This window comes from Pseudomonas sp. 65/3-MNA-CIBAN-0223 (assembly GCF_040310425.1).
Lineage (GTDB): Bacteria > Pseudomonadota > Gammaproteobacteria > Pseudomonadales > Pseudomonadaceae > Aquipseudomonas > Aquipseudomonas gregormendelii.
Genome location: NZ_JBEOPV010000002.1, coordinates 57,224 through 114,255, shown reverse-complemented (window position 1 = coordinate 114,255; position 57,032 = coordinate 57,224). Strand labels below are relative to the sequence as shown.

Below are 57,032 nucleotides of genomic sequence, written 5' to 3'. Positions count from 1 at the left end.
TGAAGAACCTCAGCCTGCGGGTCAATAACGCCACCAACCGCCGCAGTTTCAACAGTGACTTCGATCAGACCCGTGTGATCGTCAGCTACCCACTGTCACTCTGACCTGGCGCCCCTGCATCTCCCCCTCTCCTTGCGTTACTATGGCGACCCCTCACTGGAAGTCGCCTGCATGAGCAAACCAGGTCAAATGGTGCTGGTCGCACTGCGCAAAATGATCGCCTCGGGCGAGCTGGCGGCCGGCGAACGGCTGATGGAGATTCCGACGGCGGAACGCTTTGGCGTTTCGCGCATGCCGGTGCGCATGGCCTTTTTGACCCTGGAACAGGAAGGCTTGCTGGTGCGCCATGGCGGGCGGGGCTATCAGGTACGCTCGGTGAGCGCCGACGATATCGCCGGCGCCGTGGAGGTACGCGGGGTGCTGGAGGGGCTGGCGGCGCGGCAGAGCGCCGAGCGCGGGTTGAGTGAGCAAGCGCAGGCGGCGCTGCTCGAATGCCTGGTGCAGGGCGATGCGCTGTTCGACAAAGGCTTTGTGACCGAAGAAGACCTTGAGGTATTCCATGACCTCAATATGCGCTTTCATCAGGTGATCGTCGCCAGCAGCGCCAACCCGGCCATTGCCGAAGCCCTGTCGCGCAACGACCATCGCCCTTTCGCCTCAGTGTCAGCGCTGGCGATCGATCGTGAAGACATGGCGCGTGAATACCGGCGCTTCAACTTCGCGCACATGCAACACCACTCGGTCTACGACGCGCTGGTCAGCCGCCAGGGCGCACGCGCTGAAGCCATCATGCGTGAACACGCCAACGCCACGCTGCGCTACGCCGAAGTGTTCGGAGCAATTGGCAATGGCGAGCGGGTTAAAGTCATCGCGCGCGGCGAATGACCGGCTCGTTCAGAGATCCAGCACCAATAACGCGGATTTAGCCCTCGAACAGCAGGGCGTGAACTGATCATTGGCCGCTTGCTCGTCTTCGGTGAGGAACAGGTCACGGTGATCCGGCACCCCCTCCAGAACACGGGTCAGGCAGGTTCCGCAGACGCCTTGCTCACAGGAAATGGCAATCTCGACACCGTGGCTTTCCAGCACCTGGACCACCGTCTTGTCGGCGGGAATGTCGAACACCTGCCCGCTGCTGCCAAGCTTGACCTGGAACGTCCCGTCGCCGGCGGTATCCACCGGTGCCGCGGCGAAGTATTCACGGTGCAACTGCCCATCGCTCCAGCCCTGAGCCTTGGCGCTGTCGAGTACATGCTGCATGAAGCCTGAGGGGCCGCAGACATACAGGTGCACGTCAGGCTGCGGATTGGCCAGAACCCTGGCGGCGTCCAGGCGAGAATCGGCTTGTTCATCGAAATGCAGGTGCACACGATCGGCAAAGGATGCTCCTTTGAGCCGTTCGACAAACGCCGCACGTTCACTGGAGCGAGCACAGTAGTGCAGCTCGAAATCGGCGCCGCTGTGGGCCAGTTGCTCGGCCATGCACAGAATCGGAGTGATGCCGATGCCGCCGGCGAACAACAGGCTGCGTCGTCCCTCGGCCACCAGCGGGAACAGATTGCGCGGCTCACTGATCATCAGCCGATCGCCACTGTTGATCTGCTCATGCAGGCTCTGGGAACCACCGCGCGAGGCGGCGTCCCTGAGTACGCCGATCACGTAGCGATGGCGCTCTTGCGGGTGATTGCACAGCGAGTACTGGCGGATCAGCCCGCCGGGCAGGTGCACGTCGATATGGGCCCCGGCACTGAAGACGGGCAATGCCCCGCCTTGGGCGCAGGTCAACTCGTAGCTGCAGATATCCAACGCTTCGTTGTTGCGGGATGACACGACGACTTCAATCATGGCGCACCTTCAAGACCGGCCACCGCAGTGGCCGCGAACAGGATCTTTGGGAGGGACTGGCGTAGCGCTAAAGCGCAATGCCCTTGGCTATTTGGCCGCCGCAATCAGCTCGACCGCCGGTGCTCGCTCAAGGGCAATGAGACGTTCCAGCACGCGCCTGGACTGCACGCCCCCGGCATCGATGTTGAGCTTGAGCAAGTTGCGTTCGGGATGGGCCAGCAGGTTTTTCTGCTGCTGCTCGAGCATGTCGAGGTCTTCGCTGAAAATCTTACCCTGGCCCTCGCGAATGCTGGCGGTCAGGGCTTCGTCGCGGGGATTGAAATTGCGTGCCATGCCCCAGAAGTACCAGATCGACGTTTCGGTCTCCGGGGTGATGAAGTCGACCACGATGCTCGCGGCCTTGTGTTGCGGCTCGGCGTGGTAACCGCCCTTGCCGGCGTGGGCCACGCCCACCTCGATCAACACGTGGCTGGGCGGGCTGAAACGGCAGATCTGCCAACGGTCTACCGGCACGTCGTCGGCCAGATTGTTGCCACGCAGGGCCATTCGCCAGAACGGCGGGGCCATGATGTTTTCCATGTGCCGCTCGGTTACCACCTCGTTGCCCTGGACGGTGGTGACCGGCGCCGCTTCATCGATCTCTTTCTGGCCGATGCTCGAAGCGTGTACGTAGGTTTCGTGGGTGAGATCCATCAGGTTATCGATCATCAGTCGATAGTCGCAATTGATATGGAACAGCCCACCGCCGTAGGCCCACTCATCACTCACAGCCCATTCCAGGTGGTGGATCAGTGCAGGATCAGCCTTGTCCTGCTCCCCAGGCCAGACCCAGATGAAGCCGTAACGCTCTTCGACCGCGTAAGTCTTGTTGCACGGAAAACCCCGTACGCGCTGACCCGGCATTTCGACGGTCTTGCCGTCGCAGCCCATGACCAGGCCATGGTATCCACACACCAGGTTGCCGTTGTCGACATAACCAAGCGAGAGGGGAGCACCGCGATGAGGACAAAAATCCTCGACAGCGGCAACGCGCCCCTCAAGGCCTCGGTAGAAAACGATTTTCTCACCGCATATTTGCCGCCCCAGAGGCTTGGAAGCGATCTCGTCAGGGGTGCAGGCGACATACCAGGTGTTTTTCGGATACATGAAGATCTCCAGCGCAGGCTTGTTTTTATGGATCCATTAAATATGAGTATTCTCAAATCAGTCAAGCGTTAAGCCTGTACTCACACATCAATGGATCCATTGAGCATCTGAAACATACTGGAATAGCCCATTACTCGAACTCGAAATACCAAGGCCGAATTTTTGTATCGCGCAGCGAATGACGCGTTCGACGCAGTAAGCGTGAAGCGGTATCGGTACAAATACAGGCCCGACTGGTGGAGGGCGCCGTGACTGGGGAGTTATGCACGCTGGAAGGCAGGATCGTCAGACATACGGCCTGGTTAGCCAAGCTTGAATTGGCGCTGTCGAGATACGGGAGCTTTGCTGTTACTGGGCCGCCGATTTTTTGTCCACACCGGAACCTGTGGGGACTGGCTGCTTGGGACTACTTGTAGAGCACACCTATGGGAGAGCCCCACGCCGTCACCACTTTGTACGGGGGCGTTGCCGCGTATGAAACACCCCAAGGACTTGAAGGCGATCACCGCGAACCCGATAGGGGATGAGGTAGGACCAGTTGGGGACCGCCCATTCACGCGTATTTTTGACTCGACCCTCACGGCCCATGGCTGGAAACTGGGCCAGTTTGTCTACGCTGGCAAAAATTGCATCGGAGAAATCGTCAGCCGCTCCAGGGTTTTCAAGGGCAATGTAGCTGGCTTCGTCTTCCAGATTCTTGAGGGCTTTTTCCAGCCACTCAACCCGCATTTTTGCTCCAGCGCCGAGCGCGCATTGCCGCGACCTGGTCCTCGGTGGCGAATTTACCTTGGTCGGCTTCTTCTACAGCCAACTCAATCTGCGCGGTCAGCGTCCGCTCGTGCTCGATGTAGTCACGAAGAACGTCCATCGCCAGGTAGCTGACGGTTTGGCCATTCGTCTTGGCCAGGTCGGAGAGCGAGTTGGAAAGGTCTTCAGGCAGGTTCAGGGAAATCCCGGTCATGGCAGCCTCGATAATGTGCGTTCTCCTGGCATCTTACACCGTCGAATGTTGATTTGAATTAGCAGGTCGTCCCGATGCGAGGCTTTCGTTGCCCCATTTGTTCAGATTCTCATGCTGGCAGAGCTCTCGGTGAACCGGGCTCTGGATCAACTCGACCCGATCGCCTAAGCGTTCCGTTGCGTGAGATAGGGTCTGCAGGTAAACCTGTTGCGACCCCGCAAAACAAAGCCCTCAAACGAGGGCTTTGTTTGTCGAAGGCTGCAGCACCAAACCTCAGTGCCCAGCGCTCTGCCCACCATCAACATGCAAAATCTCGCCAGTAACAAACTTGGCGCTGTCCAGATACACCACAGCCTGCGAAATATCATCGATCTCGCCCATGTGCCCCATCGGGTGCAGGCTCCCCAGCGCCGCATGAGTCTCCTCACCATGCATCGGCGTCTTGATGATGCCAGGCGAGACCGCATTCACCCGAATCCCGCGTTTGGCGTACTCGATGGCCAGGGATTTGGTCGCCGCGTTCAAGCCGCCTTTGGTCAACGACGCCAGTACTGAAGGCACGCCATCAATCGCATGATCGACCAGGCTGGTGGTGATGTTGACCACATGCCCTTTGCCTTGCTTTTGCATCTCGGTGATGGCGAGTTGGGTGATGTAGAAGAAGCCATTCAGGTTCACCGACAGCACGGCGGCGTAATCTTCGGCGGTGTAGTCCGTGAACGGTTTGGCGACGAAGATCCCGGCGTTGTTGACCAGGGTGTCGATGCGGCCGAAACGGGCGATGGTTTCGCGGATGACTTGTTGGGCGACTTCAGGTTCGCCGATGTCGCCGGCCACGGTGAGGATGTCCGGATCGGTGGACGGTTTGATCGAACGCGAAGTGGCAACCACCTGGTAGTCCAGATCACGGAAGGCTTTAACCATGCCGGCGCCGAGGCCTTGGGATGCGCCAGTGATAACGATGACTTTTCTCGAATTGCTCATGATGAACCTCTACTCATAAATGATGGTTTAGAAATCAGGTAATCAGGCCTCAAAGGGGGCGTTGGCCATTTGTCGCAACATCTGTTCGTAGTACTCGACCGACTGTGAACCGGACACCAGGTGCCGACCGTTGAGCACCATGGCCGGCACCGAGTTGATGCCGTGCTGGCGGTAAAAACCTTCCAGCTCGCGCACTTCGCTGGCGAAAGCGCCGGAGGTCAGTACTTCACGTGCTCCGTCCTCATCCAGCCCGGCTTCCACCGCCAACCGCACCAGGCTTTGCTGATCGCTGGGGTTCTGGCCCTCGGCGAAGTAGGCGCGCAGCAGGATCTTCTTCAGCGCGATTTGCCGCCCTTGCTGCAAGGCCCACAACAGCAGGCGGTGTGCATCGAAGGTGTTGTAGAAGTGGCTGCGTTTCTCCAGGTCGAACTTGAAGCCGATGGCTTCGCCGCGAGCGATCTGCATGGCCTTGCCGGCGGCGACTTGCTCGGCGGTGCGGCCATATTTGCGCATCAGGTGCTCTACGGCTTTCTCGCCGGCTGCCGGCATGTCGGGGTTCAATTCGAAGGGTTTGTAGGTGAGCTGCACCGAGACTTCGTCCGCCACATTCGCGATCGCTTGCTCCAGCGCCGTGGCGCCCAGGGCGCACCAGGGGCACACCACGTCGGAGACAAAATCGACGGTGACCGAGGCGGTCATGACTTGCCCTCTTCTTCAGCCAGTTGTTTTCGGTACGCAGTGGTGGTCATGCCGGCGTAGCCCCAGTTATCGGTGTCGACTTCTTCGATCACGATGTGGGTCAGGTCCGGGCGTTTGTTGAGGACGCGTTCCAGGGTTTCAGTGATTTCGGCGATCACCTGAGCTTTCTGCTCTGGGGTAACGCCATCGCGGGTAATGCGAACGCTGACGAAAGGCATGAGGAATCTCCAGTGACCTGCCCTCGGAATGATGGGTAGGTGTTGGAGCTCAATGTAGGGAGTTGGGTGCAGGGGATAAAGATGGGGACGGGAACATCATTAGTTACGTCGGGTAATCAATCATATGGGTATCGGATACTTGTTTGAGTCCCCATGGGTCCCTGTCGCGATTTCGTCAAACCTGACATGGGCGAGACACAGCGTGCCTCAGGGGGCTTCAATCAAAACCCACAATCTAGGCCCTTCGCCGCTTGAAAATGGAATTATGGAAATTATGGCTGGCCAATAATTATTGCCCAGCCATAAAAATCACTAAAACCCGAGGCTGATTCCTGCCCCTGCAAACTGCCCTATGTCGCACATAACGCAATGAGCCCAGAACGTGTCGCAATTTTCCACTTTTTGCGACACGTTATTGGAACGTGTCGCCGCCGACGACATGTTCGCGACACGTGTTCTCGAAATACGATTTCAGCGACATGACATCCTGCGGACAAAAACCCACCGCCCAGAAATAAAAAAACCCCGAACCAGTCGGGGTTTTTTCATGTTCGAAAACTCAAATCCGCATCAGAAGATGTTGATCGGGTAATCCACGAACACACGCACTTCGTTGCCGCTGACGTTGTACTCGCTCGACTTCTGCGATACCCGCAGGATCGAGCTGCGCAGTTTTACGCTGAGGTCTTTGGCCGGGCCGCTTTGGACGACGTATTTGAACTGGTTGAAGATTTCGCGCTCGGTACCGCCTTCGCTGGTGGAAGTGGTGATGTTGTCGCCGCGCACGTAGGCGAAGTTGTAGCTCAGGCCTGGCACGCCGAAGGTGCCGAAGTCGAGGCCGTAGCCCAGCTGCCAGCTGCGTTCGTCTTCAGCGTTGAAGTCGGACCAGTAGGAGTTTGCCAGGTAGATGGTGTTGCCGCCGTCACCCACACGACCTTGGCCGCGCTGATAGCCGCCGTAGGCGTAGCCCAGGTTGCTGTCGCCGGTGCTGCGCTGGTGGGCGATGGTGAACGAGTGCGGGCCGGTGGCGAAAGTGGCCGCCAGGCTCCAGATCTTGTTGTCGTCGCCGGTGGCGCCGCTGTCACGGACGTAGGAGTCTTCCAGCTTGGTGCGATAGCCGTTGAAGTCCAGGGTCAGGGACTGATCCTTGTCGATCGGGAATACGTAGTTGGCGTTGAGGTACTGTTTCTTCAACACGTCTTCAACGTCGGAAGCGTAGACCGCTGCCTTGAACTGCTCGGTGAACTGGTAGCTGCCGCCCAATACGTTGATCGACTTCAGACCACCGCTGTCACGGCCTTCAGCGCTCTTGCGCGATTCGGCGGTGAAACGACCGGCGTTCAGCTCCAGGCCCTTGATCTCCTTGGAGGTGATCAGGGTGCCGGTGTAGCTTTCCGGCAGCAGGCGCGAGTTGTCATAGCTCAGTACCGGCAGGGCCGGCATCTGGTCGCCGTAGGTCAGCGTGGTGCTGGACAGCCGGAATTTGACCGCAGCGCCAGCCTTGGACAGGTCGTCAGCCGCAGCGCCGCTGTCGCCTTGTTTAAAGAAATCGATACCGCCAGCGCCGCTGCGGCCTTTGCCGCCGTCCAGGCGCAGTGCGTAGAGGCCGAAGGCGTCAACACCGACACCAACGGTGCCTTGGGTGAAGCCGGACGAGAAAGTGCCGATGGCCGCTTGGCCCCATTCGGCCTTGTCCGGGTTGCCGTCTTTGTAGTCACGGTTCATGTAGGCGTTGCGCAGCAGCACTTTGAGGCTGCTGTCTTCAACAAAACCCTTGGATTCGGCCTGGTCGTTAGCCATGGCCTGTGTAGCACTCAACATCCCCAGAGCGATCAGGCTGATACGCTTGTTCAACATTTTGTTCTTTTCCTTATAAGCGGTTAATACGCGCTGTGCCGAACGGCTGAAACGGCGCTGTTGCGCTCTTTTTTCAACGCAAAACAAAAAGGCCCGCCCACGAGAAATCGAGGCGGGCCTTTTATTATTTTGTCAGTCATGGCGGTTGGCCACAGGCGTTGGGGCGAATCCTAGCCGCGCCCTTAACGGTGTGTCAATTTGAAGAATCGTCTGTGAATAGGCGAAAAAAGTCTAAGGAATCATCAACGTAATGTTTCTGACATGATTAGTAACAATCGAACCAGGGAACTTTTCAGGAATAATTATCGAAAGTAAATAGCACGCATTATCATTCGCGCCGTTCAGCCACATCCCAAAAATTCTAAGGACGCGCCCTCCAAAATGCCTGCCCCTTTTCGCCTTGTGCCCTTCAGCTTGGGTCTCTCAGCTGTGCTTTCTGCCGGTTTTTCCTACGCCGCACCGACCACATTACCGGCGACTTCCATCAGCGCCGAAGCTGAGGCCGATGACCCGCGAGTGAAGGAAACCAGCACGGCGACCCGCACGGCGACACCGGTGCGTTACGTTCCCCAGGCCATCGACTCGGTGAAAACCGCGAACGTGATGGACTACGGCACCAACGACCTGGGCACGGCACTCAGTGGCGTTCCCAACGTCAGCAGTGGCGCCGACACCCGTTTTGATAGCCTGCGCATTCGCGGCTTCGACGCCAGCAACGACTTTTACCTCGACGGCATTCGTGACGACAGCCAGTACGTGCGCGACCTGCACAACATCGAGAAGATCGAAGTGCTCAAAGGCCCGGCAGCCGTGCTGTATGGCCGTGGTAGCCAGGGCGGCATCGTCAATCGGGTCAGCAAACAGCCAGAATTCGGCCGCCGCTCGACCATTGAAGCCCAAGGCGGCAGCGAAGACCTGCGCAGCCTGTACGCCGACCTGAGTACCGACCCGACCGATAACATCAGCCTGCGCCTGAACATGGGCAATATGGACGAAAACAGCTTCCGCGATGGCGTCAGCGGCAATCGCCAACTGTTTGCGCCATCGATGAGCTGGCAGCTGACCCCGGACCTCAACTGGCTGGTGCAGTACGAGTACAGCCGTTACAACCGCACCCCCGATCGTGGAGTGCCTGGGGTAAATGGCCGCCCGGCAGATGTAGGACGGGGTACCACCTACGGCAGCGATCACGATTTCATCGACGACAAGTCACAATCCCTGCGCTCCAAACTCAGCTACGAACTCAGCGATAACTGGCAGCTTCGCCATACCCTGGGCGTATTCAAGCTCAACAGTGATTTTGATAACACCTACCAGACCGGCTACACCCCGGCCACCCACCAGGTCACGCGCCAGCACTGGCAACAGGACCTGACCACCCGTAACGTTTTCAACAACGTCGAGCTGGAAGGTGGGTTCGACACCTTCGGCCTGGAACACCGGTTGCTCACCGGTATTGAAGTGGGCAGCCAGCGCCGTGATCCGACGCTGTACAACGCTGCTACGTCGGGGCCAGGCAGCTCACCGGTGCCGGCACTCGACCTGTTTAACCCCAACCGCGAGCTGCGCCATACCGGGCGCATGCAGGTGGCGAGCAACAACCACACCGAAGTCGAGAGCCGCGCGGTGTACGTGCAGGATCAGTTGCGCCTGAACGACCAATGGCAGGTGTTGGCCGGCCTGCGCTACGACACCTTCGATATCGAATCGACCAACCAGCTGCGCAATATTTCCGAAGACCGTGACAGCCACAGCACCAGCCCGCGTGTAGGCCTTGTCTGGACGCCGCTGCAGGATCATTCCTTCTATGCGTCCTGGTCCAAGACCTTCTCGCCGGTGGGCGGAGGTTTGATCGGCATCACGCCGGGCGCCACCGGTAACGGCAATGACCTGAGTCCAGAGCTGACCAAACAAAAGGAAATCGGCGTGAAGTCCGACTGGCTCGACGACCGGCTGAGCACCACCCTGGCGATCTACGAACTGGAACTCTACAACCGGCGCACCAGCGACCCGCTGGACCCGACCATCACTTTGCTCACCGGCAAGCAACGGTCCCGCGGCATCGAGCTGACCGGTACCGGCCGTATCACCGGCAACTGGTATGTGCGCGGTGGTGTGGGCATTCAGGATGCGACGGTGGAAAAGGACAACAACGGCTTTGAGGGCAAGCGCATCAGTGACGTGGCCAAGCGTAACGGCAGCCTGTTCGTGACCTGGAAACCGGAGATGGGTTGGTACGCGGAAACCGGTTTGACGCTGGTGGGTGATCGGTATGCCGATAACCTCAACACCGTGATGATGCCGGGCTATGGTCGGTGGGATGCATTGGCCGGGTTCCGGCAGAAGGATTGGGATCTGCGGGCGGCGTTGAACAATATTGCGGATAAGGAATATTACGAGTCAGCGACGAGTCAGTTTCAGATTCAGCCGGGTGCGCCGCGTAGCCTGGTTGTGACCGGAACCTACAGCTTCTGATCACCGCAAAACCTGTAGGAGTGAGCCTGCTCGCGATGAGGCCATGTCAATCGGCAGATGCTTTCTGACAGACCACTATCGCGAGCAGGCTCGCTCCCACACTTGATCTTCAGCGTTTAAAAAGCAAAAAAAAGCGCCGCCATCCCGGCAGCGCTTTTATCAATCCGTTGTTTTCTTCTTATCCTTCCATCACATCCCACAACGCTTCCAGTTCAGCTTCGCTGAATAAACCAGCGGGGTAGCGCTCGATCATCATCCGGCGCGGATCAGGTTCCCTGATCTGACGCGTTCCATTGGATTTCAACCAGTGCGCCAGGACCTGGAGCGATTCGTTGTTGACTGCCAGGGGATGCGACGCCTGCTCGCTCACTACATTGACTTCGGCGTTCATCTCCGCGCTCTCTCCCGGTGTATGAGCGGCTAACTTATCCAAGGTTTGTGACAGAACATCGCAGTTCTCCCCTCCTTGTTTAACCCCTTAACCGATACAAGAGCTGTGCCAATGTGTTGACGTTGTCGATAAGCGGACACAAAAAAGCCCGCAGTCCTGATGGACGGCGGGCCTCTCGTGTCAGTCAGTAGGAAAATCGTCGAGTTGAAATTTTTCCAGTCAACTCAATCTGTTACAACCCCACTCACTCGTTGTGCGGCGCCGGCTGCTGTTGGGTAAGGCAGTGAATATTGCCGCCGCCCAGTAACAACTCACGCCCCGGCACCATCACCACTTCGTGCTGGGGAAACAGGTTCTGCAGGATTTCCCGCGCCGGACCATCCAGCGGGTCGTCGAAACTTGGAGCGATGATGCCGCCGTTGACGATCAGGAAGTTCACGTAGGAACCCGCCAAGCGAACGCCAGGATTTCGTTCCTGGCTGCCGTCGACCGGATCCACGCCCGCACATTCTTCCTCGGTCGCGTACAGCGGCCCCGGAATCGGCATTTTGTGCACCGTGAATGGGCGCCCCTTGGCATCAGTGGCGCTTTCCAGCACTTTCATTGCGGCCTGGCAGCGCGGGTAGTTCGGGTCTTGCGGATCGTCGGTCCAGGCCAGCAGCACTTCACCCGGACGGATGTAGCAGCAGAAGTTATCCACATGACCATCGGTTTCGTCGTTGAACAAACCGTCCGGCAGCCAGATGATTTTATCCACAGCCAGGTTGGCGCTCAGCACCGCTTCGATGTCAGCGCGGTCCAGGTGTGGATTGCGGTTGCGATTGAGCAGGCACTCTTCGGTGGTGATGAGCGTGCCTTCGCCGTCGACGTGAATCGAGCCACCTTCGAGCACAAAACCTTCGGTGCGATAGCGCGGGCTGCGTTCGACCTCGAGGATCTTGCCGCCGACCTGCGAGTCGCGGTTCCACGGCGAATAGAGGCCGCCGTCGAAGCCGCCCCAGGCGTTGAAGTCCCAGTTCACGCCGCGAACTTCGCCACTGTTGTTGATCACGAAAGTAGGACCGGTGTCGCGGACCCAGGCGTCGTCGCTGGACATCTCGACGACCCGGATATTCGGCACGTCCAGGCGCGCACGGGCATTTTCATACTGGCCGGCGGAGACCGCCACGGTCACCGGTTCGAAACGCGCGATGGCCTTGGCTACTGCAACGTGGGCGGCTTGCGCCGGCTTGCCGCCCAGACGCCAGTTGTCCGGGCGCTCTGGCCAGATCATCCAGGTTTGGGTTTGTGGCGCCCACTCGGCCGGCATGTAGAAGCCATCGGCGCGGGGCGTGCTGTTTAAAGTGGTCATGACGATCAGGACTCCAGGGCACCGTCTAGGGTTTTGATAGCACCATACAGGTTGGGGCGGCGGTCACGGAAGGAGCCCCATGCACTGCGGGTATGTTCCAGCAGGTCCAGATCAAAGCTGTGGACCAATACGCCTTCTTCGGTTTGATTGAGTTCCTGCACCTTTTCGCCGAACTGGTTGGCGATAAACGACGAACCGTAGAAGGTGATGTCGTACCCGTCCTGCTCTTCATTGCCGATACGGTTACTGGCGATCAGCGGCATCAGGTTGGCGCCGGCATGGCCTTGTTGCACACGCTGCCAGTGGTCGCGGGACGAGATGGTCTTGTCGTGCGGCTCGCTCCCGATGGCGGTCGGGTAAAACAGGATTTCCGCGCCTTGCAGCGCCATGCTGCGGGCACACTCGGGGAACCACTGGTCCCAGCAGATGCCCACGCCGATTTTCGCGTAGCGGGTATTCCACACCTTGAAGCCGGTATCGCCCGGGTTGAAGTAATACTTTTCATGGTAACCGGGGCCGTCCGGGATGTGGCTTTTGCGATAAATCCCGAGGTTGCTGCCGTCTGCATCGATGATGGCGATGCTGTTGAAGCGTGCGCGGCCGGCCAGCTCGTAGAAGCTGATCGGCAGCACGACTTGCAGCTCCCTGGCGATTTTCTGGAAGTGCTTGATGGCGACGTTGTCTTCGACCGGGGTGGCCAGTTGCAGGTAATCGGCGTTGGGCTTCTGGCAGAAGTACGGTGCTTCGAACAACTCCTGGATCAGGATGATTTGCGCACCCTTGGCTGCAGCCTCGCGAACCAGCCTTTCAGCGGTCTCGAGGTTGGCCTCGAGGTCCCAGGAACAAGCCATCTGGGTGGCGGCGACGGTAACGATACGACTCATGAATCATCTCCTGGGCAAGCGGCTGGGGTCAGTGTGACGACGACCCATGACAGAAAGCGGAAGCCCAGGCGGAATTTCACCATGCCGAGGCAGTGGCGACTTTATAGCCGATAAAAATCGGCTTTCAAAGCGAATATTTTTATAAAAACGAATATATACGCTGAAAACACCGATAATAATCGATATCCCTGGACGACCCCACACCCGTAGGAGCTGCGTTGGAGCTGCGTAGGAGCTGTCGAGTGCAACGAGGCTGCGATCTTTTGATGTTGTATTTTTTAAGATCAAAAGATCGCAGCCTCGTTGCACTCGACAGCTCCTACACGCCCTCAACACAGTCCCAACACCCCCCCAACACAGCCCAACAGCGCAGTGGGCATCCGGTTCAAAGGCCCTCTGCAAGCACCTTCGAAAGCATATCCACGAAGAAATCCACACTCCGGCGCGACGTCACCATCGGCGGTTTGATTTTCAGCACGTTCAGGTAATCCCCCGTCGGCTGCATGAAAATCCCCAGCTCGCGCAGCCGATCACATAGTGCCGTGGTCTCCTGCGTCGCCGGCTCCAGGGTCTCGCGGTTACGGATCAGCTCCACCCCAAGATAAAATCCGGAACCGTGCACCGCGCCCACCAGCGGATGAATATCGATCAGGGCCTCAAGTCGCTCCTTGAAGTACCCGCCCACGACCTGAGCGTTGTCCCAGAGTTTTTCTTCCTCCATCACATCCAGCACCGCCATGCCGATCTGGCAGCTCACCGGACTGCCACCCGCCGACGAGAAGAAATAGCCCTCGGCCTCCAGCGCCTCGGCGATTTCCCGGCGAGTGATCACCGCGCCCAAGGGCTGGCCGTTGCCCATGCCCTTGGCCATGGTGATGATGTCCGGCACCACGCCCTGCTCCTCAAACCCCCAGAAAAAGTGGCCCATGCGACCGTAGCCGACCTGCACTTCATCGGCGATGCACACCCCACCCTGGGCGCGTACCAGGGCGTAGACCTGCTTCAAATAACCCGGCGGCAACGAGATTCCGCCCGCGTTGCCATAGACCGGTTCGCAAATGAACCCGGCAAGCTGGCGCTGCTGCCCGGCGATTTTCGCCAGGTGGTGCTCGACGCTGCGCACGTAATCGGGAGCACTGTCGGGGCCACGGAATTCGCCGCGATAGGTGTTCGGCGCCGTCACCGGATGCACCCAGTCCGGCCGGCTGCTCAAGGCCTGGGGGTTGTCGGCGATCGAGGTCGAAACGGCGTCCGCGCCCACCGTCCAGCCGTGATAAGCCTCCAGCACGCTGAGCATGTCGCGCCCGCCGCTGTAGGCCCAGGCCAGGCGAATGGCCAGGTCATTGGCCTCGCTGCCGCTGTTGACCAGGAACACCCGGTCCATGGAGTCCGGCGCCAGTTTGAGCAGTCGCTCGGAAAACTCGGCGACTGCCGCGTAGTTGAAACGCGAGTTGGTATTGAGCAGCGACCACTGGCGACTGGCGACCGCCGCCATGCGCGGATGGCCATGACCCAACACTGCAACGTTGTTGAGCATGTCGAGATAGGAGCGGCCCTGCATGTCGATCAGGTGATTGCGCCAGCCGCGCTCGATACGCGGCGGGTCGACGTAGTAGTGTTTTTGCGTACGGGCGAAACTGGCCTCGCGACGCACCAGCAGGGTCTGCGAATCCAGCTCCTGCTCCGCATCGCAGGCCAGCCCCAGCAGGCTTGCCGGCGACGGGCATAGCGCCTGCCAGGCGGCAGCGCGGGAAGGTGTGCAGAACAACGGCGCGTTTAGCGAAGCGCCGCGACACAGCTGCACCCGCAGCGGCCCGTTCACTGCACCCAGCACCTGGCCTTTGACCAGTGCCGCACCCGTGTGCAGCGACGGCTGGACGCCCCACAACCGCAGGCTCAATTGCGGGCCATCGAGTTGCAGCATGCCCGGTTCGGGCTCATGGACCATGCCGGCAAATGGCGACTCGACCGCCGTGCCCATGGGCACCCTTAATTCGACGTGCAGCGGGCAAGTGTCCGGCTCGCGAAACGAATCCGGCTGGGTGCGCGACAGGCGATATTGCCCGTAGCGGCTCGCCGCCAGCTCATGCACGGCGGCTGCCTCGTCCAGCAGACGCTGATCGACGCCTGGCTGCTCCCAGTTGCCGGCTTCGAAATGCGGGCTCAGGACGCCCAGGTCAATCAGGGCAAACTCCCGTCCGACCAGGCCCGGCAGCAGCGGGGCAAACCCTTCGCTGCCAATGCCCGGCAGGTGCTGACCGACGGCAGACAGGATCGCCGCCTCCATCAATTCCAACGGCACCGAAGTGGCCACGCGAAAGATTTCCCACTCGTGGGTCAGGTTGTCACGGCTGTAGGCATTGCCCGGATCGATGCTCACCTGCTGCTCGCCACTGAGCACCAGCACGGCGGCGCGGGCCACGATCAGCGGCCACAGCGCCAGGAGCTCTGCGTGCTCCAGTGGATTGACCGCGTGATACGCCTGCACCGCCGGCAGGATGTAAAACGGATCGCCACCGGCATGATGCAACAGCGCCGCGCAGGTCACCGACAGATCGGTGATGCGCCAGGTACGGATCAGGTCGCCGAAATCGATCACGCCCTGTAATTGCCACAGGCGATCAGCATCGCGTTGCCAGACTACGTTGTCGTCTGTGATGTCCATGTGAATGGCCTGCACCGGCAGCTTGTCCACCAGCGGTTGCAGATGCCGTTCGGCGCGTTCCGCTGCATCGGCGACTTGCCGGCGCTGCGTGTCATCCTTGATCACCGGCAGCAAGTGCGCAATCAGCGCATTGGCGTGACGGGCATCCCATTGCAGCGTGCGGGTCAGGCCGGGGTGATCAAAGTCGGCCAGCGCCAGGTCCATTTCGCCGCAGAGCCGCCCGAACCCGGCAACGACGGCACCGGGCAGGTGATCGAAGTCTGTCAGCGGCTGGCCGTCGATGTAACCCAGCAGCCGCACATGCACGGTCTGATCGGCCACTTGCAGGGTCAGCAGGTCCGCGCCGCTCCTGGCGCAAATAACCCGTGGCACTTGCACCCCGGCCTTTTCGGCCAGGTGCTTGAGGCCTGCATGCTGGGCTTGCAGCTCTTGCACGGCATAGTCGCCGCGGCAGATTTTCAGGACGAAGCGCCCCTGATCGCTGTCGACACGGTAATTAAGATCCTGCTGACTGCCCAGGGCCCGCAGCGTTGCGCTCAACCCGTAATGCTCTGCGAGCAGCCCAAGCGCAAGCTCGGCCGACACTTGTGGGCTGGGCAAACTGGCGCGATGAATCAACGTGGCGAGCGGCATACAACGACCCCTGAGAATTTGATCAGGCGCTTATATCGCCATTGCTTGGGGCGATACGCAACCCCCCACAATCACACACCCCTCGCGCCACCCGGCACTTTGCGCAAGAATGCCGACCATCAACGCGACAGGCGCTCGACCTCATGACCCCGACTCTCCCCCGCAGACCCCGCTGGCGCAGCCTCGCACTGCTCGCGCTATGCCTGGCGCCGTTGCTGTGGCCGCTGGAGCATCTGGCCGAACGCTATTACCGCAGCGAACTGGCCGGGCAGAACCGCCAGACACTTGACCTGTACGTCGCCAACCTGCTGGGCACCCTGCACCGTTATGAGGTGCTGCCGCAGATTCTCGGCGAGCTTCCAGCCCTGCGCGCCGTCCTGGGCGCGCCGGACGACGGCGTGAGCCAAGGCAACGCCAACCGCCTGCTGAAAAACATCAGCGCCCAGACCGGCGCCGAAGTCATGTATCTGATGGACACCACCGGCAAAACCCTGGCGGCGTCCAACTGGGACAAACACGACAGCTTCGTGGGGCGCAATTTTTCCTTCCGCCCCTACTTCAGCGAAGCCATGGCCGGTCGCCTTGGGCGCTTCTTCGGCCTGGGCACGACCTCGGCCAAGCGTGGCTATTTTTTTGCGGCGGCAGTTCGTCAAGGCGAAAAGATCATCGGCGTATTGGTGGTCAAGGTTGACCTCGACCATACCGAGAGCCTATGGGGCAACACCCCGGAACAGCTGTTGGCCACCGATCAGAATGGCGTGGTCATTCTCACCTCACGGCCGGAATGGCGCTTTCGTTCGACCCGCACCTTGAGCGAGGCGGAGAACCAGGCGATCACGGCGATCCAACCCTACCCCACTCGCGATCCCCAGCCGCTCAAGCTCAACCCCGATGCGTGGCTGACCCAGTCCCACCCGATCGACGAGACCGGCTGGACGGTGAACATCCTCGCACCGCGGACCCTGATCGACCGCCCGGTGCGCACGGTCGTTGCCATTGGCGGCGCCACCCTGCTGGTGTTGATGCTGCTGCTCGGCCTGATGATGCAGCGCCGCCGCCATTACCTGGAGCGAATCGCCTTCGAGGCCAAGGCCCGTCGCGAACTCGAAGGCCGGGTTGCCGAGCGCACCAGCGACCTTGAAGGCCTCAACCGGCGGCTCAAGGAGGAAGTGCTGGAACGCGAGCAGGCGCAGCAGGAATTGGTGCGCGCCCAGGATGACCTGGTGCAGGCCGGCAAGCTGTCGGCACTGGGGACGATGTCCGCCAGCATCAGTCATGAGTTGAATCAGCCGCTGGCGGCGATCCGCAGCTATGCGGAAAACGCCGAGGTGCTGCTCGATCACCAGCGCACCGACGATGCCCGTGGCAATCTCAAACTGATCAGTGAACTGACCGCGCGCATGGCGTCAATCATCGCCCACTTGCGCGCATTCGCCCGCCGCGATCGACATGCGCCGGAGAGTGTCGCCCTGCAACCGGCGCTGGACGACGCACTGGCCCTGCTCGCCAAGCGCCGGCGCAGCATGGAGGTCGAACTGATCCGCGATTTGCCGGCCGCCACCTTGTGGGTCGAAGCCGGCGAAACCCGCCTGCGCCAGGTGCTGGGCAATTTGCTGGCGAACGCCCTGGACGCTCTTACGGAAAAAGGCCCGCCGCGTAAACTGTGGCTGAGTGCCCAATCCACTGCCGAAGGCGTCAACCTGTACATTCGCGACAATGGCCCGGGTTTTTGCATGGAAGCCCTGGGCCGCGCCAGCGAACCTTTCTACACCACCAAGACCCGCACCCAGGGCCTGGGGTTAGGGCTGGCGATCTGCGAAACACTGATGCGCGCCTTCGGTGGTGAACTGTCGTTCTCCAACCACAAGGAAGGCGGCGCGCTGATTACCTTGAAATTGCGCGCAGGCGCACCGGGCGTGAGCCTGCAACCGTCCGAGGACCGAAGTGCATGACCATCGACAACCGCATCCAGGTCGTGCTGATCGACGACGATCCGCACTTGCGCCAGGCCCTGAGCCAGACGCTGGACCTTGCCGGCCTGAAGATCCTGCCGCTGGCCGAAGCCAAGGGCCTGGCTGCCCAGCTGGAGCGAGACTGGCCGGGCGTGGTGGTCAGCGATATTCGCATGCCGGGCATGGACGGTCTCGAACTGCTGACCGAACTGCATGCCCAGGACCCGGAGCTGCCGGTGTTGTTGATCACCGGCCATGGCGACGTACCGCTGGCGGTGCAAGCGATGCGCGCCGGGGCCTACGACTTCCTGGAAAAACCTTTTGCCAGTGATGCCCTGCTCGACAGCGTGCGCCGGGCGCTGGCCCTGCGCCGGTTGGTGCTGGATAACCGCAGCCTGCGCCTGGCACTGAGCGATCGCAACGAGCTGAGCGCCCGCCTGGTGGGACATTCAGCGCCAATGGCGCGCCTGCGCGAGCAGATCGGCGCCTTGGCGGCCACCCGGGCGGACGTGCTGATCCTTGGCGAAACCGGCGCCGGCAAGGAAGTTGTCGCCCGCGCGCTGCACGATCTGTCGAGTCGGCGCAACGGGCCATTCGTGGCAATCAATGCCGGCGCCCTGGCTGAATCGGTGGTGGAGAGTGAGCTGTTCGGGCACGAGCCCGGGGCTTTCACCGGGGCGCAGAAGCGCCGCATCGGCAAGTTCGAATTCGCCAACGGCGGCACGCTGTTTCTCGATGAAATCGAGAGCATGAGCCTGGATGTGCAGGTCAAACTGTTGCGCCTGCTGCAAGAGCGAGTGGTTGAGCGGCTTGGCGGCAACCAGCAGATCCCGCTGGACATCCGCGTCATCGCTGCAACCAAGGAAGACCTGCGCCAATCTGCCGACCAAGGCCGTTTTCGGGCCGACCTGTACTACCGCCTCAATGTAGCGCCGCTGCGCATCCCGCCTTTGCGCGAGCGCGGCGAAGATGCCCTGATGCTGTTCCAGCATTTCGCCAACGAGGCCAGCGCCCGCCACGGTCTGCCTCCCCACGAACTGCAACCGGGTCAACGCGCCCTGCTATTGCGCCACACCTGGCCAGGCAACGTACGGGAGCTGCAAAACGCCGCCGAGCGCTTCGCCCTGGGCCTGGAACTGGCCCTGGACAACAGCGCACCGGATGGCACATCCGGGGTCACGGCAGAGGTGATCAGTGGCGGGTTGAGCGAACAGGTGGAAAACTTCGAGAAGAGCCTGATCGCGGCCGAGCTCGCGCGCTCCCACAGCTCGGTCCGCAGCCTGGCGGAAGCACTGGGCATCCCGCGCAAAACCCTGCACGACAAACTACGCAAGCACGGGCTCAACTTTGCCGATGGTGGCGCCCACACCGCCACCGACGAACTCGACTGAGCTACCGTCCAATCACCGCCACCTACAAGAGAGCGTTCATGAACCTCGACAGTCGTCACCTGGAAAGCATCCTGCACCACGACATTCCCCTGACACGGGACATGGGCCTCAAGGTGCTCGACTGGCACGACCAGCAGTTACGCCTGCACCTGCCGCTGGAGGCCAACGTCAACCACAAGAGCACGATGTTTGGCGGCAGCCTGTATTGCGCCGCCGTACTGGCGGGTTGGGGCTGGTTGCACCTGCGGTTGCGCGAGGAAGGCATTGAAGACGGGCACATCGTGATTCAGGAAGGGCAAATCAGTTATCCGCTGCCGGTGACCATGGACGCGATTGCGATTTGCCAGGCGCCCGGTGCGGCGCAGTGGAAGAAATTTTTGGCGATGTACCGGCGGTATGGGCGGGCGAGATTGACCCTGCAATCGCGGATTGTGAATGCCGAAGGTGCCGAGGATGCGGTGACGTTTAGCGGGCAGTACGTTTTGCACCGTTAAGATCAAAAGATCGCAGCCAGGCTGCGATGTTTTCGATCGTTAACCCTGAGCCAGTTCCAACAACTGCTGTCGCCAGGACGCCTGGGCCGGCAGCGCCAGGAAAAACCCGTTCAACAACGATTCCCGCGCCGGGTAACTGAACGTTTTACCGCTCAACTCCAGCACCTCGCCCCCGGCACCTTCCAGCACTCCCTGGGCCGCCGCCGTGTCCCACTGCGAAGTCGGCGCCAGGCGCGGATAACAGTCCGCCGCGCCTTCGGCCAGCAGGCAAAACTTCAATGAGCTGCCGATGTTGGCCAACTCCAGCTCACCGAGACTCGCGCTCAAGCCTGCAAGCAAGCGCTCCTGCTCGGGGCTCGAATGCCGGCGGCTGGCGACTACGGTAAAAGGCTCACCTGCCGGCGGCACTTGGCGGACCTGAATAGGCAAAGGCTCGGCACCTTTATCCCCGCGCCATGCCCCCATGCCTGCGCCTCCGACATAAACGCGCCCATTGGTCGGCATCGATACCACCCCAAACACCACGCGGCCTTGCTCGATCAGGGCGATGTTGACGGTGAACTCCTCGCTGCCCGAGATGAATTCCTTGGTCCCGTCCAGCGGATCGACCAGCCACCAGCGCTGCCAGCCGGCGCGCACGCTTTGGGGGATGTTGGCGTCTTCTTCCGAGAGCACCGGGATGCTTGGGTCCAGAGCGGTCAGCCCGTCCAGAATCAGATGGTGAGCCGCCAGGTCAGCTGCTGTGACGGGCGAATCGTCGGCCTTGGCAGTCACGGCCGTGCCGGTGCGCCAGAACGGCAAAATGGCGTCGCCTGCCTGCAATGCCAGTTCGATCACGGGCGCCATCAGAGGATGTGGGAAATTCATGGCTGGTACACCCCACGCTGTGTCAGCAGATCCCGGGCCAGATAGAGCGCGGCCAACGCACGGCCTTCGGTGAATTGCGGGTTCTGCGCCAGCGCCGACAGCTCGCGCAGGTTGACCTTGCTTACGCCCATCGGCTCGGGCTCGTCGCCTTCCAGGCGTTCCTCGTACAAGTCCGTGGCCAGCACCACCTGGATCTTCTGGCTCATGTAGCCGGGCGACAAGGACAATTCGGTCAGGTGTTCCAGCTGCCGTGCGCCATACCCGGCTTCCTCCTTAAGCTCGCGCTCGGCCGCCGCCAGCACGTCTTCGCCGGGTTCGATCAACCCCTTGGGCAACGACATCTCGTACTCATCGGTGCCGCCGCAGTACTCCTCGACCAGCACCGCATGATCCGCGTCCAGCATCGCCACGATCATCACCGCGCCATAGCCGGCGCCCTTGCCGACCAGTCGCTCATAAGTGCGCTCGACGCCATTGGAAAAGCGCAACTTCAGCTCTTCGACGCAGAACAGGCGGCTGGTGGCGACGATCTCGCGAGCGAGGATGGTAGGTTTCTGGCGCATGAGCGGCTCCTGGGTGATAGCGAGTTACTATACCCGGCCTATCCTGAATGTTGACCCCGGATATCCTTTTTACCGCTGGAGAAGTTTTTTATGCCCCTGCTGCCCTGGCATGACATCGATACCGTTTTGCTGGACATGGACGGCACCTTGCTGGACCTGCATTTTGACAACCATTTCTGGCTGGAGCACCTGCCGCAACGCTATGCACAGCTGCATGGAGTCAGCCTGGCGATGGCCGAGATGGAGTTGCAGCCGCTGTTCGAACGCCACGCCGGACAGTTGCAGTGGTATTGCCTGGATTTCTGGAGCACCGAGCTGAAGTTGTCGGTTCGCGAGTTGAAACTGGAGACCGCGCACCTGATCGCCCTGCGCCCGGACGCGGACACGTTCCTGGCGGCGATTAAAAAAGCCGGCAAGCGGGTGGTGATGATCACCAACGCCCACCGCGATTCCCTGTCACTCAAGCTTGAACGGATTGAACTGGCGCCTTACTTCGAGCGGCTGATCAGCTCCCACGATTACGGCTATCCCAAGGAAAATCCGCAGTTCTGGGACGCCCTGCAAGCGGACATCGGCTTCGATCCGGCGCGTAGCCTGTTTATTGACGACACGCTGCCGATTTTGCGCAGTGCGCGGGACTTTGGCGTGGCACATCTGCTGGCGGTGCGGGAGCCGGACAGCCGCAAAGGGCCCAAGGACACGGAGGAATTTGCGGCGGTTGAGGACTATCGGCAGCTTGTTGCAGGGCTCTAGACCGAGTCGGCTGCATCGCGGGCAACAAGTAATGCTGCATTGTAGGAGCGAGCTTGCTCGCGAAAAACGTCAACGATAGCGCGTGAAGCCCTGGATGAACGCGGTATCCATGAGTTCTTCGCGAGCAAGCTCATTCCTGCAAAAGTCGCAACAGATGCAAGGCTTGCCCGCGATGGCAATCTCAAGTCTTATTCAGGAATCCGCAACGACTGCCCCGGATAGATCTTGTTCACATCCTTGAGCATCGGTTTGTTGGCTTCGAAAATCTTGTTGTACAAGTTGGCATTGCCATACACCCGCAGGGAAATCGCGCTCAGCGTATCGCCCTTCTCCACCACGACAAACTTCGCAGCCACCATCACTGGCCCGGTCACGGTAATCTGGTCTTCAACACCACTGACGCCCGCCACGTTGCCCAGGGACAACAGGATCTTTTCTTTCTCTTCCTGGGTGGCGGCTTCACCACTGGCGATCACCTTGTCGCCCTCGACCTTGACCTGGATCTTCGAAGTATCGATGCCCGTCAGCGCATCCTTGACGTGCTTGGTCAGCGCCTCGCTATTGGCTTCGGCCTTGTCCGGCGTCAGCGCATCGAGGATTTTTTCACCGGCTTCTTTGAGAAAACTGAAAAGGCTCATCGTGTGCTCTCCATGGTAATAAAAGGGTCCAGACGCAAAAGCCTAGACCAAGCTTGCACACTGCGGTTCCAACCCGACCAATGACGCCGCTTCCCGCCAGGGGCTAGAATCGGCGCCTTCCTGCGCCCTGGAGCGAAGATGGACATCAAGCAGCTGAAATTTCTCATCGCACTCGACGAAACGCGACATTTCGGCCAGGCCGCCGCGCGCTGCCACATCACTCAACCGACCTTGTCAATGCGTTTGCGCAGCCTTGAAGAAGAGCTCGAATTACCCCTGGTCAACCGCGGCCAACGCTTTGAAGGCTTTACCGCGCCGGGCGAGCGAGTGCTGGCGTGGGCGCGCACGGTGCTGGCGGCCTACGACGGGCTGCAAGCCGAGGCGGCTGCCTGTCGCGGCAATCTGGTCGGCACCCTGCGCCTGGGGGTGGTGCCGTTATCGAGTTTCGATCCATTGCCGTTGATGCAGCGCCTGCATGCGGAACACCCGAACCTGCGCTTCGAGTTGTCTGCATTGAGCTCCGAGCAAATTCTCGAACAACTGGCGAACAACCGCCTGGACCTCGGCGTGTCTTACCTGGAACGCCTCGACGGCGAGCGCTTCGACTCCCTGGCCTTCAGCGAAACCCGCATGGGCCTGCTTTACGATCAGCGCTTCTACAGTTTCAGCGAGGCGCCGCTGAGTTGGGAGTCGTTGATCGAATTACCGCTGGGCATGCTCACCAGCGGCATGCACTTTCGCCAATCCATCGACCATAATTTCCACAGTCGTGGCCTCAGTCCCCAGCCTCTGCTGCAGACCGACGCCGTGCATCAACTGTTACAAGCTGTGCACGGCGGCTTGTGTTGCGCCGTGATGCCGCTGGACGGCGGCCTGGAAAACCTCACCGACCACCTGCGCCTGCAACCCATTGAAAACGCCCAGACTCTCGCGCGCCTGGGGTTGATCATGCGGCGCAGCGCCCCTCGATCGGCACTGGCCGAGGCGTGTTTTGCGATTTATCAAAAATCATCCACGGACGCTTGATCGACGCCATCTATCGGCACATCAGTATTAGCGATTAGACGCGACCGTTTGACGCGCCTAGGCTTAAAGCTGATCAAACCGTGGTGATGCCATGAACGCCAAGCGCCCAGCCTGCGCGGCGCCTGCCCTCGAAACGCCCGCGCCCGCTGCGAGTCAGACTTACAGCTACAACAACCTTGATGCGTCCGGATCGGCCAATACCGAGCTGGCCGAGGAAGTTGCGCTGGCGATTGCCTACAACGGCATCAGCCAGGCCGTGATGCTGGTGACCCCAACCGACCTGGAAGACTTCATCGTCGGTTTCAGCCTCGGCAGCGGCATCATCAACGACCCCGCCGACATCTACGACCTGCAACTCAGCGGCTCCGGCTCGGCGCAGTACGCGCAAGTCACTATCGCCAACCGTGCATTCTGGAACCTCAAGCAGCAACGCCGGCAACTGGCCGGAACCAGCGGTTGCGGGTTGTGCGGAGTGGAAGCGGTCGAGCAGGCACTGCCAGACCTGAAAGTATTGCCCGGCGCGCCATTGCCTCCGATTGCCTGGCTCGACGGCTTGCGCCAGCGCATCGGTGCTTTCCAGCCCCTTGGCCAACACTGCGGAGCAGTACATGCCGCGGTGTTCATGAATGATCGGGGCGAGTTGTTGCTGGGTCGCGAAGATATCGGCCGGCATAACGCCCTCGACAAGCTGATTGGTGGCCTGATCCGCCAGGACATCCCGATTGGCGCGGGGCTGGCGATCGTCACCAGCCGCTGCAGCCTCGAACTGATCCAGAAAGTGTTGCGCGCAGGCATCCAGACCCTTGTCAGCCTGTCTTCGCCTACGGGCCTTGCTGTGCAATGGGCGCGCCGACACAACCTCAATCTCATCCACCTGCCGCAGAAAAGTGCGCCGCGGGTCTACAGCCCTGCGATGGAGAACCTCACGTGAGCCAACATCATCAAGCCGACCAGAAACCCGTCCCCCGCTACAAGCCCTACAAAGGCCCGGCCGGTGGCTGGGGCGCGCTGATCAGTGTGGCCCAGGCGTGGCTGACCAGCGACAACGCGCTGAAGAACCTGCGCATGATGCTCAAGACCAACCAGAACGGCGGCTTTGACTGCCCGGGTTGCGCCTGGGGCGACTCGCCGGAAAGCGGCATGGTGAAGTTCTGTGAGAACGGCGCCAAAGCCGTGAACTGGGAAGCGACCAAGCGCCGGGTGGATGCGGCCTTCTTCGCCAAACACAGCGTCAGCTCGCTGCTGGAGCAAAGTGACTACTGGCTGGAATATCAGGGCCGCCTGACCGAACCGATGAGCTACGACGCCGAGACCGATCGCTACAAGCCGATCACCTGGGAAGCCGCCTTCGCCCTGATCGGCAAACATCTGCAGGGCCTCTCGAGCCCGGATCAGGCCGAGTTCTACACTTCGGGGCGCGCCAGTAACGAAGCGGCCTACCTGTATCAATTGTTTGTGCGCGCCTATGGCACCAACAACTTCCCCGATTGTTCGAACATGTGCCACGAGGCCAGCGGCGTGGCGTTGGCGCAGAGTGTCGGCGTGGGTAAAGGCACGGTGACGTTCGACGATTTCGAACACGCTGATGCGATATTTGTCTGGGGCCAGAACCCCGGCACCAACCACCCCCGGATGCTGGAGCCGCTGCGTGAGGCGGTCAAGCGCGGCGCCCAGGTGGTGTGCGTCAACCCGTTGAAAGAGCGTGGGCTGGAACGCTTCCAGCATCCGCAGCACCCGATCGAAATGCTCACCAATGGCGACAAGCCGACCAATACCGCGTACTTCCGGCCGGCGCTCGGCGGCGACATGGCCTTGCTGCGCGGCATGGCCAAATTCCTGCTGCAATGGGAGCGCGACGCGCAGAAGACTGGCGGGCCCGCCGTGTTCGACCACGACTTCCTCAATGAGCACAGCGTCAATGTGCTGGAGTACATGGGCGCCATCGATGACACGCCATGGGAGCAGATCGTCGAGCAATCCGGCCTTGCCCTGGTGGAAATCGAGCAAGCGGCACGGATGTACGCCTCGGGCAAGAACGTGATCATGTGCTGGGCGATGGGGATTACCCAACACCGTCATTCCGTGCCGACGATTCAGGAAATCGCCAACCTGATGCTGCTGCGCGGCAACATCGGTCGCCCAGGCGCCGGCCTGTGTCCGGTGCGTGGCCATAGCAACGTGCAAGGCGACCGGACCATGGGCATCAACGAACGTCCGCCGGTGGCGTTCCTCGACTCCCTGGAACGTCGCTTCCAGTTCAAGGTGCCGCGCGAGAGCGGCCACAACGTGGTCGAGGCGATTCATGCAATGGCCGAGGGTCGCGCCAAGGTGTTCATCGGCCTGGGCGGCAACTTCGCCCAAGCCACGCCGGACAGCCCACGCACCTTCAAGGCGCTGAGCAGCTGCGACCTGACCGTGCAGATCAGCACCAAGCTCAACCGCAGCCATCTGGCCCACGGCAAGGACGCGCTGATCCTGCCGTGCCTGGGTCGCACCGATATCGATATCCAGACCGAAGGCCCGCAAGCGGTGACCGTTGAAGACTCGTTCAGCATGGTCCATGCCTCCAACGGCCAGTTGCAACCGCTGTCAAACCAGATGCGCTCGGAGCCGTCGATCATCGCCGGTATCGCCGCCGCTACCCTGGGCAGCCGGCCCGTGGACTGGAGCTGGCTGGTGGCCGACTACGACCGCATTCGCGACCTGATCGCCGATACCATTCCAGGTTTCAAGGACTTCAACGAGAAAGTGAAGAACCCAGGCGGTTTTTACCTGGGCAACAGCGCGGGCGTCCGCAAGTGGAATACGGCGTCGGGACGAGCCAGCTTCCGCCCCAATATCCTGCCCAAGGACCTGGTTCACGAACGGACGCGCGCCACGGGCGTGCTGCCGGATCTGATCATGCAGTCGATGCGTTCCCACGATCAGTACAACACCACGATCTACGGGCTCGATGACCGGTATCGCGGGGTCAAGGGGCAGCGCGACGTGCTGTTTGTCAACGAAGCCGACATCATCCGCCTGGGCTTCAAGCCTGGACAGAAGGCGGACATCGTTTCAATCTGGGACGATGGGCGTGAGCGCCGGGTGAAGGGTTTTACGTTGCTGGCGTTTGATATCCCGGCGGGACAGGCTGCCGCTTATTATCCGGAGGTGAATCCTCTGGTGCCGTTGGAAAGCACGGGGGATGGCAGCCACACGCCGACGTCGAAATTCGTGGCGATCCGGTTGGAAGCGGCAAGCGAAACCGGTTTGATCATGGCGAGGTCGGCGTAGGGTTGTTTCGGCCGATCCAGCGCCATCGCGGTCAAGCCTTGCTCCCACCGTATTGTGGTTCAGATGATTTTGCTGAGTGTAGGGCCTTGTGGGAGCAAGGCTTGCCCGCGATAGCGTCAGCCCGGGCAATTACCTTTCAATCGCCCACAAAAAAGGCCATTTCTGTGTGGAAACGGCCTGTCTGAAGTAGATAAAGACCAGCGAAAAAGCATTAAGTTCCGCCCAAAAAACAGTAACTTACGCAATTGTGTACAAGTCGTGTCACTCGTCGGATTTCGATTGTAACCAGTATCTCCCAGCCTCAGGATCGCGCCGTCATCCCCTTGAGATTCCTCTATGAAGTTCTCCTCGATTCTCTTGTTGTCCCTTGGCCTGGTCAGTGGCTTCGCTTCTGCCGGAGGCACCACCGAAGCAGGCGTGGGCGGCGCATTGGGCGGGGTTTTGGGCTCAGTCGTCGGTCAATCGTTAGGCGGCAATACTGGTTCAACCATTGGCGCGGCCCTGGGCGGCGCGGGTGGTAGTGCCGTCGGCGCAGACAAACGCAGCCGTGGCGAAGCCGCCATCGGTGGTGCGCTGGGCGCAGCCGGCGGTAACGTGGTCGGCCGCAGCATGGGCGGCACCACAGGCAGCCTGATCGGCTCCGCAGCGGGCGGTGGCGCCGGTGGCGCACTCGGCAACTACATGGGCAACAAGAGCGATGAGGACGATAATCGTCGCTCTTATCGCGGTGGCCGTGATGATCGTCGCTACTATCGCGATGACCATCGGGGTCGCGGTCATGCCTACGGCCACCGCAAGAACAAACATCGCTATCGCGACTGAGGCATCAATCGCCTCGGTTATCGGTAGATCGAAAAATCGCAGCCCAAGGGCTGCGATTTTTTTTGCCAGTCAAACCACCAATCGCTCCAGCGCCCCGCGTAACCCGCCAGGAATCGCCACCGGCTGATTCGACCCGCGATCGACGAACACATGCACAAAGCGCCCTGCTGCACAGGCCTCGTCTTCACCTGCCTTGAACACCGCCAGTTCGTATTGCACCGAACTGTTGCCCAGCTTGCCTACGCGCAGGCCGATTTCAATCCGGTCCGGGAACGCAATCGAGGCGAAATAATCGCAGGCCGAGCTCACGACAAAACCGACGACTTCGCCGTCATGGATATCCAGGCCGCCGACTTCAATCAGATAGGTGTTCACCGCCGTATCAAAGAAGCTGTAGTAGGTCACGTTGTTGACGTGGCCGTAGGCATCGTTGTCATGCCAGCGGGTGGTGATGGGCTGGAAATGCGGGTATTCGCAGCGTTGAGGCATTGGCGTCGTTTCCCTGGATTGAATTCCAATTCTAAAGCTAATACGGCTTCAGCATTCTTCGCCAGCAGGCTGGCTCCCACAGTCAATCGGGTTTCAACTCAAGGTTTAAGAACACCCACAATTCCATGTGGGAGCCCGCCTGCTGGCGATGGCGCCCGCAAGAGCACTGTAGTGATCACCTGTCGGCAAACCCCTTGCCGGTCGCCGCCAACTCACCAATCAACCGGGCCGGATTCCAGTGATCGCCCTGGCGAGTTTCCAACGCCAGCAACCGCTGATGAATATCCGCCAGCCCCTGCTGATCGGCCCAGGCCATCGGGCCGCCCTTGTCGGCCGGGAAGCCATAGCCGTTGAGGTAGACCAGATCGATATCGTGGGCCGATCCGGCGATGCCTTCCTCAAGAATCTTCGCGCCTTCATTGACCAATGCCAGCAAGGAGCGCTCCAGGACCTCCTCAGGCGAGATCTCACGGCGTTGATAGCCCAATCCCTCGCTGACCTCCAGCACCAGCGCATCGACCTCTAAGTCGTGCTCTGCCTGGCGGCTGCCGGCTTCATAGTGATAATAACCATTGCCGCTCTTTTGGCCGAAGCGACCCAGCTCGCACAAGCGGTTATCGACCTGCACCTCAGGCGCATCCTGGCCAACACCCGCCAGTTGCCTGGCGCGCCACCCCAGATCGACGCCAACCACGTCGTACATGCGGAAAGGGCCCATGGCAAAACCAAAACCTTGCAGCGCCGCATCGACCTGATGGGGATAGGCGCCCTCCAGCAGCATCTTGCGTGCTTCGAGCACGTAGGTATTGAGCATGCGGTTGCCGATGAAACCGTCGCAGTTGCCGGCCACCACGCTGACCTTGCCCATGCGCTTACCCAGCGCCAGCGCCGCTTCCAGTACCGCCGGCGCAGTGTTCGCACCGCGGACGATTTCCAGCAGTTTCATGATGTGCGCCGGGCTGAAGAAATGCAGCCCCAATACCTGCCCGGGACGGCCGGTGACTGCAGCGATGGCGTCGATATCCAGCGCCGAGGTATTACTCGCCAGAATCGCTTCGGGCTTGAGCAGAGCGTCCAGCTCGCGGAAGATCTTCTGCTTGAGCTCAAGGTTCTCGTAAACCGCTTCGATCACCAGGTCTACATCAGCAATGGCCGCATAATCGGCAACGGCAGTGACCCGCGCGACACGCGCATCCGCTTCGGCCTGATCGATACGGCCCTGGCGAACATTGTGAGCGCAGGTGTCTGCCACGCTGGTCAGGGCTTGCTCGAGCATCTGCGGATTATTATCGACCCACTGCACTGGCACCCCGGCATTCACCAGGCACATCACAATGCCCCGGCCCATGGTGCCCGCGCCAATCACGGCGGCGCGCTGAATGTTGAACGGTGTCTGGCTCATGGTTGTTCTCTTGTTGGCGATCCAAAGACAGCCCTCACCATAGTCAGCCACCGTTCATTTTTGAAATTTATTCCTGTGATGGGGGACATTCAGCAGATGGATACGCTGTTTGCCCAGACGCCAAAACCCCTGTAGGAGCGAGCTTGCTCGCGATGATCTTGAGGTCGCGCAAATTAAGCTGTTGCCCCGCGTCATCGTTGACGACCATCGCGAGCAAGCTCGCGCCTACAGATATCCCGCTCAAGCTGGGAGGTGAGTTTCGACCCACCCCCGCACTTCGCCATAAGGGTATTCCTCCAGCACCGCATACCCCGCAATTGACCGCGCCTTGAGCTTGGTAAACAACGGCACACTGATGCCGCACAGGAAACGGGTCACCCGTTCGGTCGAAGGAATGCTGCCGGTGTGCTGCTCGTGCCTGTGGATAAATTCAGCGCACAACGCCTCGAAATTCTTATCCACAAGCGCTGGCAGCTCCGGCGGCGCCGGCAGTCGTGCGATATCGCCGTGACACACTGAACAATGCCCGCACTGCCGGGGAGCCTGTTCGTCCCCGAAGTACTCGGCCAGCCGATAACCCAGGCAGCGTTCGGTGGCAAACAGATCCAGCATCGCGTGAATTCGGGCGACCTCGGTTTGCTCGTGGCGGGTGAAGTAAGCGTGCAGTTCCGTGGCCAGCGCCTGGCTGTCAAAGCCTGCTTGCAGCACGCTGTAGACCTCGGTCATCTGCTTGCTTTCGAGCTCGATCCAGCCCTTCTCCTGGAAATAATCCAGGGCCTTGACCACCCGATTACGCTCGGCCTGGTAGCGTTCGTACAGCGCGTCAAAACTCACCGTGGCCCAGGCTCGCGCAAGGGTGGATGTCTGAATGATCGCCGCCACGAAATCCTTGCGCTCTCCCTCGAATCGGGCCAGCAAGTCGGCCGGCTCCTGCAGGTATTTGAATCGGTACTCGGCGTAGTAGGCGTAACGCGGGGCGATGATCCGGCGCAGCTCCAGCTGAACCAGCAAGGTCTTGAGCGGCAGCTGCCGGATGTTGCTCTGGTCTGCCAGCGGCCCCAGCAGAAACTCCCATTGCCCATCGGCGGCGCACGCCTTCAACTCATCCAGCACGTGCCGGATGCCATCCAGCTCCGGCGTGTCGCCGTAGACGAAGTTTTCCAGCACATTGACGCTGTCGCGGTTGGCCAGGACCAGGCAGTCCGACGGCTGCCCGTCGCGCCCGGCACGACCGATTTCCTGACTGTAGTTTTCGATGGACTTGGGCAGGTCGAAATGCACCACGTTGCGTATGTCGCTTTTGTCGATGCCCATGCCAAATGCGATGGTGGCGACGATGCAATTGGATTGCCCGCCCATGAAGCGCTTCTGGATCGCCTCACGTTTTTCGTGGGGCAACCCGGCGTGATAGGCCTCGGCCTGTATGCCATTGCGACCCAGGTGCTCGGCGATGTGCTCGGCGGTTTTCTGCAGGGTGACATAGACGATGCTGGGCTGACCCGGCCGCTCGCTCATCCACTCAACCAGTCGCCGGCGCTTGTCCTGCCCACGCACCGGCTCCACCAGCAAACTGAGATTAGGCCGGTAGAAACCGGTGGTCACTACGTCTTCAGGCGCAATGGCGAACTTGGCCTGCATGTCCGCGATCACTTTCGGCGTCGCCGTGGCGGTCAGCAGCAGCGCCTGCGGGATATTGAACTGGCGCTGGTAGTCCGGGAGCTTGAGGTAATCAGGCCGGAAGTTATGACCCCACTCGGAAATGCAGTGCGCCTCGTCCACGACCAGTAACGAGATTGGCACCTGCTGGAGGAAGTTGCGAAAGCGCTCATTCTTCAGCCGCTCCACGGACACCATCAGGATCTTCAGCTCACCCGATTTCGCCCGAGCCATCACATCGGCGGCGTCGTCGCGGCTCTGCGCCGAATCGATACTGCCTGCCGAGATACCGTGACGCTGCAGGAATGCCAGCTGGTCCTGCATCAGCGCCAGCAGTGGCGAGACCACCAGCGTCAGGTGTGGCAACAGCATCGCCGGGATCTGGTAGCACAGGGACTTGCCTGAACCCGTGGGAAAGATCGCCGCTGCCGAGCGCCCGGCCAGTACCGCGCTGATCGCAGCCTCCTGGCCGGGACGAAATTGTGGATAACCGAAAACCTGTTCCAGGGTGTTGTGCATAAGCTGTCACTCCGTTGACCGCTGGCGAAGCCCAAAGCCTAGCTGGCGATCGCCGCGAGTCGAGAAAAGGTCGGGGGTAAAAAGATACCGGATGATACCGCGCAGAGGCTGGCAGGGCGTGTTGAATCAAGGCAGCGACAGGTTCGCAGGCACCTCAAGACCTGATGCTCACGCCCACGAAAAAGCCGCCCTGAAGGCGGCTTTGTCGTTACATCAAGCCAATCCTTACAGCTTCGGACCAGCAGCCTTGATGGCGTCGCTCACGTCGAACTTCTTGAAGTTCTCGACGAACAGACCGGCCAGTGCTTTAGCCGATTCATCGTAGGCAGCTTTGTCAGCCCAGGTATTACGTGGGTTCAACAGGCCAGTCTCAACGCCCGGCACGGCCAATGGCACGTCGAGGTTGATGGTGTCGAGGTGTTCGGTTTCAGCACCGATCAACGCGCCGCTCTGGATCGCTGCGATGACGCCGCGAGTGGTCGGAATGTTGAAGCGCTTGCCAACGCCGTAGCCACCGCCGGTCCAGCCGGTGTTTACCAGGTACACCTTGGAGCCGAAGCCGCGGATGCGCTTGATCAGCAGTTCTGCGTATTCGCCAGCCGGACGCGGGAAGAACGGTGCGCCGAAGCAGGTGGAGAACGTCGACTTGATGCCGCTGCCCGAGCCCATTTCGGTCGAGCCCACCAAAGCGGTGTAGCCGGACAGGAAGTGGTAGGCCGCTTGTTCTTCGCTGAGGATCGACACTGGCGGCAGTACGCCGGTCAGGTCGCAGGTCAGGAAGATCACCGCGTTAGGCTCACCGCCAAGGTTCTTCTCGGAACGCTTGGCAACGTGCTCCAGCGGGTAAGCTGCGCGGCTGTTCTGGGTCAGGCTCACATCGGCGTAGTCGGCGTGCTTGGCGTCATCGATAACGACGTTTTCCAGGACTGCGCCGTGCTTGATGGCTTTCCAGATGACCGGCTCGTTCTTCTCGGACAAGTCGATGCACTTGGCGTAGCAGCCGCCTTCGATGTTGAACACAACGCCTTCGCCCCAGCCGTGCTCGTCGTCACCGATCAGGTAACGGCTTTCGTCGGCGGACAGGGTGGTTTTACCGGTGCCGGACAAACCGAAGAACAGGGTCACGTCGCCCGCTTCACCGATGTTGGCAGCGCAGTGCATTGGCAGCACGTCGGCGGCCGGCAGCAGGAAGTTCTGCACCGAGAACATGGCTTTCTTCATTTCACCGGCGTAACGCATGCCGGCGATCAGTACCTTCTTCTGGGCGAAGTTGAGGATCACGCAGCCGTCGGAGTTGGTGCCATCACGCTCAGGCACGCACTCGAAGTTGGCCACGTTCAGTACTTGCCACTCTTCGCGACCTGCCGGGTTGTACTGGGCAGGATTGATGAACAGGCAACGACCGAACAGGTTCTGCCAGGCAGTCTGGGTGGTCATTTTCACAGCCAGGTAGTGGTCTTCGGACGCACCTACATGCACATGGGAAACGAAATGCTCTTGCGCGTTGTTGAACGCCTCGACGCGGTCCCACAGGGCATCGAACTTGTCGGCCGGGAACTTGCGGTTGATCGGGCCCCAGGCGATGGCTGCCTGGGTGGTTGGCTCTTCCACGATGAAACGATCGACTGGCGAGCGGCCGGTACGGTGACCGGTACGAACAACCAGCGCGCCGGTATCGGCAAGCTCGCCTTCACCACGATTCAGAGCTTCTTTTACCAGATCATCAACACTCAGATCGGTGTACACGGCGTTATTGGCTTGCGTCATGAGATTCCCCGTCGGCCAGTGGCCGAGTGTGCTCCAAACGTTTTGTAGTAGAAAGTCGTGCACTACTACCGCGACAAAAAGTGGGCCGGATTATGCCAGAAACGCCCAAAAATAGTAGGGCCCTCCCGTCGTAACGGCGCTATTGCGCCGCTAAGCAGTGAATTTACCTGCGCTGAACCGTTTTAGTGCCGGGTATCTGACGGGGTATCGACACCGGCTCCAGCGAACAATTGAGTGATATCGGCCGCATCGAACAGGTAGCGCTGATTGCAAAACTGGCAGTCGATCTCGATGTTGCCACCGTGTTCCACGACCAGGTCCTGAGCGTCTTCCAGACCCAGGCTGACCAGCGCATTCGCCGAGCGCTCGCGCGAGCAACTGCAACGGAAGCGCAATCGCTGGACATCGAACAGGCGCACCTGCTCTTCGTGGTACAAGCGGTGCAGCACGGTTTCGTTGTCCAGGCTGAGCAGCTCATCGGCAGTCAGCGTACTGCCCAGGGCGGTGATGTGCTGCCAGCTGGCGGCGCGCTCTTCTTCATCCTTGAGGCGATCAGCGGGCAGTTGCTGCAGCAGCAGACCTCGGGCACGACGGCCGTCGGCGTACAGCCAGAAGCGCGTGCCGACCTGCTGGGACATGACGAAATAGTTGGTGAAGCACTCCGACAGAGTTTCGCCGTCCAGGTCAACGATGCCCTGGTAGCGCTGGCCTTGGGTCGGATCGACCGTCAGCGCGAGGACACCGTTGGGCATCAGGTCGGCAAGCGTCGCATCAGGTGCGATGCGGTCAGCCTCGTAACGGGCCAGGCCACGGATCTCGCGCTCGCTGGAGCACTCGATCATCAGCAGCGGGATGGGCCCTTCCGAACGGGCCTGTAGAATCAGCAGGCCATCGAATTTCAGGGTGCCGACCAGCAACGACGCCGCGGCCATCAGTTCGCCGAGCAATTGCGCAACCGGTTCCGGATACGCATGTTTAGCCAGGACTTCGGCGTAGCTGAGTTCCAACGAAACCAGTTCGCCGCGGGTATCGCTGTCATCGAAGATGAAGCGTTGGGTGTAGTCGGTATCCGTTAGATCGGTCATAGGTTTGGGTATCTGAATTAATGTCAAAAGATTTCAAAGACTAAGCTGCGCGGGGTTTGCGCACGCAAAGTCTGGCCATGGCAGGCATTTTAGGAACAATCCGGTCGGGTTCCAAGCTCATACCGGCCGCCGCACGAACACCTGCTTCACTCGTCGTTGCTGCTCCCACGAAACTTAAACAGATCCCGCCGCTGTTTTTTGCTCGGTTTGCCGTCGGTGGTCATGCCCAGCGAACCCGCCTTGCGCATCTCGGCAGCAGCCTCGCGCTTGGCGACGCTGGCTTCGGTCTCGGCGTACAAGGCCTGCGCCTCGGGAGCACCCCGGCGCACGATCGACAGTGCCTGAACTACCACCGTACGCTCTTCGAACCCCTGGCGAATCTGAAATTCGTCGCCGATGCGCGGTTCCTTGCCGGGTTTGCAGCGCTCGCCCCGACAATGCACCTTGCCGCTTTCGATCGCCGTCTTGGCCAAGGCACGTGTTTTATAGAAACGCGCAGCCCACAACCACTTATCGAGACGGACCTTGTCGTCCTCATCCTTTTTTTGTGTCACCGGAATTCCTCTTTTAGCCCATAGTCGGAACTGTACTACCGTTTCTGTCGGGCGCAAGAACCCGCCCCTCCAGATAGAATGTCATCCTGGTCGGTTCATCGCAGTGGAGTGTTCGAGTGACAATATTTCCGTCTTCATTGACTTCGTCCAGTGGCGATTGCCAGGGATGTCAGCAAAGCGAACCGTTGGGCTTTGATTTTGCCTTTGCGTACCAACCCATCGTGGACCTGCGGGACCGATCGATCTTTGCTCACGAGGCACTGGTGCGCGGCACCGACGGTGAAGGCGCGTTATCGGTACTTGACCAGGTCACCGAGGCCAATCGCTACCGATTTGACCAGCTCTGCCGCACCAAGGCGATCGAAGGTGCTGCGCAACTGGGCATGCAAACCAACCTGTCGATCAACTTCATGCCCAACGCCGTGTACCGCCCGGAGCTGTGTATTCGCAGCACGCTGAAGGCCGCCAAAAAACATAATTTCCCTATAGACAGGCTGATTTTCGAAACCCTGGAAAGCGAGCACGTAGATAACTATCGCCATTTGACCAATATTCTGCGTGAATACCGCGAATTCGGCTTCAAGACCGCCATCGATGACTTCGGTGCGGGGTACTCGGGGCTCAATCTGCTCGCTGACTTCCAACCCGACCTGATCAAACTCGACATGGCACTGATCCGTGACGTCGATCGCGATCGTGTTCGTCAGGCTATCGTGCGGGGGATTGTCACAATCTGTGCGGATCTGGACGTTACAGTCATTGCCGAAGGCATCGAAAGCGCTGGAGAACGGGATTTCCTGGCGGACTGTGGAATTTTTCTGATGCAAGGCTACTGGTTCGCCAAGCCTGCATTCAAAGCGTTGGCCCAGGTACCAGCGGGTACCTGGACGCGTTAATCGCCGGTTTATTCTATTGAAGACATTTGACCATTTGACCGTTGTCGGTCTGCGCGAGTGGGTGGCGCTTCCGGATTTGGGAGTGGCAGGCCTGCGGGCAAAAATCGACACCGGTGCCAGCACCTCCAGCTTGCATGCCACCGACATTGAGCCGTTTGAGCGCGATGGTGAAAAATGGGTGCGTTTTACCGCGCATCTGGGCACGGTATTGCAACTGCGTCATCGGCGTTGCGAAGCCCCGCTGGTGACCATGAAAACCATCAAGAGCTCCAATGGCCATGCGCAGAAGCGCTATGTGGTCAGCACCACCCTGGCCCTCGGTGATCGGGTCTGGCGGGTCGAGTTCACCCTCGCCTGCCGTAAATCCATGCGATATCGCCTGCTACTCGGTTCCAAAGCCCTTATCGACGGCCAACTGGTCGTCAATCCGGGCATCAAATACGTACAAGACAAGCCGGTGTTCCCGGTCTCTACCCTTTCCACAGGTGTTGCATGAAGATCGCTGTGCTGTCGCGGAACCCGCGTCTGTATTCCACTCGTCGTCTGGTCGAAGCCGGAACCGAGCGTGGCCACGAAATGGTCGTGGTCGACACCTTGCGCGCCTACATGAACATCGCCAGCCACAAGCCGCAGATCCACTACAGGGGCCGGCCGCTGGAAGGTTTCGATGCGGTCATCCCGCGTATCGGGGCATCGGTGACGTTTTATGGCTGCGCGGTTTTGCGCCAGTTCGAGATGATGGGGGTATTTCCGCTCAACGAATCGGTGGCCATCGCGCGTTCGCGGGACAAACTGCGCTCATTGCAACTGCTCTCGCGCCGAGGGATCGGCTTGCCGGTCACCGGGTTTGCGCACTCGCCGGATGACATTCCCGACCTGATCGAAATGGTCAACGGCGCCCCTCTGGTGATCAAGGTACTGGAAGGCACCCAGGGCATCGGCGTGGTGCTGTGTGAGACCGCGACTGCGGCGGAGTCGGTGATCGAGGCCTTCATGGGTCTCAAGCAGAACATCATGGTCCAGGAATACATCAAGGAAGCCGGTGGGGCAGACATTCGCTGCTTCGTGGTGGGCGACAAAGTGATTGCTGCGATGAAACGCCAGGCCAAACCAGGGGAGTTCCGTTCCAACCTGCACCGGGGCGGCAGCGCGAGCCTGATCAAGATCACCCCGGAAGAACGCATGACGGCCTTGCGTGCGGCCAAGGTAATGGGGCTGGCCGTCGCAGGCGTGGATATCCTGCGTTCCAATCACGGGCCGCTGGTGATGGAAGTCAACTCGTCGCCGGGGCTGGAAGGCATCGAGACCACCACCGGCAAGAACGTGGCGGGGATCATCATCGAGCATCTTGAAAAGAATGGTGGGCCGAATATGACGCGCACCAAAGGAAAAGGCTAAAGCGGGAAGATCAAAAGATCGTCCGAAGGCTCCGGCCGCGTTCGGACGATCTTTTTTTCAGCCGTTAAACCGCATCGCGCGGCAACATCAACCCCAACGGCAAGCGCACCCGCGCCTCCAGCCCGCCACCATCACGGTTGCGCAGCTCGACATTGCCGCCATGCATCGAAGCAATCCGCTTGACGATCGCCAGGCCCAATCCGGTTCCCTTGCCGCCCCGGGCACGATCACCACGGGTGAACGGGTTGAAAATGGCTTCCAGCTCCGACGGATCGATCCCGGCGCCACGGTCCATGACGCTCAGCACCACGTAAGGCGCGCTGGTATCTCCGGATACGTAAGCCGCTACCTCCACACCGCTGCCGGCGTGATGCAGCGCATTGCCGATCAGGTTGTTCAACAGTCGTTTCATCGACACCCGCCGTAGCGGGAACGGCTGAATCGGCTCCAGGCGCAAACGCACTTTTTCTTCGTTCTGGTTGTAAGGAGCAGCAACTTCGCGCACGAGATCGATCAGGTCGACTTCTTCCACCGACTCATCGCGTCCATCACGGATAAATGCCAGGAACTGGTCAAGAATCGCGTCCATGTCCTCGATGTCACGCACCATATCGTCGGTCAGGTCGCTGTGGTCGCCCATCAGCTCCAGGGACAGGCGCAAACGGGTGAGCGGGGTTCGCAGGTCGTGGGATACCCCGGCCAGCATCAGCTCACGCTCACGGCCCGCCTGCTCGACGTCCTCGGCCATCTGGTTGAAGGCGCGGTACACCTCGGTCATTTCGCTGGGCGTGTCGCTGATCGGCAGGCGCACGCTGCGCCCCTGGCCGAGCTGTCTGGCCGCGTAGACCAGGCGTTTCAAAGGTTGATTGAGCTGACTGACAAAAATCCACGCCGAAGCCGTGGACAGCAATCCGATGGCGAGGAACCAGCCGAGTACGTTCCAGATTTTCTGCCCGCGCAGCGGATGCGGGTAAAGCGGTACTTTCAGCCAGCCGTCACCCAGGCTCGGCGCCCGCACCCAGAGGGCTGGGGGCGAGTGCATACGTAACCGGACTTCGGTATCGGCACCGAGTTCTGCCTGCATCTGTCGCTGGTAGATTTCGCTGTAGGGCCAGTGCTGCTCACCCTCCGGCACACCGGTGCCAACCACACGAATCAGCGTTGCCGCTTCGGCGATTTTGTCTCGATTGTTTTCATCAGCCGCCCAATAGGCGCGCAGCGTCAAGGCGACGCCGTGGCTGTACTGGCGATCCACAAGCACGTCTTCGTTCATCAGCAGATAAACGAGGGTCAGTGCCTTGGAAAACAGCACAACGATCAGCACCAGCCACAGGGTGCGAGAGAAGAAACTTTGGGGGAACCACACGGGCGTTTTCATGGATAACCGCTAAACACATGCAAGAGCGAGCGATGCTCGCATATTGCGGTTCGCGAGTCTGCGGACAAAATCATCCGCATGACCCGCTCCTACAAATCGCCAATCACTTGGTGGCTGCGCCGTCCGGCACGAATACGTAACCCACGCCCCAAACCGTCTGGATGTAACGCGGTTTGGATGGATCAGGTTCGATCATCCGGCGCAGACGCGAGATTTGCACATCGATGGAGCGTTCGAGCGCATCCCATTCACGACCACGAGCCAGGTTCATCAGCTTGTCGCGAGTCAATGGCTGACGCGCGTTCATCACCAACGCCTTGAGCACGGCGAACTCGCCAGTGGTGAGCATGTGCACTTCTTCGCCACGCTTGAGCTCACGGGTGGCCAGCGACAGTTCGTAGTCACCAAACGTCACGCTCTCGTCTTCGCTGCCCGGTGCGCCTGGCACAGGCGTCGACTGGCGACGCAGCACCGCCTTGACCCGCGCCATCAGCTCGTCCGGGTTGAACGGCTTGGCCAGGTAGTCGTCGGCACCCAGCTCCAGACCCTTGATCCGGCTCAGCTCATCGCCCTTGGCGGTCAGCATGATGATTGGAATCTGGTTGTTCGCGGTACGCAGGCGGCGGCAGGCGGTCAGGCCGTCTTCGCCTGGCAGCATCAGGTCGAGAACGACCAGGTTGAACACTTCACGCGCCAGCAGGCGGTCCATTTGTTCCGTGTTCGGTACCGTGCGGGCACGGTAGCCCTTGCTGACGAAAAAGCGCTCCAGCAGGCTGCTCAGCCCCGGGTCGTCATCAACAATAAGAATTTTTTCGCCTTCAGCAATGTTTGCAGTGCTGCTCATTAGATGCTCCTTTTAGCTCGGCGCGCATTATGGCGTAGCTGCCGTTATACGCACCGTGTGCATTGTTAGCAGATTTTTCCTCCACCGCCAGTAAACCGGGTGGGTAGCGGGAGCCTGCGATGCCCCGAATGACCGATGCTGGTTATAATGCGCGGCCTTTTGTGTCAGGCAACGTCTGATCGTTTACAGCAGCAGCCACTTTTTATTTCATGGCGCTGGCAGTAATTGTTCGATTTCACGGGTCAACGGGATGCCTGTTGATCCAGGTAGCGGCGCAGGCCAGGCCGCTCAACCAGACTCGCCGAGCCTTTAATCCTGTGCCTGCGAGCCTGCTTTCACAATTTGTCAGGTGGTTTTATGGACAGCATCAACAGCCGCATCGCCGAGGAACTCGGTGTACGCCCACAACAGGTCGAAGCGGCCGTCGCGCTACTCGATGAAGGTTCTACCGTGCCCTTCATCGCCCGCTACCGGAAAGAAGTGACCGGCAGCCTCGATGACATCCAGTTGCGTCATCTGGAAGAGCGTCTGCGCTACCTGCGAGAACTCGACGAACGGCGCATCAGCATCCTGGCCAGTATTCAGGAACAAGGCAAGCTGACCCCGCAGCTGGAGCGCGACATCAAGCTCGCCGACACCAAGACCCGCCTCGAAGACTTGTACCTGCCGTACAAGCAGAAGCGCCGCACCAAGGGCCAGATCGCCCTGGAAGCCGGCCTCGGCGAGCTGGCCGACGGCCTGTTCAACGACCCGACCCTGGCCCCGGACGCCGAAGCTGCACGCTTCATCGACGCGGAAAAAGGCGTAGCCGATGTGAAGGCGGCCCTTGAAGGCGCCAAGTACATCCTGATGGAGCGCTTCGCCGAAGACGCCGGCCTGCTGGACAAACTGCGCAGCTACCTCAAGCAGGAGGCCATCCTCAGTGCCCGCGTGATCGCCGGCAAAGAAGAGGAAGGCGCCAAGTTCCGCGACTACTTCGAACACGACGAACCGCTCAAAAGCATGCCATCGCACCGCGCCCTGGCGATTTTCCGTGGCCGCAACGAAGGCATTCTCAGTTCCGCGCTGAAAGTCGGCGACGAGCTGCCGGGCACCATGCACCCCTGCGAAGGCATGATCGGCCAGCAGTTCGGCATTCAGAACCAGAACCGCGCCGCCGACAAATGGCTGGGCGAAGTGGTGCGCTGGACCTGGAAGGTCAAGCTCTATACCCATCTCGAAACCGACCTGCTCGGCGAGTTGCGCGATGGCGCGGAAACCGAGGCGATCAACGTGTTCGCCCACAACCTGCACGATCTGCTGCTGTCGGCCCCGGCCGGCCCGCGCGCCACACTGGGCCTGGACCCGGGCCTGCGCACCGGTTGCAAGGTCGCCGTGGTCGACTCCACCGGTAAGCTGCTGGATCACGCCACCGTTTACCCCCACGTGCCGCACAACAAGTGGGATCAGACCATTGCGATCCTGGCAGCCCTTTGCGCCAAGCATTCGGTCGACCTGATCGCCATCGGCAACGGCACCGCCAGCCGTGAAACCGACAAGCTCGCCGCTGAGCTGATCAAGAAATACCCGGCGATGAAAATGACCAAGGTCATGGTCTCCGAGGCCGGCGCATCGGTTTACTCGGCGTCGGAATTGGCTTCCAAGGAATTCCCGGACCTCGACGTGTCGATCCGTGGCGCGGTATCCATCGCTCGTCGCCTGCAGGACCCGCTGGCCGAACTGGTGAAGATCGATCCGAAATCCATTGGCGTCGGCCAGTATCAGCACGACGTATCGCAGCTGAAACTGGCGCGCGGCCTGGACGCCGTGGTCGAAGACTGCGTGAACGCCGTCGGGGTGGACGTCAACACTGCTTCCGTGGCACTGCTGGCCCGCATCTCCGGCCTCAATGCGACCCTGGCGCAGAACATCGTCAGCCACCGCGACGAACACGGTGCGTTCAAGACCCGCGCCGCGTTGAAAAAAGTCGCACGCCTGGGTGAAAAAACTTTCGAACAGGCCGCCGGCTTCCTGCGGGTCATGAACGGTGACAACCCGCTGGATTCGTCCGCCGTTCACCCGGAAGCCTATCCACTGGTGCAGCGCATTGCCGCTGAAACCGACCGCGACATCCGTTCGCTGATTGGCGACGCCAGCTTTCTCAAGCGCCTGGATCCGAAGAAGTACACCGACGAGACGTTCGGTCTGCCAACGGTCACCGACATTCTGCAAGAGCTGGAAAAACCCGGTCGCGATCCGCGTCCCGAGTTCAAGACTGCCGAGTTCCAGGAAGGTGTCGAAGACCTCAAGGACCTGCAGCTGGGCATGATCCTCGAAGGCGTGGTCACTAACGTGACCAACTTCGGCGCATTCGTTGACATCGGCGTTCATCAGGACGGTTTGGTGCATATCTCTGCACTTTCGGAGAAGTTCATCAAGGATCCCCGTGAAGCGGTGAAGGCGGGCGACGTGGTGAAAGTGAAGGTCATGGAAGTCGATATACCGCGTAAGCGCGTGGGCCTGTCGATGCGCATGAGCGACACCCCTGGCGAGAAAATCGATGGCGCTCGTGGTGCGCGTCCTGGTTCGGCACCGCGTCAGTCCCAGAACACTGCACCGCGCAAGGAAACCACGGCGCCCGCCCCTGCCAACAATGCCATGGCTTCGCTGTTCGCCAACGCCAAGCAACTGAAGAAGCGTTGATGGAGATCCCGCCAGGGTTGACCGAAAGCGCGTTCTTCAAGCTGCTGGGTTGTCGTTTGCACAGCCTGGACACCGGGGTGGCGCAAGTCGCCCTGGCACTGCAGCCCGAACTGCGCAACCGCGGCGGCAAGCTGCACGGCGGCGCGTTGTTCAGCCTGGTGGACATTGCCATGGGCCTGGCCTGTTCCAGCACCCATGGCTTCGACCAGCAGAGCGCGACCATCGAATGCAAGATCAACTACATTCGCGCGGTGTCTGAGGGCGAGGTGATGTGCACGGCACGGGTGATCCACCCGGGCCGTCGCACGCTGGTGGTCGAGGCCGAAGTGATGCAAGGCGAAAAATTGGTCGCAAAAGCGCAAGGCACGTTCGCTGTCCTGTAGCTACCGATCATCATTTTGAGGTAATTTCGGCGCTATGAAAGCGGCGCCGGGATTTTCTGTGGGAGCGCGCTTGCCCGCGATGGCGGTGTGTCAGGCAACATAAATGGTGACTGACACTCCCTCATCGCGGGCAAGCCCGCTCCCACAGGGTTCGCGGCGACGGGTCCTTGACCGACTGGCATGAAGTCCGTGCTGCTAAAAAACCAGGCGAAAACGCCAGTTTCAACTTCACCCTTGTAGACCGTCTTGCCCACCCCCATATTGGGGCGACTGACGCGTGAAGGAATCCAACTTGAGCGAAATTCTCAACCGCCGCCTGGCTCTGCTTGGCGAGCGCGCTAACCTCTCTCTGCTCGAACAGTGCCTTCACGGCATCGAACGTGAATGCCTGCGCGTGACCAGCGAAGGTCGCCTGGCGCAAACGCCCCACCCCGAAGAATTGGGTTCCGCGCTGACCAATGAACAAATCACCACCGACTATTCCGAGTCGCTGCTGGAGTTCATCACGCCCGCCCTGCCGGACCCGGCCGATACGCTGGCGAGCCTGGACAGCATTCACCGCTTTGCCTACAGCAAGCTGGGCAGCGAGTACTTGTGGAGTCCTTCCATGCCGTGCCCGTTGCCGGCTGAGGAAGACATCCCGATTGCCTACTACGGCACCTCGAACATCGGTCAGCTCAAGTACGTCTACCGCAAGGGCCTGGCCCTGCGCTACGGCAAGACGATGCAATGCATCGCCGGGATTCACTACAATTTTTCCCTGCCGGAACAGCTCTGGCCGCTGCTCAAGGAAGCTGAAGGCTTTGTCGGCACCGATCGCGACTATCAGTCCTCGGCCTACATCGCGCTGATCCGCAACTTCCGTCGCTACAGCTGGCTGCTGATGTACCTGTTTGGCGCTTCACCAGCCCTTGATGCGGGCTTCCTGCGAGGGCGCTCCCATCAGCTGGAGCAGCTGGACCCGGACACGCTCTACCTGCCTTACGCCACAAGCCTGCGCATGAGTGACCTGGGTTACCAGAGTAACGCCCAGGCCGGCCTGACGCCTTGCTATAACGACCTGGTCAGCTACACCGACAGCCTGCGCAAAGCGGTAGCCACTCCCTACGCACCGTACGTGGAGATCGGCACCCATCAGGATGGAGAGTGGGTTCAGCTCAACACCAACATCCTGCAGATCGAAAACGAGTACTACTCCAACATTCGCCCCAAGCGCGTGACCTACACCGGCGAGCGCCCGATCCAGGCGCTGGTGGCACGTGGTATCCAGTACGTCGAAGTGCGCTGCCTGGACATCAACCCGCTCCTGCCGATGGGCATCGACCTCACCGAGTCGCGCTTTCTCGACGCGTTCCTGCTGTACTGCGCGCTCAACGACAGCCCGCTGCTGACCAACACCTCGTGCGGCAACGCGACCTCGAACTTCCTTAGCGTGGTCAAGGAAGGTCGCCGCCCGGGCCTGCAACTGCAGCGCGACGGCCAGCCGGTGGACCTCAAGGAGTGGGCCAGCGAGTTGCTGGAGCACATTGCTCCCCTCGCGGCGATACTGGACCAGAGCCACGGCGGCGATGCTCACAGCAAGGCGCTGGATGCCCAGCTGGCTAAGGTCAAGGACCCGGCCCTGACCCCATCGGCCCAGGTGTTGGCCGCGATGGCAGAGCACAAGGAGAGTTTCAGTCAGTTCTCGTTGCGTCAGAGCCAGGCGCATGCGGAATATTTCCGCAGCGAACCGCTTTCTGCGGAAGACCAGGCGAAATTCGAAGACCGTGCACGCTCGTCGCTGGCGGAACAGGTGGAGCTGGAGAAGAACGAAGTCGGCGATTTTGATGTGTTTGTCGGGTCGTATCAGGCGAGCATTCTGGCGATCAGTAATTAATCGGCAGCTTTAAAAAGATCGCAGCCTGCGGCAGCTCCTACAGGGATCGGCTGGAGTCTGCGATTTTTTTTCGCCGCGCCACGCAGTCCCCGAGCCTGCACGCGACCTGTGTAGGAGCTGCCGCAGGCTGCGATCTTTTGATCCTCCGCTTTTTCCACTCATAAGCTAATGCGAAAAAGTTATTTATTTCCGCATTCTTAGATCATTTAGTCTCCTCAAACGCCAACTCCCGGCCGCCTGTTGAGGAGCTTCTCCGATGAAACTGCATATCCCCCTTCGCCTCCTGGCGGCCGCTTCGCTGGCTGCGGCGAGCTTCTTCGCCCAGGCCGCCGACGTCACCGTTGCCTACCAGACCACCGTAGACCCGGCGAAAGTTGCCCAGGCCGACGGCGCCTATGAAAAAGCCACCAACGCCAAGATCGACTGGCGCAAATTCGATAATGGCGCCGACATCATTGCCGCCATTGCCTCCGGCGACGTACAGATCGGCTACCTCGGCTCCAGCCCCCTGACCGCCGCGATCACTCGCAAAGTGCCTGTGGAAACCTTCCTGATCGCCACCCAGATCGGTGCCGCCGAAGCCCTGGTGGCTCGCGACGGATCGGGGATCAAGACCCCGCAAGACCTGATCGGCAAGAAGATCGCCGTGCCATTCGTGTCCACCGGCCACTACAGCCTGCTGGCCGCGCTGAAGCACTGGAATATCGACCCGTCGAAAGTCACCGTACTGAACCTCGCCCCGCCAGCCATTATCGCCGCGTGGAAACGGGGTGACATCGACGCTACCTACGTGTGGGACCCAGCCCTGGGCGTTGCCAAGGAAAACGGCAAAGTGCTGATTACCTCTGGCGAACTGGCCAAGTTCGGCGCACCGACCTTCGATGCCTGGATCGTGCGTAAAGATTTCGCTGAAAAACACCCGGAAATCGTCACCGCCTTCGCCAAAGTCACCCTCGACGCCTACGCCGACTACCGCAAGGACCCAACAGCCTGGCTGGCTAATCAGGGCAACGTCGACAAGCTGGTGAAACTCTCCGGCGCCAAGGCCAGCGACATTCCACTGTTGTTGCAAGGCAACGTCTACCCGCTGGCGGCTGATCAGGTGATTACCCTCGGCGCGCCGACCACCAAAGCCATCACCGACACCGCCGTGTTTCTCAAGGAACAAGGCAAGGTGGAAGCGGTTCTGCCGGACTACGCGCCGTACGTCAGCGCCAAGTTCATCACCAACTGATCGGGAGTTTATTGCGATGGCCTTGCTACAGCTGGAGCGTATCAGCGCACAGTACCCCGGCAGCCCCGAACCGGTACTGGCGGATATTTCCCTGAGCCTGGGGCCTCAGCAATTGCTGGTGGCGCTCGGCCCGTCGGGCAGTGGCAAGACCTCACTGCTGAACCTGATTGCCGGTTTCGTCGAGCCCAGCGCCGGGCGCATCACCCTCGACGGCGTGCCCGTCAAGGGACCGAGCGCCGAACGCGGCGTAGTGTTTCAGGACGACGCCCTGCTGCCTTGGCAGGACGTGCTGGCTAACGTCGGCTTCGGCCTGGAACTGGCAGGCGTCTCGAAAGACAAGCGCGAAATCCGTGCGCGGGAAATGCTCACGCTGGTGGACCTGTCCGGTTTCGAACACCGGCGCATCTGGCAGCTTTCGGGCGGCCAGAAACAGCGTGTCGGCCTGGCCCGTGCGCTGGCGGCCGACCCTCGCGTACTGTTGATGGACGAACCGTTCGGCGCGCTCGATGCGTTCACCCGCGAACAGATGCAAGAGCTGCTGCTGCAAGTCTGGCAGCGCACCGCAAAACCGGTATTTCTGATTACCCACGACATCGAAGAGGCGGTGTTTCTTGCCACAGACCTGATTCTGCTGGCGCCAAATCCGGGGCAGATCGTCGAACGTCTGAGCCTGGACTTCGGTCAGCGTTACGCCGCCGGCGAGTCGGCACGGGCGATCAAATCCGACCCACGTTTTATCGAAACCCGCGAACACGTGCTCGCCAAGGTGTTCTCCCAACGCAGCGCCGCACAACGGCAGGAGCGCGCATGAGCAGCTACGAAATTCCTGCCGTTAGGGTAAAAACCGCTTCGACGGTGATTCCCGTACGCCGCAGCTTGAGCACGCGCTGGATCAGCGTCCTGACACTGGTCGCACTGGTAGCGCTTTGGTGGGCTGTGACGGCAACCGGCATGATCGAGCCGCTGTTCTTGCCACCACCGTCGGCCGTCCTGCAGAAGGGCTGGTTGCTGGTAACCACCGGCTACATGGACTCGACGTTGTGGCAGCATTTGGGCGCGAGCCTCAGCCGTATCGGCCTGGGCCTGGGCTTTGCCGTGCTGACCGCGGTTCCGGTGGGTATCGCCATCGGTCACAACCGCATCGCCCGTGGCATTCTCGATCCGCTGATCGAGTTTTACCGCCCTATCCCACCGCTGGCGTATCTGCCACTGATCGTGATCTGGTGCGGCATCGGTGAGCTGTCCAAAGTCCTGCTGATCTACCTGGCGATCTTCGCCCCGATTGCCATTGCCACCGCCACCGGCGTGCGCACCGTCGATCCGGCCAAATTGCGTGCTGCACAGTCCCTGGGCGCTACCCGCGCGCAGCTGATTCGCCATGTGATCCTGCCGAGCGCGTTGCCGGACATCCTGACCGGCGTGCGCATTGGCCTGGGCGTTGGCTGGTCGACGCTGGTCGCCGCCGAACTGATCGCCGCCACCAGTGGTTTGGGCTTCATGGTGCAGTCGGCCGCGCAGTTCCTGGTCACTGACGTGGTGGTACTCGGGATCCTGGTCATCGCGCTCATCGCCTTCGCCATGGAAATGGGCCTGCGCGCCCTGCAACGCAAGCTGGTGCCGTGGCACGGCCAGGCCCACTGAAAAATTTGAATACCCCTTTTTGGACCCAGCCCTGTAGGAGCTGTCGAGGGAACCGAGGCTGCGATCTTTTGATCTTGCGTCTAAAAAACAACATCAAAAAATCGCAGCCTCCGACAGAGCCTACAGGTGCCGTGTCGTTCACCAAACATAGACGACACTCAGAATTGAAGAGAATCACGATGAGTAACCTGACGATAGTCCCTTTAAGCTCGGCCCTCGGCGCGCAGATCAGCGGTGTCGACGTGAGCCAGCCACTGACTCCGGAACAACGCGACGCTATCGAGCAGGCATTGCTCAAGCACCAGGTGCTGTTCTTCCGCGACCAACCGATCACGCCACAACAACAGGCACGATTCGCCGCGTATTTCGGCGACCTGCACATTCATCCGATCTACCCCAATGTGCCGGAACAACCCGAAGTGCTGATCCTCGACACCGCCGTCACCGACGTGCGCGACAACGCTATCTGGCATACCGACGTGACCTTCCTGCCCACCCCGGCAATGGGCGCGGTGCTCAGTGCCAAGCTGCTGCCCGAGTTTGGCGGCGACACCTTGTGGGCCAGTGGTATTGCAGCCTACGAGGCGCTGTCCGCGCCCATGAAATCCATGCTCGAAGGGCTGACAGCCACTCACGACTTCACCCGGTCATTCCCGGTGGAGCGCTATGGCAACACCCCTGACGCGTTCGCCCAATGGGAAGAGGCCCGACGCAAGAACCCGCCGTTATCGCACCCGGTGGTTCGCACGCACCCGGCGAGCGGGCGTCGGTCACTGTTCGTCAACGAGGGCTTCACCTCGAAGATCAACGAGCTGTCAGACACCGAGAGCGAGGCGGTGCTGAAACTGCTGTTCGCCCATGCCACTCGCCCGGAGTTCACCATTCGCTGGCGGTGGCAGAAGGACGACGTGGCGTTCTGGGATAACCGCGTGACGCAGCATTACGCGGTAGACGATTACCGGCCTGCGCGGCGGGTGATGCAGCGGGCTACGGTGTTGGGGGATGTTCCGTTCTTTCGGTAGTTGCCCAGTTTTTGTCGCGAAGGCGATCTAACCGGCGCCAGATAACCTGACGCCTGACGCTTACTCAGCCGTCGAAGGCTTCTCCCAGAGATTGATCCCGCCCTCCTGGGCGAACCGGTCGATCTCCGCCAACTCTTCAGCACTGAAACTCAGATTTTTCAACGCCCCGACGTTCTCGATGATCTGCTCCGGCCGGCTTGCACCGATCAGCGCCGAAGTCACCCGCGGGTCACGCAGTGTCCAGGCCAGTGCCAACTGCGCGAGGCTCTGGCCACGACGCTTGGCAATCTCGTTCAGCGCGCGCACATGAGCGATGTTGGCTTCAGACAAATGCGAGGCCTGCAACGAGCCACCCCCCGGACGATTCACCCGCGCATCCGCCGGGACGCCGTTGAGGTACTTGTCAGTCAGCAGACCCTGGGCCAGCGGCGTGAAGGCGATCACCCCGGTGCCGAGCTCGTCGGTGGTATCCAGCAGGTCCTTTTCCACCCAGCGATTGAGCAAGTTATAAGCCGGTTGATGGATCAGCAGCGGCACTTTCCATTCTTTCAACAGTTCGGCCATTTCGCGGGTTTTCACCCCGGAATAGGACGAGATGCCAATGTACAGGGCCTTGCCTTGCTGCACCGCTGTTGCCAGTGCGCTGGCAGTTTCTTCCAGTGGCGTGTCCGGGTCGAAACGGTGCGAGTAGAAGATATCAACGTAGTCCAGGCCCAGGCGCTGCAAGCTCTGGTCGAGGCTGGCCAGCACATACTTGCGCGACCCACCGCCCTGGCCATAGGGGCCGGGCCACATGTCCCAGCCGGCCTTGCTCGAGATGATCAGTTCATCGCGGTACTGCTTGAAGTCTTCACGCAGCAAACGACCGAAGTTGATCTCGGCACTGCCGTAGGGCGGACCATAGTTGTTAGCCAGGTCGAAGTGGTTGATGCCCAGGTCAAACGCCGTGCGCAACAACGAGCGCTGGGTGTCGATCGGCGTGCTGTCGCCGAAGTTGTGCCACAGGCCCAGCGACAACGCCGGCAGCACCAGCCCGCTGCGGCCTACGCGGCGGTATGGGATAGAGTCGTAGCGATTTTCAGCAGCGGTATAGATCATCGAATCCTCTCTCGTTGATTGCTGTGGGAGCAAAGCTTGCTCCCGATGACGCCCTCACCTTTCCTGATCAACGTACCAAATGCAGGAACTGCATGTGCCGCTCGTACTGATCGAGGATGTCGTTGATGATCTGCTCCTTGGTGTAGCCGACCAGATCATAGTCCTGACTGCCCTCGGCCAAATGCACTTCAGCCCGGTAATAACGGCGATTGTTGAGCTGCTTGGAGCCCATGCCTCCGCGGGCAAACGACGGCGTGAAGTACCCGCGCATCTGCACTTGATAGATGAACGGGTGCTCCTCGCCATGACCGATTTCCAGGCTGACGTTGTCGTTGGCCGGGTCGGGTTGAGTGACCACGCTCAAGCCCTTCTCGACGAAAACGGCCGTCACTTCTTCAATCGCCGGGCGCACCGTCGTATCAAGGAAGCGATAGACCTCGTCACGCGACGGGAAATGCACGGCCTGAGTCAAGCGTTGACGCCATCCACCACGCCGGGAGCCGGAGACCGGTGCCAGGGAATGCATCTGCGCAATCTGCTTCTGCGACTCCAGGTAAAACGCCTTGTGCAGGCCCCACATCATCAGCAGCAAGATCATCGAGAACGGCAGCGAAGTCAGCACCACCGCTGATTTCAACGCATCGATGCTGCCCGAAAACAGCAGCGCACTGGTGACCAGCGCAGTCATCGCGCCCCAGAACACCCGCAGCCATTTCGGACCATCCTCATCGGGATTGCCACCCTTGGCCGACAGCGTCGACAGCACCACCGTGCCGGAGTCGGCCGAGGTGACGAAAAACACGAAGCTGATGAACACGGTGACCGCGATCACCGTCTTGCTCCACGGATAGGTTTCCAGCAGCAGGTACAACGTCATCGATGGGTTATCAATGGCGGACATGCCCAGTGCACTCATGCCGTGATTGAGCACCTGATCGATCGCGCTGTTACCGAAGATCGACATCCACGCCAGGGTGAAGCCAAGCGGGATCAGCAATACGCCAAAGACGAACTCGCGGATGGTCCGGCCACGGGAAATCCGTGCGATGAACAGCCCCACGAACGGCGACCATGCGATCCACCAGGCCCAGTAGAACACCGTCCAGCCACCCAGCCAGTCGCTCGGTTTGTCGTAGGCGTAGAGGTCGAAGCTCTTCATCGGCAAGGCGCCGAGATAATCGCCGATGTTCTGGATCAAGGTATTGAGCAAGTGCTGGGTAGGACCGGCGAACAACACAAACAGCAGCAGCGCGCAGGCCAGCAGCATGTTGATATCGGACATCACCCGCACGCCTTTGTCGACGCCGGACACCGCAACGATGATTGCCGCGCCCATCATCAGGGTGATCAAGCCGACCTGAATCCACTGGGTATGGGCGATACCGAACAGGTAGTCGAGGCCGGAGTTGAGGTGCAACACTCCAAAACCCATGTCGGCACCCAGGCCGAACACCGTGGCGATGATGCCAAAGCCATCCACCGCGTAGCCAATCGGGCCGTTGATGCGTTTGCCAATCAGCGGGTACAGCGCCGAACGCAAGGCCAGCGGCAGGTTATGCCGGTAGGCGAAGTAAGCCAGCGCCATGCCCACGAACGCGAATACGCCCCAACCGTGCAGGCCCCAGTGCAGAAACAGAATCTGCATTGCCTGGCGTGCGGCATCCGCCGTGCCCGCTTCCCCTTGAGGCGGTTGCGCCAGGTGGGTCAGCGGTTCGGACACGCAAAAGAAGAACAGTGTGATGCTGATCCCGGCGGCGAACAGCATGCCGGCCCAGGACAGGTAACTGAATTCGGGTTCGTCGTGGTCGGCACCGAGCTTGATCTTGCCGTAGCCGGACAAGGCGGTGACCACCACGAAGACCAGATACAGGGTCATCGCGAGCATGTAATACCAGCCGACCGTGTTGGCCGCCCAGTTTTGCGCTTCCAGAAGCCAGGCACCTGCCTGTTCAGGCATGGCGATGACGACAATGCCAAACAGCAGGATAAACGTCGCCGCGAAGTAGAACACCGGCGGATTCATGCGGACCTGGCCGCTTGGAGGGAGAGACGATGCACTCATGAAGTGTGCACCTCAACGGTTGCGGATGTGGCTGTAAAAATCGGACTCAGCAAAGGCAAGCCTCCTGTTGTGAGCGGGCAGCGAACCAAGGTTTTAACTTGAATGAACGTTCAAGTTAAACATGGATAGGGCGCTAAGGACTAATCGCAAGGCTCGGCGGTACTGTTTGTACGCTAGCTCAAGGAAGGGTATGACGCGGGGCTGGGGGCATTCGTTCAGCAAGAAATTAGCGATAAATGCCATTATCTCGGTCGGCTTGAAATCCTTCGCGGGCAAGCCACGCTCCCACAGGAGTTGTGTCGTACGGTAATTACGCGAACGACATCAATCCTGTGGGAGCGTGGCTTGCCCGCGAAGGCGTTAGCAAGATCACTGAGGATTTCAGCCCTTACTTCTGCGTCCCGTCGTCGTGCTGCAGATTCGCCTGCGTCAGGTTGCACCCCGCCGGCACACTGCGTGTCAGCCAGACATTGCCGCCAATGGTCGAGCCCTTGCCAATGGTAATCCGACCCAGGATCGTCGCACCGGCATAGATCACCACGTCATCCTCGACAATCGGATGCCGGGCGTGGCCCTTCTGCAACTGCCCGTCCTCATCCGCCGGAAACCTTTTGGCGCCCAGCGTCACCGCCTGATAAATCCGCACGCGCTCGCCAATGATGGCCGTCTCGCCAATCACCACGCCCGTCCCGTGATCAATAAAGAAACTGCGGCCAATCTGCGCCCCGGGGTGAATATCGATGCCGGTGGCCGAGTGCGCGATTTCCGCGCTGATCCGCGCCAGCAAGGGCAAGCCGGCGCGATACAAATGGTGCGCCAGGCGATGGTGAATCACCGCCAGGATGCCGGGATAGCACAGCAGCACTTCATCGACACTGCGTGCCGCCGGGTCGCCGTGATAAGCCGCCAGTACGTCGGTGTCCAGCAAACTGCGCAGGCCCGGCAAGGCGAGTGCGAAATCCTGGATGATCTGAATCGTCCGCGCCTCGACCTCGGTATCGGCCTGCGCACTGTGGCGCGCGGCGTAACGCAGTTCGAGGCGTGCCTGGGCAAGCAACGCGTTGAGGGCGACATCCAGGGTGTGGCCGACGTAGAAGTCTTCGCTCTCCTCGCGCAGGTCCACAGGGCCAAGGCGCATCGGGAACAATGCGCCACAAAGCGCTTCAAGAATTTCCGCCATGGCCGCCCGGGAAGGTAATTCCCTACCGCCCTGCTCTCCGCTGACACGGCCATTCTGGGTGCGCCACTGATCACGCGCTGTACGCAGTTGGCTGACGATGGTCTGCAACTGCCAATGGCTGGAACGCTCGCTCACGGTAAAGACTCCTCTCGGGCGGCCGGACTGTCTGGCCGCCTTGACGGCAATTACTTTACGGCAAGGTCTCAAAATCGAATTAAGAACCAATAGTGCTGTACTCAGTACTTTCAGCTATAAGCGATTCACGGTTGCCCACGGATTTGGGGCTGCCTATAGTCCTGACACCTTCCTCCGCCAGTACGGAACCATGATCAAACAACAGCTCGCCCGTTTTGACCGCCTCGACCTGCTCGGCCATCCCACGCCCCTGGAAAAACTCGAACGCCTCTCGACCTGGCTGGGCCGCGATGTCTACGTCAAGCGCGACGACCTGACGCCACTGGCGATGGGCGGCAACAAGCTGCGCAAACTCGAGTACCTGGCAGCCGACGCGTTGTCCCAGGGTGCCGATACCTTGATCACCGCCGGGGCGCTGCAATCCAATCACGTGCGGCAAACGGCAGCCCTGGCCGCCAAGCTGGGACTGGGTTGCGTCGCCCTGTTGGAAAATCCCCTGGGCACGGATGACAAAAATTACCTGGGCAATGGCAATCGCCTGCTACTGGACCTGTTCGACGCCAAGGTTGAATGGGTGGAAAACCTCGACGACGCCGACGGCCAACTGCAGGCCCTGGCAGATCGCCTGCGTAACAATGGCAAGAATCCTTATGTTGTGCCGATTGGCGGTTCGAATGCCCTGGGTGCACTGGGCTACGTGCGCGCCGGCCTCGATTTGGCCGAGCAGATCAAGGACACCGGCCTGACCTTTGCCGCAGTGGTCCTTGCTTCCGGGAGCGCCGGGACCCACAGCGGTCTGGCCTTGGCTTTGAGCGAAGCATTGCCGGATTTGCCAGTGATCGGCGTGACCGTATCGCGCAACGATGAAGAGCAGCGCCCCAAGGTGCAGGGCCTGGCCGAGCGCACGGCAGAACTGTTGGGGGTAAGCCTGCCGGCGAGCTTCAAGATCGACCTGTGGGATGAGTATTTCGGCCCGCGTTATGGCGAGCCCAACGCCGGGACCTTGTCGGCCGTGAAACTGCTGGCGAGTCAGGAAGGCTTGTTGCTGGACCCTGTTTACACCGGCAAAGCCATGGCTGGATTGCTCGACGGCATTGGCCGCCAGCGTTTTGATGAGGGACCGATCATATTCCTGCACACGGGTGGGGCGCCGGCGTTGTTTGCTTACAAGGATTTCCTTTGACGGGTTGCAAGATCAAAAGATCGCAGCCTTCGGCAGCTCCTACAGTGGTATGCCGCTTATTCTTTGAACGAATAATAGAATCTATATTTATTATTTTATTATCTATCAACATCATCATATAGTCGCGCCGCAGGCGAATTTGTGGCAAAACACATATGCTGCTTCAGGGCAGCATCATGCAGTCGCTTCAATCCCGAATTTGCCAACTTTCCTAAAAGCGTCTTCCCATAAGAAACCACAGGGGCTTGTCATGAATTTTTCCGTATTACGTCGAAATCTGCTGGTAGGTTCGCTGGGCCTGGCGCTGAGCGCCGGCCTGATCGGCCAGGCCGTTGCCGGTGAGCAACTGCAAAAAATCAAGGACGCAGGCGTGATCAACGTCGGCCTGGAAGGCACCTACCCACCGTTCAGTTTCGTCGACGCCGACGGCAAACTGGCCGGCTTCGAAGTTGAATTCTCCGAAGCCCTGGCCAAAGAGCTGGGCGTGAAAGTGAAGCTGCAACCGACCAAATGGGACGGGATCCTCGCGGCGCTGGAATCCAAGCGCCTCGACGCCGTGGTCAACCAGGTAACCATTTCGGAAGAGCGCAAGAAGAAGTACGACTTCTCCGAACCGTACACCGTTTCCGGGATTCAGGCGCTGGTTCTGACCAAGAACAAGGACACCATCAAAACCGCCAACGACCTGGCTGGCAAGAAAGTCGGCGTGGGCCTGGGCACCAACTACGAACAGTGGGTAAAAGCCAACGTACCGGGCGCCGACGTGCGCACTTACGAAGATGATCCGACCAAGTTCCAGGACCTGCGAGTGGGTCGTATCGACGCCATCCTGATCGACCGCCTTGCAGCGCTGGAATACGCCAAAAAGGCCAAGGACACCACCGCCGCCGGCGAACCGTTCTCCCGTCAGGAAGCCGGTATCGCCCTGCGTAAAGGCGAACCTGAACTGCTGGCGGCCGTGAACAAGGCGATCGACAAGCTGCGTGCCGACGGCACACTGACCAAGCTTTCGGAAAAATACTTCAACGCTGACGTCACTAAATAATGGAAGAGGCTTTCAAACTCGCGCTGGATTCCGCGCCTTTCCTGCTGAAGGGCGCGTACTACACGGTGATCTTGAGCCTGGGCGGCATGTTTTTCGGCCTGCTGATGGGCTTTGGCCTGGCCTTGATGCGCTTGTCGCGCTTCAAGCTGGTGAGCTGGATCGCCCGCATCTACGTGTCGTTCTTTCGCGGCACACCGTTGCTGGTGCAACTGTTCGTGATCTATTACGGCCTGCCGCAACTGGGTGTCGAACTTGATCCGTTGCCAGCGGCCCTGATTGGCTTCTCGCTGAACATGGCCGCCTATGCCTGCGAAATCCTGCGGGCTGCGATCAGCTCCATCGAACGCGGCCAATGGGAAGCCGCCGCGAGTATCGGCATGACCCGTGCGCAGACCTTGCGCCGGGCCATTCTGCCGCAAGCGATGCGCACGGCCCTGCCGCCACTGGGCAACAGCTTCATTTCGCTGGTCAAGGACACCGCCCTGGCAGCCACCATCCAGGTGCCGGAACTGTTCCGCCAGGCGCAGCTGATCACAGCTCGCACCTTCGAAATCTTCACCATGTATCTTGCCGCCGCACTGATCTACTGGATTCTGGCCACGGTGCTGTCGCACCTGCAGAACAAGTTGGAAGAGCGGGTCAATCGGCACGACCAGGAGTCCTGACCCAATGATTGTCGTGGAAAAACTGACAAAGCAGTTCAAGGGTCAGGTGGTGCTTAACGGCATCGACCTGCAGGTGAAGGCCGGCGAGGTGGTGGCGATCATCGGGCCTAGCGGCTCGGGCAAAACCACCTTCCTGCGCTGCCTGAACTTTCTAGAAGAACCCACCAGCGGCCGGATCAAGGTCGGCGACATCGAAATCGATGGCAGCCGTCCACTGAACCAGCAGCAGAGCCTGGTGCGCCGCCTGCGCCAGCACGTGGGTTTCGTGTTTCAGAACTTCAACCTGTTCCCCCATCGCACCGCCCTGGAAAATGTCATCGAAGGGCCGATCGTGGTGAAAAAAATCCCCCAGGCCGAGGCTGTTGCCTTGGGCAAGAAGCTCTTGGCCAAGGTCGGCCTGGCCGGCAAGGAAGACGCCTATCCAAGGCGCCTCTCCGGTGGCCAGCAACAGCGCGTGGCAATTGCCCGGGCGCTGGCGATGGAGCCGGAAGTGATTCTGTTCGATGAACCGACTTCAGCGCTGGACCCGGAGCTGGTGGGTGAAGTGCTGGCGACCATCCGCGGACTGGCCGAGGAGAAGCGCACCATGGTTATCGTGACTCATGAAATGGGGTTCGCCCGGGATGTCGCCAACCGCGTGGTGTTTTTCGACAAGGGCGTGATCGTGGAACAAGGCGAGGCGAAAGCATTGTTTGCCAATCCTCAAGAAGAACGGACTAAACAATTCCTTAGCAAGTTTCTGAACAACACCCACGCCTAACCTCCCCGCACTACTTTTAACTTCCAAGGACGGAAGTCTCCCTTGCGTTATAAATTCAAAACCTGTGCGCGGCTCAAACCGAGGCGTCTGCGTGGCAGTGAGAGTCAGCCATACCTTCTATGCATATTCCTAAAAGTTAGTTTATTTATTATTTATACACGCTTACGGTATATGCACCGGACCACCG

51 protein-coding genes (1 of these 51 cut by a window edge) are annotated in these 57,032 nt (G+C 60.3%); 25 read left to right on the top strand and 26 right to left on the bottom strand.

Going from position 1 to position 57,032, the window contains the following annotated elements:
• Both AAEZ09_RS02150 and AAEZ09_RS02145 read left to right on the top strand, forming a co-directional pair.
• On the top strand, positions 1-104 hold the 3' portion of the coding sequence (locus tag AAEZ09_RS02150) for an OprD family porin (protein WP_350597932.1). It extends 1,147 nt beyond the left edge of the window; the window shows 104 of its 1,251 coding nt (coding positions 1,148-1,251); its start codon lies off the left edge, out of view; it ends in the stop codon at positions 102-104.
• A 67-nt stretch (positions 105-171) separates the two neighbouring features.
• The gene (locus tag AAEZ09_RS02145) at positions 172-885 is read left to right on the top strand and encodes a GntR family transcriptional regulator (protein WP_045061350.1); all 714 of its coding nucleotides are present in this window, start codon (positions 172-174) and stop codon (positions 883-885) included.
• Positions 886-894: 9 nt separating this feature from the next.
• Here AAEZ09_RS02145 and AAEZ09_RS02140 read toward each other — a convergent pair whose 3' ends face one another.
• The 8 genes from AAEZ09_RS02140 to AAEZ09_RS02105 form a co-directional block, all read right to left on the bottom strand.
• Positions 895-1,845 carry a PDR/VanB family oxidoreductase gene (locus AAEZ09_RS02140; protein WP_045061349.1) on the bottom strand — a complete coding sequence of 317 codons (951 nt, stop codon included), beginning with the start codon at positions 1,843-1,845 and terminating at the stop codon, positions 895-897.
• 87 nt (positions 1,846-1,932) lie between these two features.
• On the bottom strand, positions 1,933-2,991 hold the full coding sequence (locus tag AAEZ09_RS02135) for a Rieske 2Fe-2S domain-containing protein (protein ID WP_350597929.1): 1,059 nt from the start codon (positions 2,989-2,991) through the stop codon (positions 1,933-1,935).
• Between the two features lie 444 nt (positions 2,992-3,435).
• Positions 3,436-3,720: a type II toxin-antitoxin system RelE/ParE family toxin gene (locus AAEZ09_RS02130; protein WP_350597927.1), complete on the bottom strand. Its 285-nt coding sequence runs from the start codon at positions 3,718-3,720 to the stop codon at positions 3,436-3,438.
• Positions 3,710-3,952 carry a CopG family ribbon-helix-helix protein gene (locus AAEZ09_RS02125; RefSeq protein ID WP_350597926.1) on the bottom strand — a complete coding sequence of 81 codons (243 nt, stop codon included), beginning with the start codon at positions 3,950-3,952 and terminating at the stop codon, positions 3,710-3,712. The genes AAEZ09_RS02130 and AAEZ09_RS02125 overlap by 11 nt, the downstream gene beginning before the upstream one ends.
• A 273-nt stretch (positions 3,953-4,225) precedes the next feature.
• Positions 4,226-4,936, bottom strand: coding sequence for an SDR family NAD(P)-dependent oxidoreductase (locus tag AAEZ09_RS02120; protein WP_350597924.1), 711 nt, complete (start codon positions 4,934-4,936; stop codon positions 4,226-4,228).
• 42 nt (positions 4,937-4,978) lie between these two features.
• Positions 4,979-5,635, bottom strand: a complete 657-nt coding sequence (locus AAEZ09_RS02115; protein ID WP_350597922.1) for a DsbA family oxidoreductase — start codon at positions 5,633-5,635, stop codon at positions 4,979-4,981.
• Positions 5,632-5,853 carry a tautomerase family protein gene (locus tag AAEZ09_RS02110; protein ID WP_045061344.1) on the bottom strand — a complete coding sequence of 74 codons (222 nt, stop codon included), beginning with the start codon at positions 5,851-5,853 and terminating at the stop codon, positions 5,632-5,634. The genes AAEZ09_RS02115 and AAEZ09_RS02110 overlap by 4 nt, the downstream gene beginning before the upstream one ends.
• 570 nt (positions 5,854-6,423) lie before the next feature.
• Positions 6,424-7,710 carry an OprD family porin gene (locus AAEZ09_RS02105; protein WP_205893574.1) on the bottom strand — a complete coding sequence of 429 codons (1,287 nt, stop codon included), beginning with the start codon at positions 7,708-7,710 and terminating at the stop codon, positions 6,424-6,426.
• Between the two features lie 381 nt (positions 7,711-8,091).
• Between AAEZ09_RS02105 and AAEZ09_RS02100 the strand changes: the two genes are divergently transcribed.
• Positions 8,092-10,185, top strand: coding sequence for a TonB-dependent receptor (locus AAEZ09_RS02100; RefSeq protein WP_350597919.1), 2,094 nt, complete (start codon positions 8,092-8,094; stop codon positions 10,183-10,185).
• Positions 10,186-10,363: 178 nt separating this feature from the next.
• On the opposite strand, the gene AAEZ09_RS02095 is transcribed toward AAEZ09_RS02100, so the two are convergent.
• From AAEZ09_RS02095 to AAEZ09_RS02080, 4 genes are all read right to left on the bottom strand, one after another.
• Positions 10,364-10,576, bottom strand: a complete 213-nt coding sequence (locus tag AAEZ09_RS02095; RefSeq protein ID WP_205893576.1) for a hypothetical protein — start codon at positions 10,574-10,576, stop codon at positions 10,364-10,366.
• Between the two features lie 244 nt (positions 10,577-10,820).
• Positions 10,821-11,927 carry an agmatine deiminase gene (gene aguA, locus AAEZ09_RS02090; RefSeq protein WP_350597916.1) on the bottom strand — a complete coding sequence of 369 codons (1,107 nt, stop codon included), beginning with the start codon at positions 11,925-11,927 and terminating at the stop codon, positions 10,821-10,823.
• Between the two features lie 5 nt (positions 11,928-11,932).
• Positions 11,933-12,811, bottom strand: coding sequence for an N-carbamoylputrescine amidase (gene aguB, locus AAEZ09_RS02085; protein WP_122840734.1), 879 nt, complete (start codon positions 12,809-12,811; stop codon positions 11,933-11,935).
• A 385-nt stretch (positions 12,812-13,196) separates the two neighbouring features.
• The gene (locus tag AAEZ09_RS02080; RefSeq protein WP_350597914.1) at positions 13,197-16,109 is read right to left on the bottom strand and encodes an aminotransferase; all 2,913 of its coding nucleotides are present in this window, start codon (positions 16,107-16,109) and stop codon (positions 13,197-13,199) included.
• 143 nt (positions 16,110-16,252) lie between these two features.
• On the opposite strand from AAEZ09_RS02080, the gene AAEZ09_RS02075 reads away from it, so the two are divergent.
• The 3 genes from AAEZ09_RS02075 to AAEZ09_RS02065 are packed head-to-tail and all read left to right on the top strand — an operon-like array spanning position 16,253 to position 19,946.
• The gene (locus AAEZ09_RS02075; protein WP_350597911.1) at positions 16,253-18,061 is read left to right on the top strand and encodes a sensor histidine kinase; all 1,809 of its coding nucleotides are present in this window, start codon (positions 16,253-16,255) and stop codon (positions 18,059-18,061) included.
• Positions 18,058-19,452 (top strand): sigma-54-dependent transcriptional regulator, encoded by a 1,395-nt coding sequence (locus tag AAEZ09_RS02070; protein WP_350597909.1) that lies wholly within the window; start codon positions 18,058-18,060, stop codon positions 19,450-19,452. Before AAEZ09_RS02075 ends, AAEZ09_RS02070 begins: the two co-directional genes overlap by 4 nt.
• A 38-nt stretch (positions 19,453-19,490) precedes the next feature.
• On the top strand, positions 19,491-19,946 hold the full coding sequence (locus AAEZ09_RS02065) for a YiiD C-terminal domain-containing protein (RefSeq protein WP_045061335.1): 456 nt from the start codon (positions 19,491-19,493) through the stop codon (positions 19,944-19,946).
• A 39-nt stretch (positions 19,947-19,985) separates the two neighbouring features.
• Here the strand turns inward: AAEZ09_RS02065 and cysQ are convergent, their stop codons facing one another.
• Positions 19,986-20,813 carry a 3'(2'),5'-bisphosphate nucleotidase CysQ gene (gene cysQ, locus AAEZ09_RS02060; protein ID WP_350597907.1) on the bottom strand — a complete coding sequence of 276 codons (828 nt, stop codon included), beginning with the start codon at positions 20,811-20,813 and terminating at the stop codon, positions 19,986-19,988.
• Positions 20,810-21,376, bottom strand: coding sequence for an ADP compounds hydrolase NudE (gene nudE / locus AAEZ09_RS02055; RefSeq protein ID WP_045061333.1), 567 nt, complete (start codon positions 21,374-21,376; stop codon positions 20,810-20,812). The genes cysQ and nudE overlap by 4 nt, the downstream gene beginning before the upstream one ends.
• A 90-nt stretch (positions 21,377-21,466) precedes the next feature.
• On the opposite strand from nudE, the gene yrfG reads away from it, so the two are divergent.
• On the top strand, positions 21,467-22,129 hold the full coding sequence (yrfG, locus tag AAEZ09_RS02050; RefSeq protein ID WP_205893583.1) for a GMP/IMP nucleotidase: 663 nt from the start codon (positions 21,467-21,469) through the stop codon (positions 22,127-22,129).
• Positions 22,130-22,317: 188 nt separating this feature from the next.
• Here the strand turns inward: yrfG and lysM are convergent, their stop codons facing one another.
• Positions 22,318-22,767 (bottom strand): peptidoglycan-binding protein LysM, encoded by a 450-nt coding sequence (lysM, locus tag AAEZ09_RS02045; protein WP_045061331.1) that lies wholly within the window; start codon positions 22,765-22,767, stop codon positions 22,318-22,320.
• A 138-nt stretch (positions 22,768-22,905) separates the two neighbouring features.
• On the opposite strand from lysM, the gene AAEZ09_RS02040 reads away from it, so the two are divergent.
• From AAEZ09_RS02040 to AAEZ09_RS02025, 4 genes are all read left to right on the top strand, one after another.
• A complete protein-coding gene (locus AAEZ09_RS02040; RefSeq protein WP_045061330.1) occupies positions 22,906-23,793 on the top strand; it encodes a LysR family transcriptional regulator in 888 nt (295 codons plus the stop codon).
• Between the two features lie 91 nt (positions 23,794-23,884).
• Positions 23,885-24,724 (top strand): formate dehydrogenase accessory sulfurtransferase FdhD, encoded by an 840-nt coding sequence (gene fdhD, locus AAEZ09_RS02035; RefSeq protein WP_350597904.1) that lies wholly within the window; start codon positions 23,885-23,887, stop codon positions 24,722-24,724.
• On the top strand, positions 24,721-27,069 hold the full coding sequence (locus AAEZ09_RS02030; RefSeq protein WP_350597902.1) for an FdhF/YdeP family oxidoreductase: 2,349 nt from the start codon (positions 24,721-24,723) through the stop codon (positions 27,067-27,069). Before fdhD ends, AAEZ09_RS02030 begins: the two co-directional genes overlap by 4 nt.
• Before the next feature lie 336 nt (positions 27,070-27,405).
• On the top strand, positions 27,406-27,891 hold the full coding sequence (locus AAEZ09_RS02025) for a glycine zipper domain-containing protein (RefSeq protein WP_045061327.1): 486 nt from the start codon (positions 27,406-27,408) through the stop codon (positions 27,889-27,891).
• A 69-nt stretch (positions 27,892-27,960) separates the two neighbouring features.
• Here the strand turns inward: AAEZ09_RS02025 and AAEZ09_RS02020 are convergent, their stop codons facing one another.
• From AAEZ09_RS02020 to AAEZ09_RS01995, 6 genes are all read right to left on the bottom strand, one after another.
• Positions 27,961-28,380: an acyl-CoA thioesterase gene (locus AAEZ09_RS02020; protein ID WP_045061326.1), complete on the bottom strand. Its 420-nt coding sequence runs from the start codon at positions 28,378-28,380 to the stop codon at positions 27,961-27,963.
• 175 nt (positions 28,381-28,555) lie between these two features.
• Positions 28,556-29,782 carry a 3-hydroxyacyl-CoA dehydrogenase gene (locus AAEZ09_RS02015; protein ID WP_350597899.1) on the bottom strand — a complete coding sequence of 409 codons (1,227 nt, stop codon included), beginning with the start codon at positions 29,780-29,782 and terminating at the stop codon, positions 28,556-28,558.
• Positions 29,783-30,022: 240 nt separating this feature from the next.
• Positions 30,023-31,957, bottom strand: a complete 1,935-nt coding sequence (locus AAEZ09_RS02010; RefSeq protein WP_350597896.1) for a RecQ family ATP-dependent DNA helicase — start codon at positions 31,955-31,957, stop codon at positions 30,023-30,025.
• 225 nt (positions 31,958-32,182) lie between these two features.
• The gene (locus AAEZ09_RS02005; RefSeq protein WP_122840747.1) at positions 32,183-33,724 is read right to left on the bottom strand and encodes a phosphoenolpyruvate carboxykinase; all 1,542 of its coding nucleotides are present in this window, start codon (positions 33,722-33,724) and stop codon (positions 32,183-32,185) included.
• Positions 33,725-33,906: 182 nt separating this feature from the next.
• A complete protein-coding gene (gene hslO / locus AAEZ09_RS02000) occupies positions 33,907-34,809 on the bottom strand; it encodes an Hsp33 family molecular chaperone HslO (RefSeq protein WP_045061322.1) in 903 nt (300 codons plus the stop codon).
• 146 nt (positions 34,810-34,955) lie between these two features.
• Complete coding sequence (locus AAEZ09_RS01995) at positions 34,956-35,363, bottom strand: S4 domain-containing protein (protein WP_205893589.1); 408 nt, start codon at positions 35,361-35,363, stop codon at positions 34,956-34,958.
• A gap of 116 nt (positions 35,364-35,479) precedes the next feature.
• Here AAEZ09_RS01995 and rimA point away from each other — a divergent pair, with 116 nt between their 5' ends.
• From rimA to rimK, 3 genes are read left to right on the top strand one after another with little or no spacing between them, the layout of a single operon-like run.
• On the top strand, positions 35,480-36,259 hold the full coding sequence (gene rimA, locus AAEZ09_RS01990; protein ID WP_045061320.1) for a S6 modification regulatory phosphodiesterase RimA: 780 nt from the start codon (positions 35,480-35,482) through the stop codon (positions 36,257-36,259).
• Positions 36,260-36,275: 16 nt separating this feature from the next.
• On the top strand, positions 36,276-36,755 hold the full coding sequence (gene rimB / locus AAEZ09_RS01985; protein WP_479687546.1) for a retropepsin-like aspartic endopeptidase RimB: 480 nt from the start codon (positions 36,276-36,278) through the stop codon (positions 36,753-36,755).
• A complete protein-coding gene (gene rimK, locus AAEZ09_RS01980; protein ID WP_045061318.1) occupies positions 36,752-37,657 on the top strand; it encodes a 30S ribosomal protein S6--L-glutamate ligase in 906 nt (301 codons plus the stop codon). The genes rimB and rimK overlap by 4 nt, the downstream gene beginning before the upstream one ends.
• Before the next feature lie 64 nt (positions 37,658-37,721).
• Here rimK and AAEZ09_RS01975 read toward each other — a convergent pair whose 3' ends face one another.
• A complete protein-coding gene (locus AAEZ09_RS01975) occupies positions 37,722-39,035 on the bottom strand; it encodes an ATP-binding protein (protein ID WP_045061317.1) in 1,314 nt (437 codons plus the stop codon).
• 103 nt (positions 39,036-39,138) lie between these two features.
• Positions 39,139-39,879: an osmolarity response regulator transcription factor OmpR gene (ompR, locus tag AAEZ09_RS01970; protein ID WP_045061316.1), complete on the bottom strand. Its 741-nt coding sequence runs from the start codon at positions 39,877-39,879 to the stop codon at positions 39,139-39,141.
• Positions 39,880-40,236: 357 nt separating this feature from the next.
• Here ompR and AAEZ09_RS01965 point away from each other — a divergent pair, with 357 nt between their 5' ends.
• From AAEZ09_RS01965 to tauD, 7 genes are all read left to right on the top strand, one after another.
• Positions 40,237-42,561 carry a Tex family protein gene (locus AAEZ09_RS01965; protein WP_350597891.1) on the top strand — a complete coding sequence of 775 codons (2,325 nt, stop codon included), beginning with the start codon at positions 40,237-40,239 and terminating at the stop codon, positions 42,559-42,561.
• The gene (locus AAEZ09_RS01960; RefSeq protein WP_045061314.1) at positions 42,561-42,944 is read left to right on the top strand and encodes a PaaI family thioesterase; all 384 of its coding nucleotides are present in this window, start codon (positions 42,561-42,563) and stop codon (positions 42,942-42,944) included. Before AAEZ09_RS01965 ends, AAEZ09_RS01960 begins: the two co-directional genes overlap by 1 nt.
• Positions 42,945-43,236: 292 nt before the next feature.
• Positions 43,237-44,820 (top strand): glutamate--cysteine ligase, encoded by a 1,584-nt coding sequence (gene gshA, locus AAEZ09_RS01955; protein ID WP_045061313.1) that lies wholly within the window; start codon positions 43,237-43,239, stop codon positions 44,818-44,820.
• A 256-nt stretch (positions 44,821-45,076) separates the two neighbouring features.
• Complete coding sequence (gene tauA / locus AAEZ09_RS01950) at positions 45,077-46,054, top strand: taurine ABC transporter substrate-binding protein (RefSeq protein WP_350597888.1); 978 nt, start codon at positions 45,077-45,079, stop codon at positions 46,052-46,054.
• 16 nt (positions 46,055-46,070) lie between these two features.
• Positions 46,071-46,865 (top strand): taurine ABC transporter ATP-binding subunit, encoded by a 795-nt coding sequence (tauB, locus tag AAEZ09_RS01945; RefSeq protein ID WP_045061311.1) that lies wholly within the window; start codon positions 46,071-46,073, stop codon positions 46,863-46,865.
• Positions 46,862-47,695 (top strand): taurine ABC transporter permease TauC, encoded by an 834-nt coding sequence (tauC, locus tag AAEZ09_RS01940; RefSeq protein WP_045061310.1) that lies wholly within the window; start codon positions 46,862-46,864, stop codon positions 47,693-47,695. Before tauB ends, tauC begins: the two co-directional genes overlap by 4 nt.
• Positions 47,696-47,874: 179 nt before the next feature.
• On the top strand, positions 47,875-48,717 hold the full coding sequence (gene tauD / locus AAEZ09_RS01935; protein ID WP_205893595.1) for a taurine dioxygenase: 843 nt from the start codon (positions 47,875-47,877) through the stop codon (positions 48,715-48,717).
• A gap of 60 nt (positions 48,718-48,777) precedes the next feature.
• Here the strand turns inward: tauD and mgrA are convergent, their stop codons facing one another.
• The 3 genes from mgrA to epsC form a co-directional block, all read right to left on the bottom strand.
• On the bottom strand, positions 48,778-49,815 hold the full coding sequence (mgrA, locus tag AAEZ09_RS01930; protein WP_122840758.1) for an L-glyceraldehyde 3-phosphate reductase: 1,038 nt from the start codon (positions 49,813-49,815) through the stop codon (positions 48,778-48,780).
• A 67-nt stretch (positions 49,816-49,882) separates the two neighbouring features.
• Positions 49,883-51,838: a choline transporter BetT gene (gene betT, locus AAEZ09_RS01925; protein ID WP_350598115.1), complete on the bottom strand. Its 1,956-nt coding sequence runs from the start codon at positions 51,836-51,838 to the stop codon at positions 49,883-49,885.
• 427 nt (positions 51,839-52,265) lie between these two features.
• Positions 52,266-53,192, bottom strand: coding sequence for a serine O-acetyltransferase EpsC (epsC, locus tag AAEZ09_RS01920; RefSeq protein WP_045061305.1), 927 nt, complete (start codon positions 53,190-53,192; stop codon positions 52,266-52,268).
• Positions 53,193-53,382: 190 nt separating this feature from the next.
• Here epsC and AAEZ09_RS01915 point away from each other — a divergent pair, with 190 nt between their 5' ends.
• The 4 genes from AAEZ09_RS01915 (at position 53,383) to tcyN (ending at position 56,845) form a co-directional block, all read left to right on the top strand.
• Positions 53,383-54,375 (top strand): D-cysteine desulfhydrase, encoded by a 993-nt coding sequence (locus tag AAEZ09_RS01915; protein WP_350597885.1) that lies wholly within the window; start codon positions 53,383-53,385, stop codon positions 54,373-54,375.
• Positions 54,376-54,625: 250 nt separating this feature from the next.
• Positions 54,626-55,420: a cystine ABC transporter substrate-binding protein gene (gene tcyJ / locus AAEZ09_RS01910; protein WP_045061303.1), complete on the top strand. Its 795-nt coding sequence runs from the start codon at positions 54,626-54,628 to the stop codon at positions 55,418-55,420.
• Entirely contained in the window at positions 55,420-56,085 is a 666-nt protein-coding gene (tcyL, locus tag AAEZ09_RS01905; RefSeq protein WP_045061302.1) for a cystine ABC transporter permease, read from the top strand. Before tcyJ ends, tcyL begins: the two co-directional genes overlap by 1 nt.
• Before the next feature lie 4 nt (positions 56,086-56,089).
• Positions 56,090-56,845, top strand: a complete 756-nt coding sequence (gene tcyN, locus AAEZ09_RS01900; protein ID WP_122840763.1) for an L-cystine ABC transporter ATP-binding protein TcyN — start codon at positions 56,090-56,092, stop codon at positions 56,843-56,845.
• The last annotated feature ends 187 nt before the right edge of the window (positions 56,846-57,032 follow it).

What these genes read in the sequence shown, in the direction of transcription:
- AAEZ09_RS02145 (WP_045061350.1), top strand. Translation starts at nt 172, where the DNA reads ATGAGCAAACCAGGTCAAATGGTGCTGGTCGCACTGCGCAAAATGATC.
- AAEZ09_RS02140 (WP_045061349.1), bottom strand. Translation starts at nt 1,845, where the DNA reads ATGATTGAAGTCGTCGTGTCATCCCGCAACAACGAAGCGTTGGATATC.
- AAEZ09_RS02135 (WP_350597929.1), bottom strand. Translation starts at nt 2,991, where the DNA reads ATGTATCCGAAAAACACCTGGTATGTCGCCTGCACCCCTGACGAGATC.
- AAEZ09_RS02130 (WP_350597927.1), bottom strand. Translation starts at nt 3,720, where the DNA reads ATGCGGGTTGAGTGGCTGGAAAAAGCCCTCAAGAATCTGGAAGACGAA.
- AAEZ09_RS02125 (WP_350597926.1), bottom strand. Translation starts at nt 3,952, where the DNA reads ATGACCGGGATTTCCCTGAACCTGCCTGAAGACCTTTCCAACTCGCTC.
- AAEZ09_RS02120 (WP_350597924.1), bottom strand. Translation starts at nt 4,936, where the DNA reads ATGAGCAATTCGAGAAAAGTCATCGTTATCACTGGCGCATCCCAAGGC.
- AAEZ09_RS02115 (WP_350597922.1), bottom strand. Translation starts at nt 5,635, where the DNA reads ATGACCGCCTCGGTCACCGTCGATTTTGTCTCCGACGTGGTGTGCCCC.
- AAEZ09_RS02110 (WP_045061344.1), bottom strand. Translation starts at nt 5,853, where the DNA reads ATGCCTTTCGTCAGCGTTCGCATTACCCGCGATGGCGTTACCCCAGAG.
- AAEZ09_RS02105 (WP_205893574.1), bottom strand. Translation starts at nt 7,710, where the DNA reads ATGTTGAACAAGCGTATCAGCCTGATCGCTCTGGGGATGTTGAGTGCT.
- AAEZ09_RS02100 (WP_350597919.1), top strand. Translation starts at nt 8,092, where the DNA reads ATGCCTGCCCCTTTTCGCCTTGTGCCCTTCAGCTTGGGTCTCTCAGCT.
- AAEZ09_RS02095 (WP_205893576.1), bottom strand. Translation starts at nt 10,576, where the DNA reads ATGAACGCCGAAGTCAATGTAGTGAGCGAGCAGGCGTCGCATCCCCTG.
- aguA (WP_350597916.1), bottom strand. Translation starts at nt 11,927, where the DNA reads ATGACCACTTTAAACAGCACGCCCCGCGCCGATGGCTTCTACATGCCG.
- aguB (WP_122840734.1), bottom strand. Translation starts at nt 12,811, where the DNA reads ATGAGTCGTATCGTTACCGTCGCCGCCACCCAGATGGCTTGTTCCTGG.
- AAEZ09_RS02080 (WP_350597914.1), bottom strand. Translation starts at nt 16,109, where the DNA reads ATGCCGCTCGCCACGTTGATTCATCGCGCCAGTTTGCCCAGCCCACAA.
- AAEZ09_RS02075 (WP_350597911.1), top strand. Translation starts at nt 16,253, where the DNA reads ATGACCCCGACTCTCCCCCGCAGACCCCGCTGGCGCAGCCTCGCACTG.
- AAEZ09_RS02070 (WP_350597909.1), top strand. Translation starts at nt 18,058, where the DNA reads ATGACCATCGACAACCGCATCCAGGTCGTGCTGATCGACGACGATCCG.
- AAEZ09_RS02065 (WP_045061335.1), top strand. Translation starts at nt 19,491, where the DNA reads ATGAACCTCGACAGTCGTCACCTGGAAAGCATCCTGCACCACGACATT.
- cysQ (WP_350597907.1), bottom strand. Translation starts at nt 20,813, where the DNA reads ATGAATTTCCCACATCCTCTGATGGCGCCCGTGATCGAACTGGCATTG.
- nudE (WP_045061333.1), bottom strand. Translation starts at nt 21,376, where the DNA reads ATGCGCCAGAAACCTACCATCCTCGCTCGCGAGATCGTCGCCACCAGC.
- yrfG (WP_205893583.1), top strand. Translation starts at nt 21,467, where the DNA reads ATGCCCCTGCTGCCCTGGCATGACATCGATACCGTTTTGCTGGACATG.
- lysM (WP_045061331.1), bottom strand. Translation starts at nt 22,767, where the DNA reads ATGAGCCTTTTCAGTTTTCTCAAAGAAGCCGGTGAAAAAATCCTCGAT.
- AAEZ09_RS02040 (WP_045061330.1), top strand. Translation starts at nt 22,906, where the DNA reads ATGGACATCAAGCAGCTGAAATTTCTCATCGCACTCGACGAAACGCGA.
- fdhD (WP_350597904.1), top strand. Translation starts at nt 23,885, where the DNA reads ATGAACGCCAAGCGCCCAGCCTGCGCGGCGCCTGCCCTCGAAACGCCC.
- AAEZ09_RS02025 (WP_045061327.1), top strand. Translation starts at nt 27,406, where the DNA reads ATGAAGTTCTCCTCGATTCTCTTGTTGTCCCTTGGCCTGGTCAGTGGC.
- AAEZ09_RS02020 (WP_045061326.1), bottom strand. Translation starts at nt 28,380, where the DNA reads ATGCCTCAACGCTGCGAATACCCGCATTTCCAGCCCATCACCACCCGC.
- AAEZ09_RS02015 (WP_350597899.1), bottom strand. Translation starts at nt 29,782, where the DNA reads ATGAGCCAGACACCGTTCAACATTCAGCGCGCCGCCGTGATTGGCGCG.
- AAEZ09_RS02010 (WP_350597896.1), bottom strand. Translation starts at nt 31,957, where the DNA reads ATGCACAACACCCTGGAACAGGTTTTCGGTTATCCACAATTTCGTCCC.
- AAEZ09_RS02005 (WP_122840747.1), bottom strand. Translation starts at nt 33,724, where the DNA reads ATGACGCAAGCCAATAACGCCGTGTACACCGATCTGAGTGTTGATGAT.
- hslO (WP_045061322.1), bottom strand. Translation starts at nt 34,809, where the DNA reads ATGACCGATCTAACGGATACCGACTACACCCAACGCTTCATCTTCGAT.
- rimK (WP_045061318.1), top strand. Translation starts at nt 36,752, where the DNA reads ATGAAGATCGCTGTGCTGTCGCGGAACCCGCGTCTGTATTCCACTCGT.
- AAEZ09_RS01975 (WP_045061317.1), bottom strand. Translation starts at nt 39,035, where the DNA reads ATGAAAACGCCCGTGTGGTTCCCCCAAAGTTTCTTCTCTCGCACCCTG.
- ompR (WP_045061316.1), bottom strand. Translation starts at nt 39,879, where the DNA reads ATGAGCAGCACTGCAAACATTGCTGAAGGCGAAAAAATTCTTATTGTT.
- AAEZ09_RS01965 (WP_350597891.1), top strand. Translation starts at nt 40,237, where the DNA reads ATGGACAGCATCAACAGCCGCATCGCCGAGGAACTCGGTGTACGCCCA.
- AAEZ09_RS01960 (WP_045061314.1), top strand. Translation starts at nt 42,561, where the DNA reads ATGGAGATCCCGCCAGGGTTGACCGAAAGCGCGTTCTTCAAGCTGCTG.
- tauA (WP_350597888.1), top strand. Translation starts at nt 45,077, where the DNA reads ATGAAACTGCATATCCCCCTTCGCCTCCTGGCGGCCGCTTCGCTGGCT.
- tauB (WP_045061311.1), top strand. Translation starts at nt 46,071, where the DNA reads ATGGCCTTGCTACAGCTGGAGCGTATCAGCGCACAGTACCCCGGCAGC.
- tauC (WP_045061310.1), top strand. Translation starts at nt 46,862, where the DNA reads ATGAGCAGCTACGAAATTCCTGCCGTTAGGGTAAAAACCGCTTCGACG.
- tauD (WP_205893595.1), top strand. Translation starts at nt 47,875, where the DNA reads ATGAGTAACCTGACGATAGTCCCTTTAAGCTCGGCCCTCGGCGCGCAG.
- mgrA (WP_122840758.1), bottom strand. Translation starts at nt 49,815, where the DNA reads ATGATCTATACCGCTGCTGAAAATCGCTACGACTCTATCCCATACCGC.
- betT (WP_350598115.1), bottom strand. Translation starts at nt 51,838, where the DNA reads ATGAATCCGCCGGTGTTCTACTTCGCGGCGACGTTTATCCTGCTGTTT.
- AAEZ09_RS01915 (WP_350597885.1), top strand. Translation starts at nt 53,383, where the DNA reads ATGATCAAACAACAGCTCGCCCGTTTTGACCGCCTCGACCTGCTCGGC.
- tcyJ (WP_045061303.1), top strand. Translation starts at nt 54,626, where the DNA reads ATGAATTTTTCCGTATTACGTCGAAATCTGCTGGTAGGTTCGCTGGGC.
- tcyL (WP_045061302.1), top strand. Translation starts at nt 55,420, where the DNA reads ATGGAAGAGGCTTTCAAACTCGCGCTGGATTCCGCGCCTTTCCTGCTG.
- tcyN (WP_122840763.1), top strand. Translation starts at nt 56,090, where the DNA reads ATGATTGTCGTGGAAAAACTGACAAAGCAGTTCAAGGGTCAGGTGGTG.